Genomic DNA, 57,671 nt, shown 5'->3' with positions numbered 1-57,671 from the left:
CACCTTGGCAGCAGGTGTCTCGGTGGAGGCCATCAATCCCGCTAAGAGTTATGCGGCCCCGGTGCCCCAAACAGACCAAACCAGCCCCAGCGCGGGCCACGATGACCTGCGCAAGCTGTTGGCTGCCAAAGAAGAAAACGCCCAACTGCGCCAACGTCTCGCTGCTATGCAAGAGCAGCACACCGTGGCGCAAGACCGCTCGCGCTATTTGGCCCAGTTCTACCCGCAAAGCCTGCGCGATGCTATGCGCCACCTGTCGCGCCGTATTGAACTGAGTGTGTGGATGCGTATCCGGTTCAACGCCATCACCCTGCTGCGCAAGCTGGTGCCCCAGTCCACGTGGGATCGCTTGCGCCTACAGCTGGCCCAACGCCGCCGCGCTATCGCCTCCAAGCCGCTGCCCAGTGCTGCCGAGCCGCCTTTCTTGTCGGTGGTGCTCACCCCTAGCAACACCGCTGCCCTGACCGACACCTTTTTCTCGTTGGTGCGGCAAAGCTACAGCGGTTGGGAGTTGGTCTTGTTGGAGGCACCACAGCAATCGGTGGCTGTGCGCCATGCCATGACCGATTTTCAGCGGCTGGACAAACGTGTGCGCACCGTACCCATTGCCGACGCAGAAAACCTGCGCCAAAACGGCACCGCACCCACTACCCAAGCCGCCTACCGCCTGCACCTACCCGAAGGTGCCACACTGGCCTTTCATGCCATCCAAAGTTTAGTCACGTTGGCGCGCAGCCGGCCACAAACCGTAGCCATTACCGCTGATTTTGACTACACCGACCATACCCGTGGTGGCGATACCGCTGTACCCATGCGTTGCTACCACCAGCCTGAGCATGATGACAATCCGCAGGCGCTGGGGCTACTGTGGGTGGCCCGTGCTGTGGCGGGTGCTGCTCCTGTGGCACAAGATGCCATCTTGAAACCCGCCGGACAGGCCGTAGCTTACATCCCGGAAGTGTTGTTCCACCATGCGCGTCAAGAGGCATTTTTGGCCTCTGAACTTTAAGGAAACCCCCCCATGAAGCAGACCTTTCGATTGCCCCTGTGCGGGGCGTTGTGTGCCATCAGTGTCATTGCCGCCACCGGTTGTAGTACGACGGCACCATCTGCCAACTCTGCTGCCGTTTCGGCGATACCCGCTACGCCCTCGATTGCCATTAGCTACGCTGAAGGCCAAGAGCAGGCGCTGGCACAGTTGCAGCTCCAGCCAGCGCTGGAAGCCTATTGGCGTGCCCACAGCCAACGCGATTGGGCCAAGCTCTACACCATGGAGCATTCCCCCAGCGGGCCACTGAGTGAAAAGTTTTACATTCCCTACCATGCCCGTGCTTGGCCGGTGCTGGAATTTAAGGTGCTATCCTTCCAGCGCGATGAGGCAGCTGGTGATGTGCTGCTCAGCCAGCAGGTGGTTTACCTCCATCCCGACAAAGAAAAGCCCCACACCGCCTACCGCCAAGACAAATGGCGCTTGGTTGGGGCACAATGGCGGCATCTGGTTACCGATCCTATGCTAACCCAGCCCCAACCTACCCCTGAGCCTCAGCCTGCATCCCAGTAAGAACCGGTGCCGTTTTGCCCCTGGTTCTTGTTGTGTGCTGACAACAAACGCTGCTGAACTTGTGACCTTGGGCACAAGTTTAGCCCGGAAGATTGTGGCAGCATCCACAATTAGGTACCATGCAAGGACAGTCCATGCTTTTTGGCAAGCTGCCGCTGAGGCAGGCGGATTGTCTTTCTGATGTAGACTCGTTACTGGTTGGCTTTGCTGGCATCAGTCTTTGTGTCGGTAGTTTGTTTTAATTCTGTTAGGAGAAAGAACGTGATGTTGAAAAAATCTCTTGCCGCAGCACTGGGTGCAATGCTGATGGCTGGTACCGCTGGTGCCGTAGAAGTGGCTCAAGGCGGTAAGGGTGACCTGCTGATTGCTCCCGTGTTCATGACCGGTGGCGGTTGGACTTCCGAAATTAAGGTCATCAACACCAACACAGTTGATTCCGCCGTGGCTAAAGTGGTGTTCCACGGCCCTGTGCGTTCGGAAGAAGTCTTGGACTTCTTGGTTTTCTTGAGCCCCGGTGACGTCTGGACTGGTGTCGTGCAGCAAAATGCTGATGGTACCGTTGGTGTTTCCAGCGCCGATCCTTCGGCTATGCTGACCCCTAACCTCAGCAATGGTTGCCCCTCTACTTCGGGTGCTACTTCCGGTCTGAACCCCACTGAAGCCCGCTTCACTACCCCCCACACTGTGGGCTACGCTACTGTGACTGAGTCCCGCATGATCCGCGGCTTGGGCGCAGCTCCCGTGGCCAAGTCGGCCGTTTTGGCAGCTTACTCTTCCCTGTGCGCTGCTGACACAACCATCACCACAGCTGACACTGACAACGTGCTCACAGGCTCGGTGACTTTGGTCAACCCACAAAACGGTAACAAGCTGTCCCTGCCCCTGACCGCTTTGGCCAACTACGACAACCAAACCTACCTCAAGGTGGGTGACCTGACCGCCTTTGCTGGCGCTGGTAAAGTAAGCACCAAAGCCCAAGTGGAAGATGCTCTGTGGGCTTCTGACTTTGCTGTGCCTTTCAACAACACCACTGGGAACCTGACATTTGCCACTGTAACCTTCCCAACCAAGGAAACTTACAACCTGAGCCAAGGCACTCAGTACACCCCCTTCCCTAACGCTGTGCCCGTGTCTTACGCCGTGCGCAACGAAGAAGAAGAAGTACTGGGCACTGTCGGTTGCCGCGTTTCTCCTTGCGCGCTCAATCCAGGTAACAGCCTGCCTAACGAGTTGAACATCGTTGCCTTGGCTGCCGGTGGTTCGATTGCTGCCAGCACTGCTAGCCAAGTGAACACAGAGCGTTTCACTAAGGGTTGGGTCAATGTTGCTATCGCTCCTGAGCCTTCGGACACCCGTAGCAATGTGAACTACAACAACTTCAACCAAGTCGGTGCCCCTGCACTGGTGACCTATATCCACTGGGATTACACCTTGGGTAGCCTGCAAGGTACTTGGCAATATGCTGCTAAGACCTACGCACCTGCTGCTCGCTAATTCTTCTTGTTAAGATAAGCATAAGCCACCAAGCAAATTGCTTGGTGGCTTTTTTTGATGGTTTGAAAATTGATTTTCAAAATGAAAAAAAATATCCGCAACGCTTTTTATATTCTTCCATTGCTTTTTGGGTTCATGGTTGCTACCCCAGCTGTTGCACAACAAAAAGGCGATTATTCACCATTGGTAAAGCAAGGTTATTCTGATTATAAAGAGACCTATAATCCAGATACAAAAGTTGTTTATGAAGGTGGGGATGCCTTATTAACGACATCTCATACTGATCTCTCACTTGAAAGAGTAAAGTTTTTCGTTCCTCCCGGAACTAAGCGTTTTACTGTCAGTTTTTTAACCTACTTAAGTCCACAAGAGGCTAAAGCTGCCGGTCGATTTGGTGCTGTTCCTACCAGCACGGCTGCTGATGTTACAGCAGCAACAATGATTCGCAATACGGCAAATACGTTAGAAAGATTAGTAGCAGGAGAAGAGTTGCCATTTTATTCTCCTGAGGGAAGTGGTAATTTAGGAATTTCAGAGCCTTATCAATTTGATACTTTCCGAGTTAATAATGGTGGGTATGTTTACCTGCATGTGCTGTCAGTCCCTGGGGGAATGGTAAAAACATTGCAAACTCGGATGGTCGTAGACGAGGTTTGCTATCGTAGTTGGTATGCCCATGCCCAATGGGATGCCCAAGGTAACCCTGATGAAAATGCTACCCATACCTGTGCTGGCAGTACCGGTACTACAGCACCAGCCCTCACAGGCATTACTCTGTCTCCTACCACTTGGAATGGTACAACCAATGCAGCCAACACGACTGTGACGGTTAAGCCCGAACCAGCAGGAGCTACACTCCCAACTTGCACTGCCACACCGACTAATTTATTGACAGCAGGAGCGGCATCTGCCACACAAGCACAGTTTAGTATTATTCCTACAGCCGTTACTGCTGTTAATACAAAAGCCACTATAAATTGTGGTGGTAAAACGGCTTCTTTGACGCTGCAGCCTGCGAATGCTGATGTTGTTCAGATAAAAGATAATTTGCCCAGTGTGGATTTAAGCGGAAACTTAGTCCTCAATTTTAAATTGGTACGCCCCGCAGCTGACATTGTGGGCAAAACCAAGACCAGCTTTTGGCTTGCAGCTCGAATTCCTACTGATGGTTTTTTCTTTACCCAAGATCAATGGTTTTTCTTGACACCAAACGCATGGGAGCAGATGATATTACCTAATCCATCGTTGGTTGCTTACAAGACAAATCAAACACCTAAAACTGAAACAGCTTTGGTCAGTCCTATCAATTTGCCTAAATCGCTTCTTACAGAATTTAATGTTGAGATTCATTTTGGCTACATGGATGCCGAAGGTGGTTTTAAAAACATGGGTGTTGTTTGGAAAAAAGATTGATAGGAAAGTGGGGTAGGCTCAATTTATTATGATTCCTGCTTTCCTGCCTTAGGTTTCTGACCGTCAAAAAATGCCCCTTGCGATTTTGTCACAGGGGCATTTTTCTTTGGGTTGTGCAGTTTGTAGTGCAGGTGAGCGTAGCGTCACCCGATGCTAACCTAACGTGCTAGGTTGCTAAACGGATTAACAAACGGCACGTTAGTTCGTTGCCCCGGATTAATTTTGACTGCAGCCAAGGCTGCCGCCAAACTGTTAGCGACGTTCACCTCTGTCCCTGCGGTGTTGTTGGCTGCAGTCGCTGCTGTGGTGTTGCCTGCACCGCTGTGGTTATTGACAGCGATGCTGCCTGCTGCCGCATTACCAGGGCTTGGATGGGTGGTGGCTGCTGGTGGAGCGTTATCTGCGCTGGCTACGGTACTGGCTGGGGCTGTACCCGTGGGGCTGGCGGTAGCGTCTGCGGCACTGGCCCCCTGCACGGGGGCGGCGGCTGCCACCGGTGGAGAGGCGCCAGCGTTGCGATCGGTTTTTTTGGTGAAATACACCAGTTGTTGTCCACCACGGGCTTGGAGTACCAAATGGGTAGGTTCGATCTTGCTGAGGGTGAACTCGCCCACTGGTTGGCCTTCACTCAGGTTGGCAAACGGTCGGCCTTCAGGGGCCAACTGGGCAAAACGCCTACCCACTTTGACCGTGGCTCGCTTGACCGGGCCAGCAATCACCACGCCATAGACTTGCAGGTCTTGGTCTGTGATGGGGGTGGGCGGTGGTGGCGGCGGTGGTGGCGGCGGTAGTGGCACCCGGTCGGGCCAGACTTTGCGCTGGGGATCAAATGGGTTGCTGGCTTGGAGTGAGGGGGCTACCAACGGCGGCGGTGCTACTGCCGCTGGGGTTGCTGCTGGATTGGCCGTCTGTGTGGGCGAGCGTGTGGTGGCACCCATTTGGGCCTGCACACCCGTGGCCACACAGGCCAGAGAGACAGACAGTAGAAGTCTGGACGTAGAGTTCAAGAGAGATACCTTGACATAAAAGACTATGGTGTGGCGCTGGCAGGCCAGCAAAAAAGTTGGCAGGCGCTGGCTGGAGTGTCCATGCTACCGAGGCGTCCGTACACGGGCGCACCTTCAAAGCACGCCAACACTTCGGCTGCCACCACTGCACAAGCGCCGGTACCTGTCATGCCGATGGCGGGTTGGAGCAGGGGGCTGGGGCTCAGTTCCAGCACCCAGCCAGTTTGCCAAGCGGGTGGCACTGGCAAGGCATGACCACCAGGCTGCCATGATGGCACGGTACGCAGTACGGGCTGGCTGCCCATGGTACGAGATTTGTGCAGCCAGCGCTGGTCATTGGGGTAGTGCTTGTCGAAATAGATGCGCGCACCTTCTGCCATCAATACGGCTTTGTGTGGCAGGTTACGCCAAGCATGGATAGCTTGGGCTTGCGGCACCATGGCCATTTTTGCGCCTTGGTGGCGCAGCCGCAGGCACAGATCCGAATCTTCAAAATACATGAAAAAGCGCGGATCAAACATCGGCTCGTGGGCTGGTAGGGCGCTGCGCCGCAGCATCATGATGCCCCCAGACAGTGCCCGTTGTGGCATGGGGGTGTGAGCGCTCCAGTAACGCAGGTTTTCTGCGCGGGCGGCCTTGGCCAAACGCAAGGCGGCATGGGTGTCGCGTTGGGCCCGTTCTGTGGCCCAAGCGCGCAGTGCTGTCGGTAGCCAAGCCGGGGGCAATTGCCATTGGCAGGCGGTATCCAGAAACTGGCGTGGTGCTACAGCGGCCAGTGCGGCATCATGCTCTAAGGCTTGGCGCAAAGCATGCACGCAGCCGGGCAGCAGGCGCACATCAGGATTGACCAGCAACAAGTGTGGGGCTGGGGTGGCTTGCGCCGCCAGATTACAGCCCCGGCCAAAGCCGATATTGCCCGGTGCGCGCAGCACGCGCACATCGGCGGGCAGCAATTGTTGGAGCCGACGGTGCTCGGCGGCATCATCGCTGTTGTCTACCACCACCACGGGCAGATGAGGCTCATCAGCGCGTACTGAGGCTACGGCTGCGGCAATGTCTGCCGCGCCAAAATAATTGACCAAAATGGCACAGGTATCGTTCATGGGGATATGGGGCTGGCGTGGGATACCACAGGGCGGGCGCGGATCAGAAAAGCATAGGTGTCCCAGCTGGCAGTATTGACCTGCAAGGCTGGAGTTTGCGCCCAGTGTTGTTGCCATTGCGGCGGACAAGGCACTTGCACGCGCTCGCATTGTTCAATGGTGTAGCCCGCTTGGGCGAACAGTTCTTGTACGCCCTGTTCGGTAAAAAAGCGCAGATGCGTAATGCAGTGGATGCCCACGGGGCAGTAGTCCCAGCGGCCTTCTAGCAGATCGGCCACCACACCCCAATGTCCCACGTTGGGAATCGAGGCTACCACTACGCCTTCAGGCGACAGCAAAGCGCGTGCGCGCACCAGCCAAGCGCTGGGATCGACAGCGTGTTCCAGCACGTCCAGAAAGGTGATGCAATCAAACGCCTGCTGGCCTTGGTGGGGTAAACCGGTAAAAGATTGGGTGAAGAAGTCTCCGGGCCAGACATGATCGACATGCGCCGATGCCAGTTCACAGGCTTGCTTGGAATACTCTGCAAGGTGGGTTTCGCAGCCCCGTGCTTGTTTGAGCGCTTGCAGGAAGCCGCCTTCGCCACCACCTACATCCAGCACACGCGCAGCATGGGTAGGAATGAGTGGCAGCACTTCTTCGCGTCTGCCTTGGTGATAATCGGCAAAACTGTGCACAAATGCTGCCGGGGCTTGGAGGTGCTGCACCTTCCCATGATGGGTTTGGTGGCGCAGAGTGCCTAGGGTGGTCAGGGTTGCCAGTGGCACATGATGGTCGGGGGCAGGCGCTGTCAAGGGCTGCTTGACGGTCAATTGGTGTTGGTAGCGCTCTAGCCCGCGCAGCGTGCAATAGTCTGGCGCAGGCTCAGGGGGATGGCCAGAATCGCAACTATGAATGATGGTGTGGGGGCCGTTGTGATCCAGCGCTTGATGCAGCCGTGCTAGCGCGCCAGCGGTCAGAATCACATGGGCATGGGCCAGCAGCAGTACTCTGGCATCATCAGCCAGTGGTAATTGTTGCCCCTGGGTCATCGCCGTAGCGTAAAGCGCTTCTGATCCAGAGGCTATGGCTTCAACCCAGTGTGCTGCACGCGGTAAAGTACGTTGGAGCTGCGCCCAGCCACTACGAAACTCTTCTGAAGCCTGTAGATTGGGGGAAGGGCCAATGGCGATCAGTGCTATGGAATGGAGTGGCGTGGTCATTTTTACGAGGGCCATTGAGCCATATAAAATCAAAGAGGGCCTGACGCGGCCCGTATATAGTTGGCATACTGATCGGCTGCCCACCACCGTCCGGGGTTAGCTTTCAGGCTTTGTTCCATTTCGTAATAAGACTGTTGTAATCCCCCCTCTTTGAGGTACAGCGGTTTTGAAATACGAAGCTGAAAATTTTGATGGTCCTGTTCGTGGCACTCATAAAATGCAATCGGTGAATTGGTCATATGGGCCAAAAACTCCAGCCCTGATGACATCAGCAACTGTTCTCCCAGAAAGTTGACTGGCGTAGCGCGGTCTGGAGAAGAAGACGGCCCGTCTGAAGCAATCACTACAATTTCACCCCGGCGCAGTGCCTTGACAAAAAAAGAAATACTGTCTTCAATAAAAACCAGTTTGCCCGGTGCAAGAAGGTAGTTAAGCGCCTCTGCCTTTTGCTCATAATGCTTTTTAATCCCAGGTGGTACACGGGGGTCAAAGATTACCTTGGTTCCCATAAGATTAACAGTCAGGCCTGCCCGCGCCAGCAAAGCCAAACCAATGTAGAGGCTGTCAGAGTGGGCTTTGGCTAATATCACCCCCACTCCTTGATCGCGGGCGGTCAGGAGGTGCTCTAGGCCTGCAATGTGGTGGGGCAGGCGTGCGTAGTCTATGCGTTTCAGACGCCAGCTATCGAGTTCTTCGCGGGAGGTGCAAATAAAGCGTTGTCTGGTGAGTTGGCCCAGTTCTGTAGCACTGGCTGGTCGGCCTGTTTGCTGCACAACCCTTGCCATGCCACGCTCAGTGGCAGCGCGGATGTAGCCGTGGCCCAGTGACAGGGTGCGCCAGTCAAAATCGGCCCGCCAGTTGATCCAGCCGCGCAATGTTTCTAGGGGGCGTGTCCAGCGGCGGGGTAGGTAGGCCAGCAGCGGCAGGCACAGGCTATAGTCGATCCAAGTCACGCACACAACGAGCCAGCGGGGAAAAACTTTCATAGATAGCGTCCAGATTGCTCTTTGCTCTTCAGCGAAAATCAGTATCACCACCGGTTAGCCACCACGGGCATTGGGTCAAGAGGGGGAGATGGGCGCGTTGGCGGGTGGTGACGCAGGCTGTGCAGGCGTGTTGTGTGCTGGCATGGTCTAGTGTGGGCTGCTGGCGTAGTAAGTCTGCCACCGGGCTGCTCAACCAGCCTTGCAGGGTGCTACCGGCCTGTGCGGCAATAGTCCGTGCTGCTTGCACTACAGCGGCAGTTTGTGGCAGCGGTGCAATCCAGTCCAGCAACTCCCAAGCTTGGCCTGCCTCTGCACTGGGTTTGAGGGCCAAGGCCCCCACAATGCGCCCACTGAAGCGCTGGCGCAGCCAAAAGCAGCAGTACCGGCTTTCTGGGTGATTGGCAAAACGGTGCTGCCACCAGAGCGCATTGCGCTGCCCGATCACAAAGTGGGTGGTTTGGCTTTGCATCGTTTGCCAGAGTTGGTCTAGCCTTTGGGTAGTGTGCGCTGAAGCCCAATCAATGCGTGCCAGTTGCCAGCGTAGGTGCCACTTGAGTTTGGCTGGGCGCGTTGGCAGCGGCCAGAGCAACTCCTGCACTTCGTTGGTAGCGGCGTACAGACCCAGTTTTTCCCCTAGGCGCACATGGCGGGTGCCCGGAAAGCCAAAGCCCAATGCAAAGGGCCGGTCTGGCCCTACGTGCTGCTGCAAAAAACCTTGGGTCGCTACGGCAAATGGCCCGTTGCGCGACAAAAACCCCCGTGCATCTGGGGCCACCATCACATCGCCCAATTGCACCGCTGCTACGGGTTGGCCTTGCACCCACAGAGTACGTGCGGTGCCACCGTAGTGTGCCAACAGGCGACCGCTGCGGTCGCGGGTGCCGGTGGCTAGCCCACGGTGATCGGCGTACTTCCAGTGCCACAGCGCCTCGGACATCGGGTGGCCAAACACCTGTTCAAACAGGGCACGAATCTCGCTGCTGTGCGCGGCATCGAGCTGCACTAGCTGCCAAGGAGAACATGGGTTCAACACAGGCTCCTGTTATCTGTGCTGCCACTCCACTGATGGGGTAGTGTGACCAAACCTTGTTCTAACCCGGTTTGTATGACGTGCAATTTAATCGCCCGGTCTACGGTTTCATAAGCGTGCAGGCCACGCTCACAAATCAGCAGTACCCCGACGGAATAATCGCCCTGCAAAAGCGGCAATCGCGGTAATTGCAATACGCCTTTGCCATATCCCTGTGCATCCCGTGTCAATTCCACTTGGTCATTAACGTTGCCTGCACTGGCTACCAGCACACCACTGGCATGGAGGATGGTAATGGCCACAGAGGGGCAGGGCAGGGTCGGATCACTGGCAAATTGAATAGTGATTTCTAGGTCGGTTTTGCCTGAATGGATAGCCAATTCTTGCCCCACTACACCATCGGCGCGGGCTTCAATGCCCGTAATCACGGCCGTGCCATCAGGGGCTTTGCGCACAGCCATGCCTTGGGCTTGCGCTTGGGCGTCAAAGGCCGCTTCGGGTTTGGCTGCTTCGGCGCTGGTGGTGGTGTCTACGCTGGCTGTGGGCGGGAGGGCATCAATGGCTGGAGCGGCATCCATGACCAACGATGTTTCGTAGGCCGATGTTACTTTGGCCGCAGCATCCCACATGCGCATTTTGCCGCCTTCGAGCCACAGTGCCCGCGAGCACAATGCCTGTACGTGGTACATAGCGTGCGAGCAAAACAAAATAGTGGCCCCGTTTTCTTTGAGCGCCATGATGCGGTCAAAAGATTTGCGCGCAAAGGCACCATCGCCCACCGACAGCGCTTCGTCAATCACCAAAATATCGGGTTCTACGCTGGTAGCCACGGCAAAGGCCAGCCGCACAAACATACCGCTGGAATAGGTTTTGACGGGCTGGTGGATAAACTGACCAATATCGGCAAAAGCCAAAATGCTGTCTAGCCGCTCATCCACTTGCGCACGGCTCAGGCCCAAAATGGCGGCATTCATATACACATTTTCTAGCCCGCTAAAGTCGGGGCTAAAACCTGCACCCAGCTCTAGCAGCGCCGCCACCCGCCCGCGCACGGCCAAAGTGCCGGTGGTGGGGGTTAAGGTGCCGCAGACCATTTGCAGCAGCGTTGATTTGCCCGCGCCGTTGCGCCCCACCAGCCCGACCACCTCACCGCGCCGGATGTCAAAACTGACGTCTTGCAGCGCCCAGAAATCGCGGCTGTATTGCTTGTAGCGGCCCCACAGCAGTTGCTTGAGCCGATCTTTGGGGTGGTTAAACAGTGAAAACCGTTTGCCTAGGTTATGTGCCTCAATGGCCAAATCGCCCGTAGGGGCCAAACGTTCAGACAACATCGGCAAACCCCGTTCGCACTTTGCGGAAAAAAGCAGCCCCCAGCAGCGCCAGCAGTGTGCAGGCTGCCAACAGCAACCCCAGCGCTTGCCAGTCAGGCCATTGGCCTTGCAGCAGTACATCGCGTGTGCCCGTCATGACCCAAGCCAGCGGGTTGAGCAGCATCCAGCCGCGTACCGATGCAGGCAGCGCCTCGACCGGAAAGAAAATGGGACTCAAAAACATCAGCGCGCTTACCGCCATGCCCAGCAATTGGCCCACATCACGCACATAGGTGCCGACACCACTGAGCAGCCAGCCCAGCCCCAACACCAGCGGCAACAAGGGCAACCACACCAGCGGCAGCGCCAGCGCTGTCAGCGGCAAGCCGCCGTTGAGCACAGCGGTACAAGCCAGTAGCAACACCCCCGACACCCCTAGCCCCGCTGCCGCACTGGTGGCATTGACCCAAGGCAAGATCTCTAGTGGAAACACCACTTTTTTGACCAGATGCGGCTGCTCTAGCACTAAGCCCGGTGCCCGATTGACACACTCGGCAAAAAAGTTAAATACCGCCAGTCCGGCATAAATGCGCAAGGCAAAGGCCAGATTGCTCTCCTCTAGCCCATACCAGCGCACCCGCATAATGTGCCGAAACACCAAGGTATAAATGCCCAGCATCAGCAAGGGCGTGAGCACCATCCACAACAAGCCCAGCCACGACTGGCGGTAGCGGGCATGGACTTCGCGCCCGGCCAGTTGTGCAATCAGGCTGCGGTGGTGCCAAGGCCAGACAGAAAGCAGCAGAAAATTCAAGCAATCACCATGTTAAAAAACCGCAGACCGGGCAAGCTCACGCCTTGGGCGGATCGGCCCGACCTTCGGCAATATCTTTGAGTAAAACCGGTTGTGTGAGGCGCAGTGCCGTGCCTTCGCGCACCAGCACTTTGTGCAAAAACAGCAACTGAAATGCCCTGGTCACCGTCTCGCGGCTGGCGTTAATCATGATGGCCAGCTCTTGGTGGGTGGGTGGGTGGTTGTTCAATCTCGGCCACACCATCAACCATGCGCTGGGGCAATTGTAAGATCAACACACACAGGCGCTGGAACGGGTTGGGCAACCCCAGCAGCGTGCGCTGCGCCATCACGGTGCGTACCCTATGCGCCAGCCGCACCATCACTGCTTGGGCCAAGGCTGGGTGGCCCAAAATCAGCTCGCGGGCCGCGCCCGCATCCAAAAAGGCCACGGTCGATTTGACCGCCGCCACGACAAACTCGGACGGTGGCTGCCCATCGACCAGCGACAGCTCGCCAAAGTAGTCCCCCGGATCGACAAAGTACATGCCTACGCTGCGGCCATCGACCGTAAAGTCCACCCCCTGCAAGCGGCCATCAACCAAAAAACCCAACTCTTGCACCGGGCTGTCTTTGCTCATGACCATGCCACGGCGGGCAAACTGGCGCAAATTCATGCGCGCAGACAAAGGCTCCAGCGCCTCGCGGGGCAAGGGCTGGAGCAGGGTAAACTGCGATAACAGCTGGAGAGAAACCGGCATGGATGGTGGTATAAAAACGCAGTATGGCCCAAGCACACCACTTTTTGGCTTGGCTTTGTACTCCGTGTGTGATGGCGCTCACACGGCTTTACAGCGTCTTTGCAGGAAAATCAAGCCAGTCTCTAAAAAATAGGGGCTGAAAGGTCGTTTTCCATGCAATACCCTCTTTTTTGGTCCGCACATGCCGTGCTTGCCGCCGGTTGCCTTGGGGCAGGTGCGCCAGTGTGGGCACAAGCGCCAGCCATTGTGGGTGAGGCCACGATGGTGATTGGCATGGCCAGCGTGTTGGGCAGCGATGGCAGCCAGCGCCCGCTAGAGCGGGGCGCGGCCATCCGTGTGGGCGATCGTATCGACACCCCCGAAGGCGGCCATGTGCTACTGCGCTTTGTGGATGGTGGCCGCCTGAGCGTGCGCCCGGCCAGCCGTTTGCACATTGACAGCTACAGCCACTCGGCCAGCCAACCTGAGCAGGGGGCCATCAAGTTGCGCTTAGATGAGGGCGTAGTGCGCTCCATCACCGGCGCTTGGGGCGAGGCCGCCCGCGAGCGCTTTCGCCTCAACACCCCTGTGGCGGCCATTGGTGTCAAGGGCACCGATTTTGTGGTGCGCTCCCATGCCGATACCACCGCTGCCACGGTATATACCGGTGCTATTACCTTGGCCCCGCTGTTGGGCGAGTGTGGCACCAGCGTTGGCCCCTGCCTGAACGGCAGTGAGAAACTTCTCACTGCCGATATGAAAGGCCAAATGCTAGAACTGGCTCGCAGCCAAAGCGCGCCGATGCTTGTGGCCAGTAGTGGCTATGCGGCCAAACTCCCGCACCACTTTGAAGCACCACCAGAAGTGCTGGCCCGTGCGCCCCATGCCATAGACAACGCTTCCCCTGAAACCACTAGTGCCAAAAGCCTAGCTAACGAAACTTTAGGCACCGCCGTGGCTGCGTACGTCCCGCCACCGCCACCGCCGCCACCCCCTCCGCCACCGCCCCCTCCACCACCGCCCCCTGCACCGGCTCCCGGGCCTGCACCGGGCCCCGTGTTGCCCGTTGTACCCGCGCCAGCCCCTGAGCCACCCCCGGTGGTGTTGCCCCCCCAAGTAACCCTCTTGAGCTGGGTACGCTATGGCTGGGTAGCCCAACCCGATAGCGACACTTTCACGATCCGTTTAAATGAGGCCTTAGTGGCTGGGCTGGAAAAAGTGGTGGGCAATAGCAATTATGTGTTGTACCAACGTCCCAGTGGCACTGAGGCCATCGCCGCTGCCCAGCCACTGGCCGACCCCGTCGTTAGTTTTCGTTTAGCCGACGCCAGCGCCCATCTGTGGCGTAATGCGTTTCGGCCCGCCGAAGACGTTAGCGTACGCGCCGGGGCACTCACGGTCGATTTCAGCCGCAGCATCTTTTCTACCCTTCTCAGCTTGAGCAGCCCCAGTATTGGTGTCGAGCAGATCAGCGCTGGTGGTGCCATTTTGCCCAATGGGGTGATGCGTGCAGAAAATGGCAACGCCAGTTTGTTTGGTGCCGTCACCCCCAATGGGCACGAAGCTGGCTATGCCTTTGAAAAAGCCATCAGCTCCGGCCTGTTGCGTGGTGTCACGCTCTGGGGGCGTTAAGTGGGTTGTATGCAGCAGTTGCGCCGCCACGGCGTGTTTTTAGGTGGGCTGGCGCTGGCGGGGCTCACTTTGCTGGCCTTGCAGCTGCTAGTGGGGCCTTGGTTGTCTGCGCTAGAGGAGCGCACTGGAGACTGGGCTTGGGCCTTAACCGCCGAGCGCACCCAAGAGCGTCGCCTTGTGGTGGTGGATATCGATGAGCGCAGCCTGTCTGAACTGGGGCCTTGGCCGTGGCCGCGCTCCAGCTTGGCACGTTTGCTAGAGCAACTGGCCCGATTGGGTGCGCGCCAACAAATCCTCGATATTGTTTTTGCCGATACCCGCCCCGATGATGCATACCTCGCCCGCACGCTCGTCCAGCACCAGCCCGTATTGGCCCAAGTATTTGCACTAGAGCAAGGCGGCACCCCTTCGGTAGGCAAGCTGGCCGGGGCACTGTCTTGGCCCACTTGCCCCGCACCTTTTGGTCAAGCCCAAGGCTACTTGGCCAGTGTTCCTAGCGTGTTGCCTGATGCCAGCGGCCAGCCGCTGATGGCTGGGCATATCACCCCACGTATCGCCAGCGATGGCGTCATGCGCCACCAGCCCGCCATCATTTGCATGGGCAGTCGGGCTTATCCAGCGCTGGCGCTGGCCGCCCTCATGCAGGCTGGTCAAGACACTCACCTCACCCTAGAGCGTGGCCATTGGCTCCAAGCTCCTTGGCTGCTCAGTGGCAATGCCGTGCTGGGCACGGTACCGCTCAACGATAGAGGTGATTTCCGCATTCCGTGGCGTTTGCACCCGGACAGCTTTATCAGCCTCTCGGCTTCTGATGTCATTGCTGGACGCGTTCCGCCCCAGTTAGTTGCGGGTGCTTGGGTGTTGGTAGGTAGCAGTGCCTTTGGCCTCAACGACACCATTGCCACTCCTTTTGGCGGTGCCGCCTCTGGCCTACAGGCCCATGCCCAAACCATCACCGCCTTGTTGGATGGCCGTATGTCGGTCACGCCCCGCGCTGCACCGTGGTTGCAGGCACTGGCAGCAGTGTGCGCCCTAGCATTGCTGTATGCCTTAGTGCCCTCAGCAGCTGCTAATGCCACAACTACCCCAGAGCCAGCACGCCTAGCCACCCGCTTGCAACGCCTGCCCCCCTACCTGCTGCCGCTGGCCGGCGTGGGGCTGGCCTTGTTGCTGTGGCTGTTGCACGGCCTGTTGCATGCACTGGCTGGGGTGTGGTTGGGCTGGGCGGCTCCAGTACTGTTCACAGTGCTGGCTGGCATTTACATCGGCGTGCTAGAACATGCCCGCAGCCGTATAGACCGCGATCGTCTCTACGCCCATCTTTCGAGTTACCTGCCTGCCCCAGTGGCAGCAGCGCTGGCGCTGCAACGCCCCTCCAGTGCCATTGAGGCCCAAACGCGCCAAGTCAGCGTGCTGTTTGCCGATATCCGCAACTTTTCTGCCTACTGTGAGGCCCGTCCCCCTGAAGAATCCGCCGCCGTGCTCCATGCCTTTTTTGCTGCCGCTACCCATGTCGTGCAGGCCCACGGTGGTGTGATTGAGGCTTTTCAAGGAGACGCTATCATTGCAGTCTGGAATGGCGAGCTGCACCACAGCGCCAGCGCTCTGCGCACCCACCATGCCCTGCAAGCCCTTCATGCCGCCATTGACCTTTTGCATGCCGTACAAGGCGTGCTACCCGACCCCGCCCCAGCGGGTCTTGAACCCTTGAGCTTAGGTGTAGGTGTCGAAACTGGCCCTGCTATGGCTGGCTCTTTTGGTTTGGCCAGCCGCCGTACCCATATGGTCATGGGCCGTACCGTTACCATTGCTAGCCGCCTAGTGCAAATGACGGCAGACCTGTCTCATCCCATTTTGGTAGGTGAAGGCTTGGCCGCCCAAGTGGGCGGCGTCGGTCTTGAGTCCATGGGTACTTTTTTGCTTGATGGTATGCGGGTGCCCCACCATATCTACGCCCACCCCCTAGATGCAGCAGCGCATAGCCACTAGCACAACGGTGGGCATTGTCCACGCGTTGTGGTGGGTGTTGGCGGCCACCCTCATGCCTGCCTATGCCCAGTCCCCCATTAACTGCCACAGCCCAGAGTTGCTTGTGCTAGAGGCAGACGCTTTAGGCAGCCACCTAGAGCACTGCCAAAAAGACCCGGCTTATCTTGCCCGCCTAGGCCAACTCTACAACCAGCAACAGCGCTACGCCCAAGCTGCTGAACATCTAGAGCGAGCTCTCCTGCTAGAGCCAGACAACCCCAACACCCAGCTAGACTACGCCATAGCTCTGGCTGGCAGCGGTGATATCGCCTCGGCACTGCATCTGGTGCAGGCTCTACAACAGCACCCCGATCTGCCCGCATCACTGCGTTTGGGCCTACTCCATACCAGCCGCCAGTGGGCTAACAATGCCACAGAGGCGCAAGTTGTACCGCACCAAGTTACCCGCATGAGTGCCGGTGTGCGCATGGGTTACGACAATAATTTGCTCGGTAGCCCCCGATTAAGCAGCCTTGCCCTCACCCTGCCCACCGAAACCATCACTTTGCCGGTGGATCAGTCCAACCACCCGCGTTCTGGCACCTTTGTTCGTACTGATTTGCACCTGAGCCATTCGCGCCTGCAGCCCGATGGCAGTCGCTGGGCAGTAGATGCCAGCGCTTTGCAACGCAACAGCCCCGGCCTGAACGCTGCCAATAGCACCCAAGCCGAACTGCAGCTCGAATATATCCAGCCTGCGCCGGGCTACTACGCCAGTGCCACCCTAGCGGCATTAGATGCCCGCACCGGCACCCGTTATATTAGCCAAGGTATAACGGCTGGCATTGAGCGCTCTACCTTGTCTACAGTGCCACGCTGCACCCAGCGCCTAGGGTTAGAGTGGCAAAACCGCCAGTTGCACAACAATGAGGTGCTCTCCGGTCAATACAGTGGCGTCAGTGGTCATTGGGGCTGCGCGCCCCCTGGCAAACCCCAGTGGCAACTGACAGCCCGTGTTGGCCAAGACCGCCCCCGCGACGCCAGCCGCCCCGGTGGCGCGCAAGACCAATACAACCTGCGCGCACGCGTCAGCACCCACACCAGCCCGGCCTCGTTCTGGTTGCTTGATGCCGAAGCCAGCTACAGCCGCGATGCCAGCGGCTACAGCGCACTGCTAGACCACAACCGCCGCCGCAGCATCACCCGCCTGAGCCTGCGGGCCGAATACCAATACACCATCAGCCCTAGCTTGCGCCTACTGGCTGGGGCTGATGCCTTGGTGCAAAATGCCAGCCTGCCGCTGTTTGCCCTGCGCAGTCGTGGCCTATACCTTGGTGTGCGTGCCCACTGGTAATCCACAGCTTGCCTGCGGTAGTAGCGTAGGCACCACAGTTTGGCTCTTGCACACAAAAGCTGTGATCCCCGTCACTATCGTATCAGTGGCGTGTGCGCTACAGTAGCCTGAAGTTAGCCAAACTGGCACCGTTCAAGTGTGTTGCTTTGCGGCAACGCGTGTGATAATGCTTTGGCAAACTTGCGTAGGTGGGGTTTGGCTGTGGTCAAGCCCTCTTTAGCAACTTGTCTTTGATATTGAAACTCTCCGTAAAGGAAGACCATGCCACAAACCATTTTCGGCGCCCAAGCCGTCGTTTCCTCGCTGAACCGTGCGTTCAACGATGCCTCCCCTGCCAACGCTATCTTCCAAAACCAAGTAACTGCTGCTGGTGCTACACAGGCTAGCCAATTTGCTTTCGCCAACCAATTTGGTGCCAGCTTCAATGGTTCGTCTGATACTGCCTTGGCTACTCAGGTCCTGACCAACATGGGCGTGCTGCCCAGCACCAACGCTACCGTGCAAGAACTGGTGCCAGCCTTGGCTGAGTACTTCGGTTCCGTCGGCCTCGAAAACCGTGGCACCGTCGTGCTGCAACTGGCACAAATTTTGTCCAGCCTCGAAACTGCCACAGGCAACTTGGCTGTGTACAACACCGCAGCTGCCGCTTGGAACCAAGAAGTTGCTGCTTCTTTCATCCAATCCACCGGCGGCACCACCGGTGAAAGCACCACCGAACTGGGCCTGGGCCGTGACCACCTGACCGGCACCGCTGGCGCAGACATCTTCACTGCTCCTATCATCAACAACAGCAACACCCTGCAATCTGGCGACAAGATTGACGCCAGCGGTGCTGGTGTTGACCGCCTGCAAGCCGACATCGGTACTTCGCAAAACTTTGCCATCACGCCCGAAACCACCGGCGTTGAGCAAGTGGCTATCCGCGCACAAGCTATCAGCAAAGACAGCACCGACAACAACACCGCTTCCACCAGCGAAGTGCAAATCGATGCCGAACGCATGAAGGGTGTGACTCAGTGGGAGTCCAACAACAGCCGTGCTGACGTTCTCATCGAAGACGTGCGCATTGCCGCCAACCAAATCACCAAAGACATCACTATCGCCATGGTCGAAACCGACCCCGGCCATGTTGATTTCGGTGTCTATTTCGACCAATACTCGCTGCGCGCACAAACCAACACCAGCTCTAACCTGGTGCTGGAACTGCTTGACACCCGCAGCCAAGCTGCTGGCACTGGCCCCCTGAAGGACAGCCCTTACAACGCCTTTGCCTTCAACCTGACCGCTCCTGGTGCCACCACCCCCACCAACATCGTCGTTCAGTCCGAAGCCATCAATACGGCCACGACTTACGTAGAACTGCGTGACGCCATTGCTGCTGCTGTAGCCGCCAAGCCTGAGCTGGCTGGTTTCAATGTGGCGCTGGGCAACACCTTCACCCGTTTTGACACCATCAGCGGCCAGCCCGTCACTGGTACCCAAATCGTGTTGAGCACCAACACCGGCGCTACCGTGTCGGCTGAAGGCGCTAACACCGGCTGGTCGGCTACTGGCCCCGTGCCCGCAAGCTCCGGTCTGCACACTGCTATCAGCAACTCCACTGCCAACAACACCGATCTGGTCACCAGCAAGGTGATCTTGGACGACGTGGGCCGTGGCTCTACCGGTGGCGATCTGGTCATTGGTGGTCTGTCGGTGGGCGATACTTCGCACTCGATGGGTGTCGAACGCTTCGAAATCGAAGTGCGCGACAACAGCAAGCTGCAAACCATCAACTCCACCAACAACACCCTGCGTGAAGTTTCCATCAAGAATGGCGTCACCAGCAGCAACAGCTTTGCCTACGTTTCCACCGAACAGAACAAGGGCGACCTGACTGTTAACGGCAACGTAGCCTTCACACTGGGTAACAGCAACGTTGACAACAACGTCGCTCCTACCGCTGTGTCCGCTACTGGCTCCGCTACTGGCTACGGCTTGGGTATCGACACCGCCCTGCCCGGCTCTGCTACCCAGCACAACGCCTACGGCTTCTCCGACGTGCGCCTGATTGACGGCTCCACCTTTGCAGGTGATCTGGCCTTCACCGCTGAAGTCACAGCCCGCTCCATCGCCAAGTACATGAACTTGGTTGATACACAAGCCAACCCCGTTGAAACCAACGTGGCTGGTAGCGGTCTCAACAACTTTGGTACCGGCGCTATTGCCAACTTCAACTACACCACCGGTGCTGGCAACGACAAGCTCGTGGTCGATCTGGACGGTGCAGTGGTTGCCAGCCGTAGCTTGGTGGTGGCTGGTCGTGAAGACTTCACCTTCAACGTCGATGGTGGTGCCGGCAACGACAACATCACTGTCAAGCTGATCAACAACGACATCGTTGGTGGCGTGCGCAACAACGCAGGCAACACCCAAAACTGGTACAACAACCAAGATCTGAACAACAACGTTACCGTCTCCGGTGGCGCTGGCAACGACACCATCTGGACTCCAGGCGCTGGCGATGTCAAGATCGACGCTGGTACCGGCAACGACACCGTGTACACCGACAACACTGGCTTCCAAACCGTGGCTACTGCTGGTGCTACCGGTTACAACGGCAATGCCACTTCCTACGTCAAGGGCCAGTGGGTGTTTAACACCGTTGACCAAACCACAGCTTTTGGCGCAGCCCCTGCCGCCGGTCTGTACGGCGCTTCTGGCCGCAACATCAATGACCTGCGCTCGGACAGCAACGAAACGTTCAACTTCTACAACAGCAAGCTGGTGGTTAGCTTCAAGGGTATCCCCTCTACTACAGTAGTGGTGGGCGGTACAGGTTACAAGACCTCCGACCTGCAAATCAACCAAGCTATCAAGAGCGCTATCAACAATGATGCCGTTCTGAGCAAGCTGCTGGTGGCTGAAGACGGCCCTGCCAACTCCTTGGTGGTCAAGTCCCTGATTGACGGCGCTGTTACCACTGCCGATCTGGGCGTGACCCTGACTCCGCTGACCGCCACTGAAGTGGGTGCCCTGTCTGCTGTGGAACTGGCCGCTGTGGGCGCTGCTTACGGCATCACTGCTCCCACCGCTGCTAGCGTGTCGGCTGCTATTGCTGCTGCTTACACCACCTTCACTGGCTTTGGTGACTACGTTACCGCCTTGGCTAACGACGGCACTGCCAACATCACCGGCAACGCCAGCCTGTCCACCAGCGACAACTTGGTTCTGCCAGGCGAAGGTAACGACGTCATCGTTCTGGGCACCACTGTCGGCACCACCGCTGCTGGCTCCAGCAACGACACCGTCGTGATTGGCAACAGCTTCGGCAACGACACTGTGGTCAACTTTGCAGCTACCGGCAACGGCGCAGACGCATTCGACTTTACCGCGCTCAAGGGCACCACCCTGACTGCCGGTTACACCACCGACAAGTCCATCGCTATCCAAGCTGCTACCACCTTGGGCACCTCGTCCACCGTGACCGAAAAGGCCGCGATCGAAGCCCTGTTTAACGCCAACAACGCTGCTGCACAAGACCACGTGTTCTTGTCGGTTAACGCCCACAACGTGGCCTCGGTGTACACCGTGGCTGACGCTGCTGGCGCTACCAACGCTGTGGCTACCCTGCAAGGTACGATTGATCTGGGCGATACCGCTTGGGGCACTCTGACCGCTGCTAACTTTGTCAACTCCAGCGCTGCCAACTACAACCTGAGCAACGGCCCCACCGGCTTGAATGGTTCGGCTGGCACTACCCCCGTTACTCCCGGTACAGGCACTGCCGCTACCGTGGCTGTGACGGCTGCTGGTTCTGTGACCGAAACCGCTGCTACCAACACCACCTTCAACGTGGCCGCTGGTAACTACACCTACAACATTGCTGGCTTTGGTGCTGGTGACAAGTTGGCGTTCCCCACAGCTGGTTTGGCTACCATCGTCAACGCCGACTTCACCGACGGCATTGTGGATGTGCAGTACGCTACTGGCGGTACCACCACAGTCATTCACCTGACCGGCGTGCCCGCTGCAACTGATGCTGCCATCTTTGGCGTGACCAGCTTCAACGCTGCCTTCGGTGCTGGCACCCTGGCATAAACTGGTTCATTTAGTCTGATATATTAATGTGATCCTGTCGGCGGGTAAAACCCTGCCGATGGGCACTGCATAAACCCTAGGAGCTTTAAAATGGCAAAAGTTTATTTGGATTCCGGCGACAATTTCGCTCTGTCTGGCGCAGCTTCGGTGTTCGGTTCTACCGGCACAGAAAAAGTAGTTATCAACACCGGCGTGACCGGTGTGGTGGTTGATGCCAACGTGGAGCGCGTCGATCTGTCCGGCGCTTCCAGCACCTACACTTTCCAACAAGCGGGTAACCAACTGAAGGTGTTCAGCGGTACCACTCTGGTTGCTACCATCCCCCTGCAAGATGATACCAATGGCACCCAAGTGGTGTTCTCCAATGGTTCCGTCGAAGCCAAAGTCGGTGCCACTGGCCTGACTCTGGGTGGCGCTGTGGTGCCTTCTGCTGCTGCTGCTGCAGTGACTCCCACGACCATTGATGCTACCGTAACCACCGGTTCCGGTGCTGCTGCTGGTGGTACCGTGACTGGTCAACCCTTTACATTGACCTCTGCAACAGCAGCAGATGTCCCCCGACTCACCACTGGTAACGACACTGTGACCGGTGCTGCAGGTACTCTGAACAGCAATGACGTCTTGGCTGACTCTTCGACCACAGACAGCGACACTCTGAATGCGGTTTTGTCGGCTTCGTTGACAAGTGCACCCACCATTTCCAACGTCGAGAATGTCAATCTGGACTTTAAGGGTTTTGGCCTGACGTTCAATGCTGGCAGCACCAGCAATGGCACTATCACTGTGTCTAGCACCCAAGACGGCAATACCAGCGCTAAATTGCAAAACGTCGGTGCCACTGCCAAGGTCGCCGTGGGTTCTGGTATTAGCACCTTGACTCTCGAGTCTTCTAGCACAACGTTGAATCTGACTGGTGGTCAAGCATTGACTGTCAGTCAGGCAACTACTGTTGGTACCATCGGATTTGTGAGCGGTGGTTCTTCAGCAAATACTGTGACATACAGCGCTGCTAGCACTGTTAAATCTGTGGCTGTTTCTGGTAGCCAAAGCCTGACCATTAAAACTGCTAATTTGGCCGATTTTGCCGCCAATACCGTCACCAAAACATTGAGCGGTACAGCGACTTTGACTCTTGAGTTAACTGCCACTGCCGCTGCAACTGACTTGTCAAAAGTCGCAGCTGATTCGTTCAATCTCAATGTGGCTGGCACTCAAAGCTTAGGCTTGTCTTCTGGTGCAAACGTAACCCTGAGCAAGGATATTGCATCTTCCACTTTGGGTGTAGGGGCGCTTGCGGTTGATTCGTCTAACGATAGTTTCAACTTGAAAGTTGCAGCTAACCAAACTGGTACTTTAGATATTAATGCGTTTGAAACCATTAACCTGGCTATCGCTACGTCTACTCCTGCCTCTATTGCCACATTAGATGTGGCAACTATTACGACAGGTATTGCAAATACTGTTAACTTGACTGGTTCGCAAAACACGACTATCAGTACTTTAACTGGCTCTGCAACTGCCACTGCGGCGACAACCTTGAATGCTGCTGATTTCGGCGCAAAGCTGAATGTGACTATTGGTGCTAATGCAGCTACTGTTGTCGGCGGTGCTTCTGCTGATACTATCACTGGTGGCGTATCCACTGACTTGATCATCGGTGGTGCAGGTACAGATACCTTGAGTGCAGGTGGTACCGCTGCTGGTACTGTCAACGATACAATCATTGGCGGTGCAGGTAACGACGTTGTGTACCTAGCTACTAGCACCACCTTCACCACTGCTGCTGTCATTGTGGGCACTTCAGCATCGATTAACGGTGGCGATGGTACCGATACCCTTGACTTTACCACTACAAGCGCAACAACGCTGACTGGTAAAGTAATTGCGTTTGAAAATGTGACGGTTCGCGCTACTGCTGGTGCTGTCGCATGGACAACTGCTGACAGTGACATCACTGCTGGCTCTACACTGGTATTTGAAGTTGCTGGTGGTGCCTCTACCGAGGACCTGACATTCAGTGGCGCTGCAGAGACTGATGCTTCGTTTAATATCAAGCTTACAAATGCGTCAGTAACTACAACTGGTAGTACAATTACCGGTGGTGCGCTGAATGATAGCATCTCTATTTTGAGCACGACTACTGCTGCCGATTCAATTACGGGTGGCAAGGGTGTTGATACAATTACTGTAGTAGCTACTGCTGGTAATGATAAATTTGTGTTTGCTGCTGGTGACAGTGGTATTGCTGCTGCAACTGCTGATGTAATCAACGGTGCTAACGCTGCTGATATTCTGAAATTCACTTCAATCACAGCTACAGCAGAGAGCAGTGCTCTGGCGACCGGTACTCAATTGGGCACGGGCTGGTCTGTTGCAACAACTGGTATCGCAACCAAAACCAATGCGACTCTAGATGACTTCATTACTGCTGCCACTGCTAGTGCTAAAGCGGGTGCAACTGGTATGAATGGTCAAGCTGTTGCTTTTGTTTCCGGTGCAGATACTTATGTGTTTGCTGCTGGCACAGATACCACGGCAAATACTGATGATGGTCTGGTTAAATTGACAGGCTTGGTGATTACTGATTTGTCTAACGGTTACACTACCACAGGTGAGTTTATTCTTGCCTAATCTGCTGTAAATCTTGGTTCAAGCAGCCGCCCTTCGGGGCGGCTTTTTCTTGGTTTTATTTTTCGGATTGCGGTATGACGCTCGCCATTTCCATCGCAGATATTTTGACCACTGCCAATCAGTATCTCGATCAGGCACAGTATTCAGCGGCACACACTTTATATACCCTTATCCAAGCACATACTCCCGAACAGGCAGATTGTTTGCATGGCATGGGCGTACTGGCCCTAAAAACAAATCACCCAGATGTTGCCTTACAACTCTTAGCACGTGCCTATAAAGCCATTCAACGGTTACCCCATCACACCGAGTTGGTTGGCAATAAAGCTCTGTTTCTAGCCCATCTTGGGCAAGCCTATGCCAAAAACCAAAAATTAGCTTGGGCCTTGATGTGTTGGAGCCGTAGCTTAGACTTTATACCTAATCCAACGGTGCAAGTCTGGTTTGATCAAGGCCTTGCTCAAGCCAAAGCACAAGGTGAGGTGGCCTTGGCAGCTTTGCCAACCATGACCAAGCGTGCAGATGCAGGCCACAAAATCAGTACACAACTTAAAAATCTGCTCGATAAAAAGAAACAAAAAGGTCTGCCTGCGCGCGCAGCGACTCTTGCCGATGTGTCAGACGAAGCCCTTGCGACGCAAATAGAAGGCTTGATTAACCAGAGTACTCGCGATGCTGCAGCACAAGCCGAAACCTTAGCTATAGAAATGTTGCGTCGCTATCCCGAGCATGGCGATGCATGGCATTGGCGTGGCATTGCCTGTTTCTATCAAAAGCGCGGCGAGGAAGGTTTGCCACATTTGTTAAAAGCGGTCGCGCTATATCCCAATCACCCGTATTACTACAACACCTTGGGCGTAGTGCAGCGCCAATATGCATCGATTACTGATGCTGAAAAGAGTTTTGAGCAAGCGCTAACCTTCAAGCCCGACTACGCCGAGGCGGGGATGAATTTTGCTAATTTGCTGCGGGATGAGGGCGAATACGATGCAGCGATTGGGTGGTATATATGGGCACAGCGTTTAAAGGCAAACTACTTTGAAGCCCTGAACAATTTAGGCATTTTGTTTAAAAACCAAAAAGCCTACGAATCTGCCAAATTCTGGCTGAATAAAACTTTAGAGGCTAACCCAAATTATCCTAATGCCTATCTCAATCTAGGGGTGATTGCCGAAGAGGAAAGAAAACGTCCAGAGGCGATTGAGTTTTATGAAAAAACCATTTTCTTGAAACCAGATCTCCATGAAGTGCGCTTGAGTTTAGCGCACCAAAAGATGCATCTGTGTGATTGGTCAGGCTTAGAAGCGCAAATTAACACAGTGCGGCAGTTGGTGCGAGAGCGCTATCGTGGTGAGATGCTACCGTTTAACTTTTTGTCTCTGCCCGGGTCTACAGCTTTAGAGCAAAAGCAATGTGGTGAGCTATTTTTTGACTCTCGATACAGCAGTTTTGCCCGAAAAACCGCAGGATTAGGGTTTGTCTTTCGTCGCGAGCGCAAGGCACGGATTCGCATTGGTTTTTTATCCGTTGATTTTCGCGAACATGCGGTCGCAATTTCTTTGGTACAGGTGATTGAAAAATTCGACCGCAGCCGGTTTGAGCTAATTGCATATGCGTATGGCCCTGATCATGCAGGGCCCACTCGCCAGCGTTTAAAGGCCTCTTTTGACCAGTTTATTGATATTGAAGCCTTGAGCCATATCGAGTCAGCGCAGAAAATATACCAAGACCAAATTGATATTTTGGTAGATTTAACTGGCTATACCGCAGGCAGTCGCTCCGAAATTATGGCGCTACACCCCGCTCCGGTTCAGGTGAGCTATCTAGGGTATTCCACAACGATGGGGACTCAGTGTGTAGAATATTTGATTGGAGATCCGATCATTACGCCTTTGGATCATGCAGCATTTTATGCAGAGAAATTGGCATTGTTGCCAGATTGTTACTTTCCACATGATAGAAACCGTTTATTGGAAGGTGAGCCGACGCGTGAAGGAGAAGGATTACCCGCTGATCAATTTGTCTTCTGCAGCTTTAACCAGCCTTATAAAGTTAATCCGCAGCTGTGGGATGTATGGTGCCGTATCCTGCGTGAAGTACCTAATTCTGTACTGTGGTTGCATGGTTTTGAGCAGGTTGCTCGCGATAATTTAGGCAAAGAAGCCGAAGCACGTGGAGTCAGTGCAGCGCGTTTGATCTTCGCAAAAGTGAAACCGAAATTGTCAGAGCATTTGGCGCGAATTGCCTTGGCCGACTTAGCTTTGGATACAGTACCATATGGTGGACATACCACCACGGGTGATGCTCTATGGGCAGGAACACCTGTGCTGACTTGTTTGGGAGAGAGTTTTGCAGCTCGTGTTGCTGCTAGCATGTTAGATGCAGTTGGATTACCTCAGCTCATTACCCATGATTTCTCAGAATATGCAAACTTGGCTATTCGGCTTGCACAAGATTCTGTGCTGTTAGATAATATCAAAAAAACTTTAAAAGAAAATAGACTCACACATCCTCTATTTGATTCTCAACGATTAACTAAAAATTTAGAAAAAGTCTTTGAGGTTATTTATAAAAAATGGATAGAAGGTGAGGAGCCTGCAGCTTTCCAAATTCAAGGGGAATAACAATGAAGTCATCTATTTTAAGTGTAAAAAAGGCATTAATTACCGGCATTACCGGCCAAGATGGCGCATATTTAGCCGATTTTCTATTGGGAAAAGGGTATGAAGTTCATGGTATCAAGCGCCGAACTTCTTTGTTTAATACTGATAGAATAGACCATTTATATCAAGATCCGCATGAGCCAGAGCAGCGCTTTGTTTTGCATCATGGTGATATGACCGACTCGTCTAGCCTGCTACGGATTATTCAGCAGGTGCAGCCAGATGAAATTTACAATCTAGCTGCCCAAAGTCATGTGGCAGTTAGCTTTGAAGAGCCAGAATATACTGCAAACTCAGACGGTTTGGGCGTATTGCGAATTTTAGAGGCCATTCGGATTTTAGGCTTAGAGAAAAAAACCCGTTTCTATCAAGCATCAACCTCCGAGCTATACGGTTTGGTTCAAGAAATTCCCCAGCGTGAAAGCACACCTTTTTATCCACGCAGTCCATATGCTGCGGCTAAGTTGTACGGCTATTGGATTACGGTTAATTACCGCGAAGCCTATGGCATGTATGCTTGCAATGGGATTTTATTTAATCACGAATCGCCAATTCGTGGTGAAACCTTTGTCACTCGAAAAATAACCCGTGCTTTGGCGCGAATTAAATTGGGAATGCAAAATTGCCTATATTTGGGTAACTTAGATGCAAAACGTGATTGGGGCCATGCTCGTGATTACGTCAAAGCGATGTGGTTAATGCTGCAACAAGAGCAGCCAGAAGATTTTGTGATTGCAACTGGTGAACAATTCACTGTGCGCCAGTTTGTAGATGCAGCGGCAAAAGAATTAGGCTTGAATATTTGCTGGCAAGGCGAAGGCGTGGATGAAAAGGGTTTCGATGAGCAAGGAAACTGCATTGTCGCCGTTGATCCACGCTATTTTCGTCCAACAGAAGTAGAAACTCTTTTAGGCGATGCCAGCAAGGCCCAACAAAAATTGGGTTGGAAACCTCTCATTTTGTTTGAAGAATTAGTCACTGAAATGGCGCGTGAAGATTTAAAATCGGCGCAAAAAGATGAATTGATCAAACAACACGGCTTTGCCACTTTTAATCATCACGAATAAAATTGACCATTTTATGGATAAAAATGCACGGATCTTTGTGGCAGGTCATAGAGGCTTGGTCGGTTCTGCTCTAGTACGTCAGTTACGAAAGCAAGGATATGAAAAATTACTATTGCAAACACATGACGAGTTGGATTTAACCAATTCAGAAGCTACGCATTCTTTCTTCAAAAAAAATAAGCCTGATTATGTCTTTCTTGCTGCAGCAAAAGTCGGTGGAATCTTGGCAAACAAAAATTATCCAGCTGACTTTATTGAACAGAATTTAGCTATTCAGCAAAATGTCATTACTGCGGCATACAAAAATGGGGTTGCGAAATTACTATTTTTAGGCTCTAGCTGTATTTATCCTCGTGATTGTCATCAACCTATTCGTGAATCTTATTTGTTGACGGGTGCATTAGAGCCAACAAATAGGGCTTATGCATTAGCCAAAATTGCTGGAATTGAACTGTGTTGGGCTTTAAACCGGCAGCATGGTACGCAATACATATCTGTAATGCCAACAAATTTATATGGGCTGGGGGACAACTATCACTTAGAAAATAGCCATGTTTTGCCAGCTTTGATTCGGAAAATGCACGAGGCAAAAATTAAAAATAATCCTGAAGTTGTTGTATGGGGTACAGGAACACCGTTGCGTGAATTTTTGTTTAGCGATGATTTGGCTGATGCTTGTATTTTCTTGTTCCAAGAACCCAAAGAAAGATTGGCGCATCTATTTAATGAAAATGAACCTCCTTTAATAAATATTGGATGTGGAGAAGATCTTTCCATTAAAGATCTTTCTATTTTAATAGCTAAAATTATTGGGTTTAGTGGGGATTTAAAATTTGATGTTAGGAAGCCAGATGGAACACCTCGAAAGTTATTAGATGTTTCTAAAATGGAGAACCTTGGCTGGCGTTATCAGACGCCGCTAAGTCAAGGGATTAAAATTGCGTACCAAGATTTTATGGAAAAACTATCTAAGGAGATTGTGTAATGACTAATTATTGGCCTGTTGTCATAAAGAACAACGTCACTGTTTGTGTCCAAAAAAACCTCGCCTCTCTTTCAACATATGTCTTGTTAGAGCAAGAGGACTGGTTTGAAAGCGAAATCTCTTTTGTTAGAAAGTTCATTCAACCAGAAATGAATGTCTTTGATATTGGCGCAAACCATGGTGTATATGGATTGTCTATAGCTAAATTATTAAACAAAGGCAAGGTTTGGGCATTCGAACCAACCTCCAGTCCTTCAAATATGTTGGAAAAAAGTATTGAATTAAACTGCTTCAATAACGTTGTTTTAGTTAAAGCTGGCCTGTCAGATGCTGATAAAAAAGTAGAAATATCTATATCAGCCAATAGTGAACTTAACTCTCTTCATAAAATCTCGGAGAAAAAAGAAGAAGTGCAACTTTTGTCTTTAGATAAATTTATTCAAGACAATAAAATTCAGGAAGAGATCTCTTTTGTTAAGCTAGATGCAGAAGGAGAAGAAGAATTTGTTATTCAAGGCGGGCATAAATTTTTTAATGAACAATCGCCTTTGGTAATGTTTGAAATAAAAAATGAGCTAGAGTTGAATTTTAGGTTGATTGATTTATTCAAAGATCTGGGGTATCAGGTTTATCGACTAAATCCTGAGATAAATGTGCTAGTCGAATATTGCCAAGAAAATTTTGATGATGGATTTTTATTGAATCTCTTTGCCTGCAAAAATGATACGAGAAATAGCCTGATAAGCAGAAATTTATTGGCAACACCAGATGCTATACAAAAAGAAAAAGTATTAATTAAAAATAAAAATCGTGAAAGAAAAAATGATGAATTAATTGATCATGATTGGATTGATTTTTTTAAAGATTTTCAATACGGCCAGATTTTGATTGAATCTTGGAAGAAAAATATAGAGTCAAAACTTGTCTTAGATGGCTATTTGTTAGGGGTAAAATATGCAGTAATGGGATATAAATCAGACTGTGCCGCGAAAAAGATAGCTTTTTTTGAGTCGGCACTGTATCAAATAGAAGATATTGCTAAATATCCTTCGGGTGCGAATTTGTTTGTTTGGTTGTCTAGAATTCATTTGTTGAATATTTTAGGTGATCGTAGTCGTGCGATTGCTTTGGCTCAAGATCTTGGTAATTATATTTATAAAAAGAAACCTGAGGATATTGGTGTTGATTGGCCATTTTTTCTTCCAGAACTTGAGCAAATGGCTTATCAGCCAAAGGGGTCTGTCTCTGCTTGGTTAGCTTATGTTGTTTTTGAATTTTTTGAGAGTAATAAATCATTCTCTGGCTATTTTTCGAAAGAATCAAATTCGAATTTGATCGACTTTTTAATAAAAAATCCTAATATCACTTTGAATTGTGAGAGAGCTATTTTGATTAAGGGGATTTTAATGAAAAAAAATATCGTAGTCAATGTAGATCATAGAATATTTACTGATTCCATCAATCAAAAATTGTGGAGCAATATTCTTGGAAAGTCTTAAATAAATATTATGCTTATTCCCGTTATTTTGTCTGGTGGCGCAGGAACTCGACTTTGGCCAGTTTCCAGAGAGGCTTTTCCAAAGCCTTTTATGACCTTGCCAGATGGTGAAAATTTATTGCAAAAAACACTACGCCGCGCTATGAATATATCCGGCGTGACGCAAGCATTAACCGTCACCAATCGAAATCATTATTTTCAATCTCGTGATGCCTATGCAGACCTAGGTTTGCCAGTATCAGATTGGTTGCTCGAACCCATTGGGCGAAATACGGCAGCGGCGATTGCGTGTGCAGCACTTCACTGTACCGCAACGTATGGAGAAGACGCGATTTTACTGGTTTTACCTGCCGATCACCTCATTGAAGATCAAGATGCTTTTGAATTAGCAGTAAACAAGGCGGTTTTATTGGCAAAAAAAGATCGCTTGGTAACTTTTGGTATTTCACCCATTCGACCTGAAACGGGTTTCGGCTACATTAGAATGGGTGATAGTTTAGGGGAAGAAGGGTATAGCATTACCCAATTTGTTGAAAAGCCCAATGCTGAAGTTGCGCAATCATATATCGCAAGCGGTCAATATGTCTGGAATTCAGGCATGTTTTGCTTTCAAGCCAAAACTGTTTTAGCAGAATTTGAGCGCCATACTCCAGAACTATTTTCTCAAGCGCAGAAATGTTATACTGAAAGTGTATCTGAAGAAAAACCAATAACCTTATCTGACAGACTTTTCTCAGAATTGCCCGACATCTCTTTTGACTATGCAGTCATGGAACATACCGAAAAAGCGGCTGTAGTTCAGGGGAATTTTGATTGGAACGATATTGGTTCGTGGCAGGCTATTGCTAATTTGGGATTAGCAGATGCTTTTGGCAACCGTTCAGATGCAGAAAGCCTGATTATTGATAGTAATAATTGCTATCTTCGCAGTGAAGATCGGTTTATTGCTGCCGTCGGTGTTGATAATTTATTAGTGATTGATACAGCCGACGCACTGTTGGTTGCACACCGCGATCGTGCCCAAGATGTCAAGCAAATTGCAGTTCAACTGAAGCAGAAGAATCATCCCTTATACCGATTACATCGGACTGTTCATCGTCCCTGGGGGAGTTATACTGTTTTAGAAGAAGGCGAGCGCTTTAAAATAAAGCGTCTAGTTGTTAAATCTGGTGCTAGTTTATCAAGTCAATTGCATTATCATCGAAATGAGCATTGGATTGTGGTTTCAGGAACGGCGCGCATTAGTAATGGTGACGTAAATCGCCTGCTGCTAACTAATCAATCTACTTATATTGAAGCAGGAACAGTTCATCGTTTGGAAAATCCGGGCCTAACTGATTTGGTAATGATCGAAGTGCAAAGCGGTGAGTATTTGGGTGAGGATGATATTGTAAGATTCGAAGATATTTATGGTCGGCAATAGCAAATTAAATTTGCTAACAATTAGCACCTGCCGTATCATAATAAGCTGCAACTTTTTTCATTTGCGCTATCTATGAATATTCTCTTTATTCACCAAAACTTTCCCGCCCAATTTAAATTTCTCGCCCCTGCACTTGTCCAACACGGCCACATTGTGTCGGCCATGACCATGCAAACTGACGCTTCCCAAGACTGGCAAGGTGTTAAACTGTTTCCGTACACCGCTCAGCGTGGTACCACCCCCAATGTTCACCCGTGGTTAGCCGATTTTGAAACCAAGACCATTCGCGGCGAGGCCTGTTTTCGGGCGGCGTTGGCGTTAAAAAATCAAGGATTTAATCCCGATATCATCATTGCACATCACGGCTGGGGTGAAAGTTTGTTCTTAAAAGAAGTTTGGCCGCAGGCAAAGCTGGGGATTTACTGCGAATTTTTTTATCATGCGCACGGTGCTGATGTTGGATTTGACCCCGAATTTCCGAGCATTGATGTCGGAGATTCTTGCCGAATGCACCTAAAAAATCTAAATAATCTGCTGCATTTTGATATCGCGGATGCCGGAATCAGCCCCACCTATTGGCAGGCCAGCACCTTTCCAGCCCCATTTCGTGAGCGTATAACGGTCATTCATGATGGAATCGACACCCAAGCCGTTGCTCCCAACCCGAATGTGGGCCTGAGCTTAAACGGCCATCCTCTTAGTAAAAATGACGAAATCATCACCTTCGTCAATCGCAACCTCGAACCCTATCGAGGCTATCACACCTTTATGCGCGCCCTGCCTGAGCTACTTAAACGCCGCCCTCAAGCGCGGGTGTTGATCGTCGGCAGCGACAGCGTCAGTTACGGCACACGCCCCACCCAAGGCGGCACATGGAAAGACATCTTCGCCCAAGAAGTTCGACCCCACATCACCGATGCAGATTGGTCGCGTGTGCATTTTTTGGGAAACATCACCTACGAACACTTTATTCCCCTGCTACAGCTCTCCACCGTCCATGTTTATTTGACCTATCCATTTGTATTGAGCTGGAGTTTGCTCGAAGCCATGAGTGCTGGTTGCGCCATCGTTGCCAGCGATACTGCCCCCCTACACGAAGCCATCACCCACAACCAAACCGGCCGACTCGTCAACTTCTTCGACCACGCCTCCCTCGCTAACGAAATCTGCACCCTCCTCGACGATCCCGCTGCACGGCACCACCTCGGCCAAAATGCCCGCGCCTTCGCCCAAGCCCACTATGACCTCAAAACCATCTGTCTTCCTAAACAAATTGCATGGGTCGAAAGCCTCACTAAATAACCTCTCTCTGTTTTACCGGAGGGGTATTTTTCTTTGTTTTCGTTCGAGATGGTGCAGCAGCAAGGCCAATGAGAGCGCTTTATGAATAGCGCTAAAACGTAGTTATGTTTGGGTGCTGTACAGCTTACAGAAAGAGTAACCATGCTTACCGTTGATGTTTGTTCTCATGTCGAGCCTGAGTTAAAGCACGAGGCAGCCGCTATCCTAAAAGCTGCCGGTCTGGATGTGAGCACCGTTATCCGGCTGTTCCTGCGCAGCGTTGTCCAGAAGGGTGGCTTACCCATCGAGTTGCCTCGTCCAAACCCTACTACGCTGGCCGCTATCAAAGATGCCAAGGCGGGCAAGACGACCCGCACCGCGCTCGAGGACTTTTGAGTTTGGTACGAATGCTTGAAGAAACCAACTTCGTAGCAATCCAACATTGCGCAGCAAATGGTACGAACAAACCGCTTCCCTCCTTCGGGGGTGAGGTGATTTTTCATGGGGGCATTGGTTCAGGTTGGGTTGTGGTGGATGTACGGCATCGGGTTGGTGAAATCCACTTTATCCCGAATGCGGTGTTCCCAACAACGCCGCTGCCCAATCGCCTGCTCTTTTTTGTCGGCACGACTGCGCCACACGGCGAGGTGTTCTTCGGCAGGCACTTTGGCGGCAAACCCACGTTGGATGTTTTGCCAGTGCATTGATTTCGAAAAGCCACCGTTTTTTCATCGGCAAACGCTTGCCACAAATGGGCCACTAGAATAAGATCATAAAATCTGCCGAGTGCTCTCTATGCTAACCATTAGCATGTTTCACCATCCATGCATTCACCCACTACTATATAATAGTAAAAATTAAGATTAAAATCCTCAAGGAAAATTATGTCATTTGCAACTACACAAAAATTTCTGTCTGTAAACTATGGTGTCACTATGCAGCAGGCACTAGACTTTGTTGCGGCAAGTCTGGAGTCTCCGCAAACCATATTTAATGTTTGCAAACAGGCAGCCATCACTAACCAAATGTTAGCTGATATCATCAGCCCAGTGTTGCCCGATGTGTTGCCCAGCATGGTTGCGCAATATTTTGCTAGCTTCGGTTTGGATGCAACCCAACTAGACCCTGTAACTCCTCCCGATGGTGGAGCAGTGATAGCTAAAACTGTCAACGTCACTGGGGCTGGTCAGCATACTGATGCTGCACAAGATAACACAAGCTATATGATTGGTTTGAATGGAGAATATAACTACACTATTCAAAATTTTGCAGCAGGAGATAAATTGATATTTCCTGCTGCCAACTTGGCTACAGTGATTAATGAAAGTTTTACTGATGGCCAGCTTGTGGTAAATTATGCCTTTGCAGGGCAAATGGCTACCATTACATTGGTGGGCGTCCCTGATTCATTAGATTCAAACATTTTTGGCCCCACCAGTTTTAAAAGCGCTTTCGGTAGTGATGCTCTTAATTGAAATCACTATCACACAGTTGGGCGGATGGACAGTGAGGTCGCTGAGTAAGAATAAACCAAGCTCAATTTATTAGGTGTTAGTGCCTTCTTTCATGCCCTAGGTTCCCTATGAAATGCCCTCTTCGGTTCTGCCGAGGGGGGCATTTTTTCGGTTACGATGCACAATGGCTTGCCGGTATGTACGGAAAGCACTGCCACGTGTGGCCAGCACAGATAGCGAGTCCACAACCGATAGATTCGTAGCAAACGGAGGAAAGACATGAGCAAACTATACCTTCAAGCTGATGTTGCCGAGATAGTTGTTGCCAACCCAATGGCGGTGTATGGCGTTGGTGCTGGTGCTGGTGCCGGCGAAAGCGTAGCTGTGACTGGCACGGCCCGTGCTGTGGTGCTCGATCAGAATATCGACCAGATCAATCTACAGGGGTTGGCCAGTACGTACACTTTTCAGCAGGCGGGTAACCAACTGCGTGTTTTGAGCAGTAATGCGCTGATGGTCACGGTTTCTGTGCAAGATGATGCCAATGGCACACTGATGCGTTTTGGCGATGGCACGATAGTTTCTGTCAGCATGTCTAGCCAAGGGGTAATGACGTTGGGTGGGGCTACAGTCAGCACCACGGCAGGCAGTGTTACCCCTATCAGTGCGGGCGTACCTGCTGGGGCCATCACGGGTAGCGGTAGCAGTGCCTTTCCCCAAGGGCGGCTCTACTTGGAGGCTGGCGACCCCACTATGGTCGTCAGCAATGCGTTCAACGTCTATGGCTCTGGCAGTACGGCAGATGCTATTCAAATCACCACGGGTACCGCGGGCGTAGTTTGCGATCAGAACATGGAGCAAGTGAGTTTGCCCAGTGCCAATAGTGCCTATGCTTTTCAGCAGGGTGGTAACCAGCTCAGGGTGTACCAAGGGGCCACGTTGGTGGCAACCTTGCCGTTGCAAGATGATAGTAATGGCACTTTGGTGAGTTTTACCGATGGTACGTTCGAAGCCAAACTGGGTAGTACTGGTATCATGACTTTGGGTAACGCTACAGTGCCCAGCAATGCACCAGCCCCAGTAGCAGGGGGCGGCACATCGGTATCATTACTGTCTCAGGCGCAAGCCAAGAGTATGAGCAATGCGGCTACAGGAGCGCTACTGACAAGCAGTGATCCTACTGTGGTGGGTATGTTAATTGGTACATCGGCAAAATGGACAGGTACTAATTTAACTTATAGTTTCCCCACAACTATGCCAACCGATTATATTGGAAAGGCTGATTATTCATCTAATTGGTCGGCACTCAATATTGCAGAACAATCGGCAGTGCGCTCAGTTTTTTCTAAGCTGGCAGAGATTGTACCCCTTCATTTGACGGAAGTCAGTGGTAGCAATGGAGATTTGCGGTTTAGTGTAGTCGATCAAGCAGGGTCTTCTGGGTTTGCGGTAACTCCTGCTGAAAATAGGCAATTTTTTGGTGCAGAAGAGGGGGATGTATTTCTTGCCACCAGTAATCGCAGTGATTCATCTATTAGTGGATATCAACCAAAAGATAATGGATTTTTAACGGTATTGCATGAAGTCGGTCATGCAGTAGGATTGAAGCATCCATTTGAATCTCCGGTGGTTCCACAGGGTACTGATAATCAAGACTACTCTGTGATGTCTTATACTGAAGCACGTAACCTCACAGCCAAATTTACAAAAAATGGCAATTCTGCCAATGTTGTTTATGATTGGCTGGCTATGGATGTTGGTTATGCAGTCAGCGATGTGTCTGCTTTGCAGGTATTGTATGGGGCTAATATGCAAACCCGTATAGGAGACTCTAGCTACTCAGTCTCTTCTCGAGATAATGAGTATCTTTGTATTTGGGATGCAGGTGGTAATGACACGATCAATGCGGCCAGTGCTACCGGAGTTTGTAGAGTAAATTTGAATTCAGGTACTTTTTCTACTATAGATTTATGGCCGTTGGAGCAACAAAAAGCAGCTACACTGGCGCAACTTGGACAAGGGTTTAGTAATTTTATAAATAGTGCCTATGGTAATCAGGCTAGTCACTTATATACTGGAGAAAATAACTTGTCTATTGCCCATGGGGCAGTAATTGAAAATGTGACTACTGGTAGTGCCAATGATACAGTTATTGATAGTAAATATAATAACCAGATCAGTACTGGTGCAGGGGATGACGTGATAGAGTTGGGTAGTGGTGGTTTTGATACTGTAGATGGAGGTTCTGGCTTTGATACGGTGAGTTTTACCAGTGTCAATAAGAGCCAGATTCAGCAAGAGTTGCAGAGCGATGGTAGTTTGCTGTTGTTGGGCTCTACATTTGCTGTACGTTTGATTGGCGTTGAGTCTGTATCGTGTGCAGATGGTACATTGACACTTTTGGCTTAAGTTGATTTTGTGAATATACTTTTTATCCATCAAAATTTTCCAGGTCAATTCAAGCATTTAGCCCCTGCTTTAGTGCAGCAGGGCCACCAAGTGCTGGCTATGACGATGCAAAAAGTGCAGTCAGAAAATTGGAAGGGTGTGAAACTCGTGCCTTACAAAGTGCAACGTGGCACAACGCCCAATATTCATTCTTGGGTGAGTGACTTCGAAGCCAAGGCTATCCGGGCAGAAGGGTGTTTTCATGCTGCTCTTGAGTTGAAGGCTCAGGGCTTTACCCCTGATGTCATCATTTCCCATCCCGGTTGGGGTGAGAGCATGTTTCTCAAGCGGGTTTGGCCGCAGGCCAAGTTGGGTATTTATTGTGAGTTTTACTACCATCCACAGGGTGCAGATTTTGGTTTCGATCCAGAGTTTCCTATTATGGATGAAGGGGCTGCTTGCCGCTTGCAGTTAAAAAACTTAAATAATATGCTGCATTTTGAAGTGGCCGATGCAGCCATCAGCCCTACCTATTGGCAGGCCAGTACCTTTCCGCAGCCATTTCGCGACAAAATAACCGTAGTGCATGATGGCATTGACACCACGGCTATTCATCCAGATGAGTACGTGAGTTTGGTACTTAACAATAGTATTGAACTCACCAAAAGGGATGAGGTTGTTACCTTTGTTAATCGAAATTTGGAGCCATATCGGGGTTATCATATTTTCATGAGGGCGCTGCCAGAAATTTTGCGCCGTCGGCCACACGCACGGATATTAATTGTGGGAGGTAATGAGGTTAGCTATGGTGCTAGCCCTGACCCACAGCTTTACGGCAAAACCAATTGGAAAGAGATATTTGCCGCAGAGGTACGCTCCAAAATCAGTGATGCTGATTGGCAGCGGGTACATTTCTTGGGTAACTTACCTTACCAGCATTTCATCCCTTTATTGCAATTGAGCACGGTGCATGTCTATTGGACGTATCCCTTTGTATTGAGTTGGAGCTTATTGGAGGCCATGAGTACGGGTTGTGCCATCGTTGCTAGCAATACCCAGCCGCTGCACGAAGCTATTATTCAGAATGAAACAGGCCGCTTGGTCGATTTTTTTGATCCAGCAGGGTTGACTAATGAGGTGTGCAGTTTGTTGGCCGACCCAGCAGCCCGCCAGCGCTTAGGGGCCAACGCCCGTGCTTTTGCCCAGCAGCATTACGATTTGCAAACCATCTGCTTACCCCGGCAGTTAGAGTGGGTGCAACAATTGGCAGCATGAGACTCTATATGGCAACGCTAACCACAAGGAATACCGCGATGCGCTGGTTGTATTGGATATGGATGGCAGGCTTTGCCACCACGGCGTGGGCTACGCCCGGCAAGGTAGATGCCGAGGGTTGCCACCAGTCGGCCAAGGCCGGGCACCATTGCCATGCCCACCGGGCCGCACCCGGCCAAAGCAGCGGCGGCAGCGCCGAGTCGCCCCAAATGCGGGAGCGGCGTTTGCTGCGCGAATGCAAGGGCCTGCCCAATGCCGGTGCTTGCTTGGGCTATGCCAACGCCAGCCGGGGCAAACGCTAAACCGGCGGCTTAAGTAAGTTAAGTCACGCCAGCGCGCAGCCGCTGCAATAGCCCGGCGGTGGCGGCATCCAGCCCTTGCACATCGCCACTGGCTAGGCGCGGTTCTAGGTTGGAGGCCAGTTGCTTGCCCAACTCTACGCCCCACTGGTCAAAACTGTTAATGCCCCACAGCGCACCACTAACAAATATCCGGTGCTCGTACAGTGCCAGCAAGGCCCCAAGGGAGGTGGCATCCAAACGCTCCAGCACCAGCACCGTGCTGGGCCGGTTGCCGCTAAAGTGGCGGTGGCCGCAGCAGCTAGGCCGCCCCAGCATCAGGGCTTGGGCTTGGGCCAGTGCGTTGGCTACCAAGCGCGGGTGTTGCTCGGGCAAGTCCCGGCCCCCTTGGCGCAAAACGATAAATTCCACCGGAATGATGTCTTGCCCTTGGTGGATCATCTGGAAAAAAGCGTGCTGGCCGTTGGTGCCCGGCTCGCCCCACACGGCGGGTGCCGTGGCATAAGGCAGGGCTTGGCCGCGCCAATCTACGCCTTTGCCGTTGCTCTCCATTTCTAACTGCTGCAAATAGGCCGAAAGGCGGCGCAGGCCGTGGCTATACGGCGCAATGCAGCGGCTGCTAAAACTATGAAAGTTGCGATACCACACATCGAGCAGGCCCAAGCGCACAGGCAAATTGTGCTCTAGCGGCGCGCTGTAAAAATGCGTATCCATCGCATGGGCACCGGCCAGCAGTTGGCAAAACACCTTGCTGCCCACAGCCACGGCAATGGGCAAGCCAATAGCCGACCACAAAGAAAACCGCCCCCCCACCCAATCCCAAAAACCAAAGGTGGTGGTGATGCCAAAGCCGCGTGCGGCATCCACGTTGGTGGTTAAGGCCACAAAATGGCGGGCCAGCGGCAGTGCTGCTTGGGTGTCGGTGCTGCCCCCGTGGGCCAAAAACCAGTCGCGTGCCGCATGGGCATTGACCATGGTTTCTGCCGTGGTAAAGGTTTTGGAGGCAATCAGAAACAGTGTGCTTTCAGGGCGCAGGCGGCGCAGCAAGCTGCCCAACTCCAACCCATCAACGTTAGACACAAAATGCACGCGCTGGCCGCTCTGCCAATGCTCCTCCAGTGCCGTCACGGCCATGGATGGCCCCAGCCCAGAGCCGCCAATGCCAATACTCACGATGTCGGTGATACGCGCATCTTGGCGCACGCTGTCGGCATAGGCCAGCATGGCGTGGAGTGTGGTGTGAACATCACCCTGCGCTTGCGCCACCAATGGGGGAGCGTTGCTGTCTGCGGCCACCCCAGCAGGCTGGCGCAGCAGGTGGTGCAGCACGGCGCGCTGCTCGGTGGTGTTGATGGCCTGGCCCGTCCACATGGCGTGGCGCTGCTGCTCTAGGCCACACTGGCGGGCCAGATCAAACAACAGAGCCTCGGTAGATGCGTCGATGCGGTTGCGCGACAAATCGGCAAACACATGCGGTGCTTCTTGGCTGAACGCCTGATAGCGCGATGGATCAGCGGCAAAGGCATCGCGCACGTCTAAGTGCTTGCCCGCCTGTTCAAAATGAACCTGCAAGGCGCGCCAAGCTGGGGTCTGGTCACAACGGGTACGCATCCCCTGAAAAATATCTTGCTCTGGCGCGGGCATTTACGCCGCCAGCATCAACTGTTCTAATTTGATGGCGTCAGCCGCAAAGGCGCGGATGCCTTCGGCCAGTTTTTCTGTGGCCATGGCATCGGCGTTGAGGGCATAGCGGAAACCGGCTTCGTCATAGTTGACGGGGGGCAAATCCAAAGCGCGGGCGCTGTCCGGGTCTAGCTGGCGCTGCAAGGGGGCCTCGGTAGCAGCCAATTGGGCGAGCAAATCTGGGGCAATGGTGAGCAAATCGCAACCGGCCAGCGCCGTGATTTGGCCTACATTGCGAAAGCTCGCGCCCATCACTTCGGTGGGGATGCCAAAGTGTTTGTAGTGGTTATAAATGGCGCGCACCGACTGCACGCCGGGGTCGTTGGTGCCAGCCATCGCGGCTTCGTCCCAACTGCTGCCTGCTTGCTTTTTGTACCAATCGTAAATGCGGCCCACAAACGGCGAGATCAGTTGCACCTTGGCTTGGCCGCAGGCTACGGCTTGGGCAAAAGAGAACAATAGCGTCAGGTTGGTGTGGATGCCGCGCTGCTCTAGTTGGCGCGCAGCCTCAATGCCTTCCCACGTGGCGGCAATTTTGATGAGCACCCGGTCAATATGGACGCCTTGGGCTTGGTACAGCTCAATGATGCGCTCGGCGCGGGTGATGGTGGCGCTGGTGTCAAAGCTCAGGCGAGCGTCCACCTCAGTGGAAACGCGTCCCGGAATGAGCGACAAAATCTCGCAGCCAAAACGCACCAGCAGGCGGTCCATGATCTCGCCCAAATCGCGGCCACGCCATTGCTGCACGGTGTCTTGCAGCAGTGGGGCGTATTCGCTCTTTTGCACCGCTTTGAGGATGAGCGATGGATTGGTGGTGGCATCTTGTGGCCTAAATTGCGCCAGCTGGTGAAAATCGCCGGTATCGGCCACCACGGTGGTGAACTGTTTGAGTGCGTCGAGCTGGTTCATGGCAAAGGGCAAAAGACAAGTCAAATCGGACAAAACCCGGCACCGTGGCGCGGGTAAAACAAGGCCCTAAGTGTATGCGCGCAGACCGGCCAACCGGCGGTCGTGCGCTATGCAAGTGCCAAAACAAGCGATGTGCTGATTTGTGCGCCAAGCCTTATGCCTGAGCCGCACTTTCTGTCATACGGCAAAGACCTGACAGCACGGCTTGGATAGAGGCGGACACGATGTCGTCGTCGATACCGACACCATAAAACCCCTGTCCGCCGCCATTGCTCAGTTCTACAATGGCACAGGCTTGTGCGCTGCCTGCCGAGGCGCTGGCGGCGGTGGAGCGCTCTTCAAAACCCAGTACCCGCAGATCATGGCCCAAAGTGCCCAAGGCATGCACAGCGGCATCGACTGGGCCATTGCCTTGACCTGTGAGGGTCAGCGCCTCGCCATTGACGGCAATGTTGAGTGCAATGCTCTGTGCTCCGGCGGTGGCCTCTGAAAGCCGGTAGCCAAGGTAATGCAGGCGCGGGTTGTTGGACTGAAGATAGGTGCTGGTAAACAGCTTATAGATGTGTGCGGCGGAGACTTCGGCACCAAGGTGCTCGCTATATTGCTGCACTACACCAGAAAACTCTACCTGCATACGCCGGGGCATCACGATGCCGTAATCGGTCTCCAGCAGGTAGGCTATGCCTCCTTTGCCCGATTGGCTGTTGATGCGGATGATGGAGTCATAAGTGCGCCCCACATCTGCTGGGTCAATCGGGAGGTAAGGCACTGACCAATGCTCATCTGCCTTTTGAGCAGAAAACCCCTTCTTGATGGCATCCTGGTGGGAGCCGGAGAAGGCCGTGAATACGAGATCGCCCACATACGGATGGCGTGGGTGGATCGGGAGCTGGGTACAGAACTCGTAAGTGCGGGCCACCGCATTGATGTCAGAAAAATCAAGGCCGCAGTCGATGCCTTGGGTGTGCATATTCAGGGCCAGCGTGACCAAATCGACATTGCCGGTGCGCTCGCCATTGCCAAAGAGGCAGCCCTCAACACGCTGGGCACCGGCCATTAAGGCCAACTCGGCAGCGGCCACGGCAGTGCCCCGGTCATTGTGTGGGTGTACGCTCAAAATAATGCTGTCACGCCGGGCCAGATGGCGGTGCATCCACTCGATTTGATCGGCGTACACGTTGGGGGTGGTTACTTCTACCGTGGTGGGCAGATTGAGAATGACCGGGCGCTGCGGGCTGGCGTCCCATGCGGCAGTCACGGCGTTGCAGATTTCCAGAGAAAAATCCAACTCGGTGGCCGTAAAGGTTTCGGGGCTGTATTCGAGTGTCCATTCGGTGTCGGGCTGGGCTGCGGCCAGCTCCTTGACCAAGCGCACAGACGATACGGCCATCTCAACCACTTCTTCGCGCTCCATGCCAAAAACAAACTCGCGAAAGGGCTTGGAGGTGGCGTTATAGACATGCACGATGGCCCGTTGAGCGCCCTGTAAAGACTCCATGGTGCGGCGAATCAAAGGTTCTCGCGCTTGCGTCAGTACCTCAATCGTGACATCGGCGGGGATGAGTTCTTGCTCGATCAGGGTGCGAACAAAGTCGAATTCGGTTTGCGAGGCCGAGGGAAAGGCCACTTCAATGTGTTTGAAGCCGATGTCACACAGGGTTTTGAACAAACGCAATTTGCGTTCAATGTCCATAGGCTCAAACAAGGCTTGGTTGCCGTCACGCAGGTCGGTGCTCATCCAGATCGGAGCATGGTTAATGGTGCGATGGGGCCATTGGCGCTCGGTCATGGGCACGGGCGCAAAGGGGCTGTATTTGGCGGCAACAGTGGCTTGCATGGTGATTTCTTGTAAAAACCCACCGGGGTGGTGATGTAGAAATCATATGCCGCCATAAGAGCTATTTGATTGCTAAGTTTGCGTCATAAATCTTTGTTTGAGCAATAATATTTCAATATCAAGTCATTAATTGAAATAAAGTAAAAAATCATGAACCAAGCACCTACCCTCGACCGTTACGACCGTGCCATCCTTGAGCATTTGCAGCGGGATGGACGTTTAAGCAACCAAGAGTTGGCCGAGCGCATTGGCCTGTCCCCATCGCCTTGTTTAAGACGGGTGCGGGCGTTGGAGGAGCACGGTTTGATTGCGGGCTATCAGGCGCAGGTCAATGCCAAGGCGTTGGGGCTGTCACTGATGGCGCTGATCCATATCTCTATGGATCAGCACACGCCTGAGCGTTTTGCCAACTTTGAGAGTTTGGTCTGCGATCTGCCGGGGGTGCTGGAATGCCTGCTTATCACGGGCCAAGCAGCCGACTACCAGCTTAAGGTGGTGGTGCGCGACATGGACGCCTATCAGGACTTATTGCTCAATAAGATCAACCGCATTGAGGGCGTGACTGGCGTACACACCAGTTTCGTGCTGCGGCAAAAGACCGTCTGTTTGTCGATCCCTAGGGATTGATGAGCGGAGCAACGGATAACGAAAAAAAGCCGATCAGTGGGACTGTGGGAAAGTTGTAGCACGAAGTGGTTTGGGGCCACATAACCCAACAAAGTTGAATCCAGAAATAAAAAACCCGGTGGAGTACACCGGGTTTTTAGCTTGATCTCAGCGGTAAGGCTTAGGGCTTGGTGCCCAGCGGGAAGGGCCAAGTGGCCTTTTCGCTCAGTGTGGTTTTCACCACAGGGGCGGTGGCTGTGGTCTTGCTGGCTTTTTTGGCCGGAGCCGCTTTAGCGGGGGCGGCATGGGCCTCCACCGGTGCTGCCACAGCAGTTACTTTGGCAGGCGCTTTCTTTGCGGCAGTCTTGGTGGCCTTCTTGGCTGGTGCTGGTGTTGGTGCGGCCTCAGGTGCTGGGGCAGCGGCTACGGCTACGGCTGCCTTCTTGGCCGGTGCCGCTTTCTTTGCGGGTGCAGCCTTCTTTGGCACAGCAGGGGCCTTGGCGACCTCGGCCACGGGGGCTGCGGGCTTCTTGGCGGCTACCTTTTTGGCCGCAACCTTCGCGGGGGCCACTTCTGGCACCACCGCAGCGGCTACTGGGGCGGCCACTGGGACGGCGGCAGTCTTCTTTACGGCTGCGGCTTTCACTGGTGCTGCTTTTTTGGCAGCGGCTTGAGCGGGGGCGGCAGCTTTTTTGGCTGGTGCAGCTTTCTTTGCAGGGGCAGCGGCGGCTACAGCAGCTTGTGGCGCAGGAGCAGCAGCGGCTTCAGCCTTGACCGCAGGGGCCGCAGCCTTTTTGGCCGGAGCTGCTTTTTTCGGGGTTTCCGCCTTGGGGGCGGCGGGTTTCTTGGCAGTTGCCATTATTTTCTCCTTGGGACGATGAGCACAGAGCACTCCCGGCCTGTAAGCGGCCCGGAGAGGTTCATGGCGGCACAAGAAGCCCTTGCGCCAGCATGAACATAAAAACGCTCCGCCAAGCTGCACGGTGTGAGGGTGCAGCAGATGCGGGGCGGGTAAAAAGAAGCCATGAAAGTGCCGTGCTCAGGAGGTCAATCCCAGGACAGGGCACCGCCCGACTGGTATTCAATAACGCGCGTTTCAAAGAAGTTGCGTTCCTTTTTGAGGTCGATCATCTCGCTCATCCAAGGAAACGGGTTTTCTTCGTTCGGGAACAGCGCCTCTAGGCCAATTTGTGTGGCCCGGCGGTTGGCGATGTAACGCAGATAGCCCTTGAACATGCCAGCGTTCATGCCGAGCACGCCACGGGGCATGGTGTCTTCGGCGTAGGCATATTCCAAATCAACAGCCTGCAAGAACAGATCTTTGATCTCTTGTTGGAAACTGGCCGTCCAGAGGTGGGGGTTTTCCAATTTAAGCTGGTTGATGAGGTCGATGCCAAAGTTGCAGTGCATGGACTCATCGCGCAGGATGTACTGGTACTGCTCGGCAGCGCCGGTCATTTTATTTTGGCGGCCCAGCGCCAAAATTTGTGTAAAGCCCACATAAAAGAACAAGCCTTCCATCAGGCAGGCAAAGACGATCAGGCTCTTGAGCAGCGTTTGATCGGCCTCGGCGGTGCCAGTTTTGAAGGCTGGGTCCATGATGGCATCGATGAACGGAATCAAGAACTGATCTTTGTTCTGAATCGATGGCACCTCGTGGTAGGCGTTAAAAATCTCGCCCTCGTCCAAGCCCAGCGACTCCACAATGTACTGGTAGGCGTGGGTATGGATGGCCTCTTCAAAGGCTTGGCGCAGCAAAAACTGGCGGCACTCCGGTGCTGTGATGTGGCGGTAGGTGCCCAGAACGATGTTGTTGGCGGCCAGCGAGTCAGCGGTAACAAAGAAGCCCAAGTTGCGCTTAACGATGCGGCGCTCGTCTTCGGTCAGGCCGTTGGGGTCTTTCCAGAGCGCGATGTCGCGCGTCATGTTGACCTCTTGCGGCATCCAGTGGTTGGCACAAGTGGCGAGGTATTTTTCCCACGCCCATTTGTACTTGAACGGCACCAACTGGTTGACATCGGTTTGGCCGTTGATGATGCGCTTGTCGGCTGCACTGACACGCCGGTGGCTGCTGGGCAGCACGGGGGCCGCTGGTGGGGCGATGGACAGCGCAGGCACAGGGGTGGGCATGGACTGAAAATCCAGTGGTGAAAACGGTGCGGGCGGCTGCATACCCCAGCGGTTTTGGGGCAAACCGTTGTCGGGTGGATTTTGCAGTGCGGGCGTGACTTCTTCGTCCCAGGTCAACATAGATTTTCCAATGCTCGAATTATGAGAGCAGCGCTTCCAAATGGAAAGCACCGAAGCGCTGCACTGCGGGGTTTTTACGGGTTTGTGGCCAATTTATTGGCAGGCTTCGCAGCCGGGGTCGTCAATGGCGCAAAAGCGGATGTCGGTGGCAGGAGCCTCTAGCTCCACAGAAGCTGCTTGCACTGGGGCGGCCACCCCAGCAGCTTGCCCAGAAGACACGGCATTGAGGTGCTGGCGTTGCACAGTGCTCATCTCGGCATGGGTAGCGCTTTGCGTGCGCAGGTAGTAGGTGGTTTTGAGGCCACGCAGCCACGCCAGCTTGTAGGTCTCATCGAGCTTTTTGCCCGAAGCACCGGCCATGTAGATGTTCAGGCTTTGGGCTTGGTCAATCCACTTCTGGCGGCGCGAGGCGGCCTCCACCAGCCAGCCCGGATCAATCTCAAACGCCGTGGCATAAAGCGCCTTGATGTTGGTAGGCACGCGCTCCAGTGCGTGCAACGAGCCTTTGAAGTATTTGAGGTCAATTACCATCGCCTCATCCCACAAGCCCAAGCGTTGCAGGTCACGTACCAGTGCATGGTTGATGACGGTGAACTCGCCCGATAAATTGGACTTGACCGACAAATTGCCAAACGATGGCTCAATCGACGCATCAACGCCGACGATGTTGGAAATGGTGGCCGTGGGCGCAATCGCCACGCAGTTGGAGTTGCGCATGCCATCGCGGGCGATTTTGGCGCGTAGCGCATCCCAATCCAAGGTTTGCGAGCGGTCTACTTCGACATAACCGCCACGGGCTTGCGCCAGCAAATCAATCGAGTCTTTGGGCAAAATGCCTTGGCTCCACAAAGAGCCGTCGTAGCTGGAATAGCGCCCACGCTCGGCGGCCAACTCGGTCGAGGCCCAGTAGGCGTAATAGCAAATGGCTTCCATCGAGCGGTCGGCAAATTCCACCGCAGGCATCGAGGCGTAGGGCAGGCGCAGCGCATACAGCGCATCCTGAAAACCCATCAGCCCCAAGCCCACCGGGCGATGGCGCAGGTTCGATTCGCGGGCCTTGGGCACCGCGTAGTAGTTGATGTCGATCACGTTATCGAGCATCCGCATAGCGGTGCGGATGGTGCGCTGGAGCTTGTCGTGGTCTAGCTCCTTGCCATGCGGGCCATCCTTGAGGTGCTGCGCCAAATTGACCGAACCGAGGTTGCACACGGCGGTTTCGGTGTCGCTGGTGTTCAAGGTAATTTCAGTACATAAGTTAGACGAATGCACCACCCCCGCGTGTTGCTGCGGCGAGCGCACATTGCAGGCATCCTTGAAGGTGATCCACGGGTGGCCGGTCTCGAACAGCATGGTGAGCATCTTGCGCCACAGGTCGGTGGCTGGCAGCACGCGGTGGTGGGGGATGTCGCCCCGGTCGGCCTTGGCTTCGTAAGCGACATAGGCGCGCTCAAAATCAGCACCAAACAGCTCGTGCAAATCGGGCACATCCGAGGGCGAGAACAGCGTCCAGCGGCCTTTTTCCATGACCCGCTTCATGAACAGGTCGGGAATCCAGTTGGCCGTGTTCATATCGTGGGTGCGGCGGCGGTCATCACCGGTGTTTTTGCGCAACTCCAAGAATTCTTCGATATCGAGGTGCCAAGTTTCCAGATAGGTACAGACGGCACCCTTACGCTTGCCACCGTTGTGCGCCAAACCGGCCACCGTTTGGTAAGAGGCATCCACCTCCACCTTCAAATCAACCACCAGCGGTTTAGGCGTGATAGGACGCACGGCCCGCACGCGGGAGAACAATACGCCATCGCGCACCAGCCAATTGCGCTTCGATACCGCCGCACAGCCCAAACGCTGTGCCAGTGCCGGGATGGCCGGAATACGCAAATCAATACTGGTGCTGCTACCGGCAAACACGGCCTGCGAACCATCCGAACGCTGGCCGACATGGTTGTGCTGGCGGGTACGCTTTTGACCGGAAACCGGCACGCCCAAGCGCAGCAACTGGTAACGAACCCCGTGGGCTAGTGGCTCGGAGGCCGAGGTAAAGGTCAACTCCTTGCCACGCGAGACACAGCCATCGGTTTCTAACAAACCTTGCAACAGCGCCAGCGTTTGAGTGGTGGGCAGATGGCTCAAGCGCGGTGCAATGCGCTTGTGGTGGTTGGCATCGTACAGATCGTCATAAGCAAACGGTAGGGTAGGCGCTCCGGCACCAACTATGCGCCCGGTGGTGCCATCACGCAACGCGCCTTGGCCTGCCGCCCAATGAATCTGCACATAGGTGCTGCCACGGGCTGTTTCCCAGTAATGGAAGCCACAGGCCTCCAGATAACTGCGCACAAAGGCCAAATGCGCATCGCGCTGCGGGTTGCCCGAAACACCCCACTGCCGCCCATCCTTCGATAGATGACCATCACCGAGCAAGATGCCATAGAGCCGGGCATCATCTTCATTGAGGCCCTGCACTGGCACCACTTCGGTGGGAATGGCAAAGCCGATGTAATCGCCGGTCTGTAACTGACCAGAATCGATCCAGCGTGCGGTCACCTTGCCCTTGTCCAACCAAGCCTCTGTGCGTGCATTGGCCTGCCCCAAGGGCACGCCTTGAATGGCCCAGAAGGGGTGGGCGTCGGTTACTTCCAGCGGCTCTATGGCGTGTTTGACGTCAATCGCCACCATCGCCTCGTGCTGGTTATAGACCATGCGTTGCGTCACCTCGCGGTACTGACCGCTGTGGCCCAGCACCAAATCACCGGGATGCACGTCGCGGATCGGGCGTGGCCCGGTAGCGGTATAGACCAAGGTATCGGGAGCAAAGCACTGATTGACCGCTACCGCCGTATCGTTGACCACCTTCAGGAAGGGCACCACGCCCTGCGATTCACCATTGGTGCCTTGAATATGGCTACCCAGCGCACGCACGCGTGTCCAGTCGTTGCCCAAGCCACCCGCAAACTTGCTCAGGAGGGCATTTTCTTTGATGGATTCATAGATCCCACCCAGATCGTCGGGCACCGTGGTCAGGTAGCAGCTAGACAACTGCGAGCGCAGCGTGCCACTGTTGAACAGCGTGGGCGTGCTGCTCATAAAGTCAAAGCGCGACAACACCTCGTAGAACTCGATGGCGCGGGCTTCGCGGTCGCTCTCTTGCAGGGCCAAGCCCATCGCCACGCGCATAAAGAAGGCTTGCGGCAACTCGATGCGTTGCTTGCGCACGTGCAGAAAATAGCGGTCGTACAGGGTTTGCAAGCCCAGATAGTCAAATTGCAAATCGCGTTCGGGCTGCAAGGCTGCGGCCAGCCGGGGCAGGTCAAATGTGAGCAACTCTGGATTGAGCAACTGGTTATCCACCCCTTGCTGGATAAAGCCCGGAAAGTAAGCCACATAGGCATCGGCCATACCGGCCAACGCCACCTCACGGCCCAACACTTCGCGGGCAATGGTGTGCAGTAACAGGCGGGCAGTGGCGTAGCTGTAGTCGGGGTTTTGTTCGATCAGCGTGCGCGCGGCCAAAATGCCCGCCTTGTACACTTCTTCTAGCGGCATGCCGTCATACAGGTTGCGCAGGGTTTCTTGCACGATGGGCTCGGCCCGCACCTCGGCCCCCAATCCGGCACAGGCATCGGCCATCAGGCCGTGCAGGCGCGGCATATCCAACGCCAGCAGTACGCCACCATCGAGTACCTGCAATGGTGCGGGGGTAGCCTCTGCTTGGGCTTGCGCTGCCGCTGCTGCTTGCTCTTGGGCGCGGCGTTCGCGGTACAGTGCATAGGCTTGCGCCACCGCTTCGTGCTGTGAACGCAGCAATTGCAGCTCCACCTGATCGCGTACGTCGTCGATATGAAAGGTGCCGCCCTCCGGGCGCGAGCGCAGCAATGCATGCACCACTTTTTCTGTCAAAGAGGCCACCAACTCGCGCAGACTGGCCGATGCCTGGCCTTGGCTTCCCGCCACGGTCAGAAAAGCCTTGGTCACGGCCACGGCAATTTTGGCCGGGGCAAAGGGCACCACATGGCCATTGCGCCGAACAATCTGGTAACGTGAAAAATCAGCCGCCGCAGCGGAAGAATGGGAGGAGGTAGGGATGGGCATAGCGTCCTTGGATGGGCGATATAAAAGCTATCGGGCGCCACTGGAGGGGGGCGCCCGATACAAAAGAAGAAACAAAAAAAGCAGGTGCGAGAGCACCAGACCCACTACCTATAGCGTGTGGGCCAATCTACTTGCACTAGCAGTAGTGTATCCGACCACTGCCGCCCTTGCCGCAACCGGGGCATGTGCCCAGCCGTCTTTACCTAGCAGCTGAGTGTGGAAAGCAGGCGTGGCTCCAAGCCAATTGCTGCGCTAGTTGGGGCCAGTCAAAGCCGGGGCCGGGGTCACGTTTGCGCCCCGGTGCAATGTGTTCATGGCCCGCGATATGGGCAATGGGGCAGTGCTGGGCCAAGTCAGTACAGAGTTGCACTAGCGTGGCGTACTGTGCTGGGGTGAAGGTGTCGCCCTCTAGCCCCTCTAGCTCAATGCCGATAGAGTCATCGTTGCACTGCGCTCGCCCCCGGTAGCACGATGCCCCTGCGTGCCAAGCACGTTGGCCCACATCGACAAACTGCCACAAGGCACCATCGCGCCGAATGAAAAAATGCGCCGACACTTGCAGCCCGCGAATGCTCTGAAAGTAGGGGTGTGCCTCCCAATCGAGGGTATTGGTAAACAAGGCTGCTACGGCATCACCGCCATACTGGCCCGGTGGCAAGCTGATGGAATGGAGCACGATGAGGTCGATCACCGCCCCCGCAGGGCGCGGGCCAAAATTGGGCGACTCGCAGCGCACGGCGGCACGGTGCCAGCCGCCTTGCCACCTGTCATCAGGGTTGCTTGGCCCACTGCGGGTCTCTGTGCTCTCAGCCATGCTGGGTATCGGTACAAGCGGCGGGTTCTGCGGCGTCGGCGTCATGGGGCACGGTAATGTTCAAGCGGGCAATGCGGTAGCGTATCTGGCGCAGGCTAATACCAAGCCGGGCCGCCGCCGCCGTGCGATTAAAGTTCACTTCATGCAGGGCGCGTACCAAAATATCGCGCTCTTGCTGGTCTAGCCAAGTTTGCAGGTCGTTGGGCAAGCCACTGCTGGGTGCCAAGGCCATATCGGGGGCAGACAAGGCCGGGGCGGCTGTGCTGGCGATGGGTGCCAGCTCTAGCGCTTCTTCTACTTGCAGGCTGTCGCCATCGCTCAGGGCCACGGCGCGGTGTAGCAGGTTTTCTAGCTCGCGCACATTGCCAGTGAGCGGGTGCCGTGCCAGTACGGCCAGTGCCTGCGGTGTAAGCGCTGGTATCGCTACGCCACACTCTTGGGCGATGCGCAGCAGCAGGGTCTGGCACAGTGCGGGCAAATCTTCGCGGCGCTCACGCAGCGGTGGAATGACAATCTCAATCACATTGAGCCGGTAGTACAAATCTTGACGAAAACGCCCAGCCTGCACATCAGCAGCCAAATCGCGGTGCGTGGCACTGACAATGCGCACATCTACCGTTTCTTCTTGCGTGCAGCCCAGAGGGCGTACGCTGCGCTCTTGGATGGCGCGCAGCAGCTTAGACTGCATGGCCAAAGGCAAATCACCAATCTCGTCCAAAAACAGCGTGCCGCCCTGTGCTGCCTGAAAATACCCAGGGCGGTCTTGGACCGCGCCGGTGTAAGAGCCTTTGCGGGCACCAAAAAACTCGGCCTCCAGCAGGTTCTCTGGAATAGCACCACAATTGACCGCTACCAGCGGCCCGCCCGCGCGCTGGCTGCTGGCGTGCAAGGCTTGGGCTACTAGCTCTTTGCCGGTGCCAGACTCACCGCGCACTAGCACCGGGGCCATACTGCGCGCGACTTTGAGCACACGCTGCTTGACATTGCGCATGCCGGCAGAATCGCCCACCAAACGCTCTAGCGCTCCATTAACGTCCTCCAGCAACGTGGGCAGTGGGCCTGATCGCCCCTCTGGCGCTTTAGGGGGGCTGCTGCGCGGCAGTGTAACGCCGCCCGTGCCCTGTACCGCCGAGGCCACTACCGAGCGAAACTGCTTGAGATCGACCGGCTTGGTCAGGTAGTCAAAGGCACCACAACGCAGGGCTTCAACAGCGTTTTCTGCAGAACCGTAGGCCGTCATGACGACGCAGCGTTCGCGCCGCTGCTGGTCGCGCAAATTTTGTAGCAACTCTATGCCAAAACCGTCGGGCAGGCGCATGTCGGTAATTACGACATCAAAGCGCTGTGCCTGCAATTGCTGGCGGGCCTCTTGCACAGTGGCTGCGGTTTCGACCCGGTAGCCTGCCCGCAGCAACGTCAGCTCGTACAGGGTACGCAGATCGGGTTCATCGTCCACAACCAGAATCGAGGCGGCAGGAGCGTTCATGGGGATGCGGTGCCTTTAAGCGACGGGCTGGTGATTGAACACGGTGGCAGTGCGCTCTTTGCGCGCTGCCTGACGAAAATTGACAGTAAAGGCGTTGCCTTCGATCATGCCGTGTGCAGTAGGGCGCTGCAAGCGCTGGTAACTGATGGAGGCACCGTGGCGCTCGCACAACTCGCGGCAAATATACAAACCTAGACCACTAGAGCGGCTCTCGGATGAGAAGAAAGGCTCAAACAGGTGGCGCTCTACCGATTGGTCTAGGGGCGCACCATCGCTCCAGACCTGCACACTGACTTGGCGTGCTGCATTGCTGTGGGTGAGCAGTTGCAGGGCATCGGGGGCGGTGCTCATGTAGCGCAAGGCATTGTCGAGCAAATTGACCAGCACCCGGCGCAGATGTTCTGCGTCAAACTCTACCAAGGCGTTATCGGCCTGCAAGGCCAGCACCGCCAAGCGCCGGGCTGGGTCGTGCCCCTGCCAGTCGCGCCAAATCTGCGCTGCCACCTCATCGAGCACCAGTGTGGCCGCTGGGGTGTAAGCAATCTGGCTTTGTACACGTGCAATATCGAGCACGTCTTCGGCAATGCGGGCCAAGCGTTCGGCATTTTGCTGCACCATCTGCGTCAGGCGCTTTTGCGCTGGATCGTGCAGGTCTTCGTCCAGCAGGGCATTGGCCTGCACAATGGCAGCCAATGGGTTGCGAATCTCATGGGCTACAGCGGCAGACATGCGCCCCATGGCGGCCAGTTTTTCGGTGCGCAAATGGGCCTCTAGCTCGCGCAGATCGTGCAAGAACATCACGCACAGGCGCTGCTCCCAGTCTTCCGTAGCCTTGTGCAAGGGCGTCAGCCAGCAGCGCACATGCAGTCCCACCGGGCTGTGGCCGGGCGAGAGCAGGGTGGCGTCGGCAGTTTGAGCCAGCCCTTGGACAAAAGTGCGCTGGGCCAACAGACACAGCGGCTGCCAAGCGGCCTCTTGCAACAAAGAGAACGGCGGCAATAGGTCTGGCACATGGCAAAGCAAGCGCAGCGCCGCCGGATTGGCCATACGCACCATATTGCCTTGATCGACCACCAGCACACCATCGTTGAGGTTTTCGATCACCAAGGTGCTGACTTGGCGCTGCATTTGCGCTGCACGCCGGTTGTGCTGGGCAGCTTGACTTTCGCGCACCAGCCGGGTCGAGAGTTGATGCACCAAAAACGCCACGATAAAGTAGCCCGTGCCCGTCAATGCTGCCTGCAAATAGCGTGGGGCCGAATCACCGCTGCTGTATTGCCCCTGCCACCACGCCCAGCCCAGCAGTAGCAAGGTGGCCGCTGCGGTAGTTCCCCAAGCTAGCATCAAGGTGCCTAGTACGGCCCCCATCAGAACGGGTAGCCCCAGCAGGGCGGTAAAGTTCATGCTGCCCGTGTGCAGCCATTGCAGCAGCCCCACGGCCAGTAAATCTACTCCTATAGACGGCAACCACTGCGGCCCAGCCTGTGGTGCTGGCGGGGCATGACACCCAAACACGCGCAGCAGCAGCGTGGCTAACAAATAGGCCAGCGGCACCGCCAGCATCCAAGGATCGACCTGCTGGCTAAACACCTGACCAATGGCTTGCAACAACAGCAAGGCCAGTGCCACCATCACCCGCCCGGTCAAGAACCCATGCCATAGGCGCAAAAAGGGTAAATCTTCCGGGGTCGGAGAAAACGGCGGGCGCGTATCCTGCAGAATGTTACGAGACCACATCGCTTTGCTGGTGCTCAGGGCTACAGTAATAGCGTGTGCCTTGGGCCAGGGCCTCACTGCGTGGCAAATGTAGCCCGCAGTGGGCGCAAGTGACTATCTCCTGTGGTGCAGGGTTTGGCACCGGATCGGGGGCCTTCGTGCGCATCTGCGCCCGCCGCCCGCTGCGCCACCAGCCATAGCCCAGCACTAACACGATCAGCAACACCAAGTATTTCATGCGCCACGCCCCAACACCACTTCGAGCACAAAGCGCGAACCGGCATAGGCCAGCAACAAGAGCAATGTGCCTGCATAGAGCATCCGCACTGCACTGCGCCCACGCCAGCCAAAACGCCAACGCCCCAGCAGCAAAGCGGCCAGCGTGACCCACGACAGCACAGAAAACACCGCCTTGTGATCCCAGCGCCAGGCACGGCCATACAGCGCCTCCGTAAACAACACCCCAGCCAGCAGCGTAGCCGTCAGCAGCACAAACCCTGCAGTGACAAAACGGAAAGTCAGGCGCTCTAGAGTGAGCAGGGGCATACCGCTGTGGGCCTCTAGGCCCCGACGCATCTGGCGCTCGGCACGCACCATCAAGGCGGCATGGACTACCGCTGCCGCCAGCAGGCCATAACAGGCAATACCCAGCGCCAAATGCAGTGGCAACCACGCTGACGCCGTGACCGGCAAAGGCTGGCCTGGAAACAACAGCGCCAGCCACACCGCCAGTGCCCCCAGCAAAGCCAGCGCCCAACGCGCCTGCAACTGCGGAAACCATTGGCGCTCGACCGCATACACCGTGAGCACCAACCAGCCAGTGATAGACAGGGCCGGGCCAAAGCCAAAGCGCGGCACCGCCCCCAACATCCCCCACAGCAACACGGCGGCATGGCCGCACCACGCCAGCGCCAAGGCCGGGCGCACAGCAGCCTGCTGCCAGCGTGCGGGCACCAGCGCCGGTACCGCATAGGCTGCGGCAGCCACCAATCCAAGCAGCCACAGGGCCGGGGATGCACTGGGTAAAATCATGGTGCACAGTTTACCTTTGCCCGCTGCCCACAGCCTTGGCACCATCGCCTGCGACCTTCTTGGCGCTAGGCGTTTCTTTCCTCATCCCAAAATACCGCTCTATGGCCTCCGCACTTACCGACAAACTCTCGCGCCTCGTCAAGGAGATGCGCGGTCAGGCCCGCATCACCGAATCCAATGTGCAAGACATGCTGCGCGAAGTGCGCATGGCACTGTTGGAGGCCGATGTGGCCCTGCCCGTGGTGCGCGACTTTATCGCCCGCGTCAAAGAAAAAGCCTTGGGCCAAGAAGTGCTCGGCTCGCTCAAGCCGGGGCAAGCGCTGGTGGGCATCGTCAACCGCGAGCTGGCGGCCACGATGGGCGAGGGCGTCTCCGACATCAACCTCAACGCGCAGCCACCCGCCGTTATTTTGATGGCTGGTCTGCAAGGGGCCGGTAAAACCACCACCACGGCCAAATTAGCCAAGCACCTGATCGAAAAGCGCAAGAAAAAGGTGCTCACTGTCTCAGGCGACGTCTATCGCCCCGCCGCCATTGAGCAGCTCAAAACCGTAACCAAACAGGCCGGGGCCGAATGGTTTCCCAGCACGCCCGATCAAAAGCCGCTAGACATTGCCCGCGCCGCGCTCGATTACGCCAAAAAGCACTACTTTGATGTGTTGCTGGTGGATACCGCAGGCCGCTTGGCGATTGACGAAGCGCTGATGCTAGAAATCCAGCAATTGCACGCTGCGCTCAATCCGGTCGAAACCCTGTTTGTGGTGGATGCCATGCAGGGCCAAGATGCGATCAATACCGCCAAAGCTTTTAAAGAAGCACTGCCGCTGACTGGTATTGTGCTCACTAAGCTCGATGGTGACTCACGCGGGGGCGCGGCGCTATCGGTGCGCCAAATTACTGGCGCTCCTATCAAGTTTGCCGGTGTCAGTGAAAAGATCGACGGCCTAGAAGTGTTTGATGCCGAGCGCCACGCCGGACGCGTGCTGGGCATGGGCGACATCGTGGCGCTGGTGGAGCAGGTGGCTGCTGGCGTGGATATGGAAGCGGCGCAAAAGTTGGCTGCCAAGGTCAAGAGTGGCGACGGCTTTGATCTGAACGACTTCTTAGGCCAGCTTCAGCAAATGAAGCAAATGGGTGGTTTGGCTAGCCTGATGGACAAGCTGCCCACCCAACTCACCGCCCAAGCTGGTGCCGTCGATATGGACAAGGCCGAGAAAGAAATCAAGCGCAAAGAAGGCATCATCCAAAGCATGACGCTGCTAGAGCGGCGCAAGCCCGAACTCATCAAAGCCACGCGCAAAAAACGCATTGCCAACGGCGCGGGCGTGCAGGTGCAAGAAGTCAACCGCCTGCTCAAAGAGTTTGAGCAAATGCAGACCATGATGAAAAAAATGAAGGGCGGCGGCCTGATGAAAATGATGAAAAAGCTCGGTGGCATGAAGGGCATGGGTGGCATGGGCGGTATGCCCAAGATGCCGTTCTGACAACACCTTTAAGCCGCCCTTCAGTGTGCGGCCCTACAGTACGCCCCATGACGCACAATCTCTTTGCCCCTTTGTCCCCCCTGAATTGGCACCAGCGCAGCAAAGCGTTGTCGGTGGCGCTGTGTTGCTGCGCCATGGTGGCCGCCGCTCCAGCCCAAGCCAGCACCGCCAAAGAAAAAGTGTTCTGTACCAATAAGCCACCATCGCAATGGATATCAGAGGCGCAGGCCCGCGAGCGTTTCCATGCCTCTGACTACGTGCTAGTCAAACACAAAATCTCCAGCGGCAACTGCCATGAGTTTTATGCGGTCGATGCCCAAGGCGCGGTGGTGGAAAGCTATCTGCACCCGATCACTGGCGATACAGTACGCAGCACCCGGATAGCGGCCCCCACACCGGCCAAGCCCTGAACTCCGGGTCAAAGGGGCTGCTCTGTTACAGCGCCTGAACCAATTGCGGCACGGCCTGGAACAGGTCGGCCTCTAGGCCATAGTCGGCCACACTGAAAATCGGCGCTTCGGGGTCTTTGTTGATAGCCACAATGACTTTGCTGTCTTTCATGCCTGCCAAGTGCTGGATGGCACCAGAGATACCAGCCGCAATGTAGAGCTGAGGCGCCACAATTTTGCCCGTTTGGCCCACTTGCCAATCGTTGGGCGCATAACCAGCATCCACCGCAGCACGGCTGGCACCAATGGCAGCACCGAGTTTATCGGCCAGCGGGGTAATGACTTCTTGGAACTTCTCAGCACTGCCCAGCGCCCGGCCACCAGAGACGATGATCTTGGCGGCGGTCAGTTCGGGGCGGTCGTTCTTGGCGATTTCGCTGCCCACATAGCTGCTGCTGCCGCTATCGGCCACAGCGGCAATGCTTTCTACGGCGGCGCTGCCACCTGTAGCGGCGGCGGCATCAAAGCCAGTACCGCGCACGGTAATGACCTTGGTGGCATCTTGGCTTTGCACGGTGGCAATAGCGTTGCCAGCGTAAATGGGGCGCTCAAAGGTATCGGCAGAGATCACTTTGCTGATTTCGCTGATCTGCGCGACATCGAGCAGGGCAGCGACACGCGGTGCAGCATTTTTACCGTTGGCGGTAGCAGCAAACAAAATGTGGCTGTAGTTGCCAGC

Annotated in this window: 45 protein-coding genes (1 of these 45 running past the window's edge); 24 read left to right on the top strand and 21 right to left on the bottom strand. The window is 54.6% G+C overall.

Annotated elements, in window-relative coordinates; translation table 11 throughout:
- From BMX55_RS08445 to BMX55_RS16125, 4 genes are all read left to right on the top strand, one after another.
- Nucleotides 1-1,009, top strand: the 3' portion of a protein-coding gene (locus tag BMX55_RS08445; protein ID WP_143059607.1) for a methyltransferase domain-containing protein. It extends 821 nt beyond the left edge of the window; only the last 1,009 of its 1,830 coding nucleotides appear in the window; its start codon lies off the left edge, out of view; the stop codon is at nt 1,007-1,009.
- A 12-nt stretch (nt 1,010-1,021) separates the two neighbouring features.
- Nucleotides 1,022-1,561 (top strand): hypothetical protein, encoded by a 540-nt coding sequence (locus tag BMX55_RS08440; protein WP_091455885.1) that lies wholly within the window; start codon nt 1,022-1,024, stop codon nt 1,559-1,561.
- Between the two features lie 264 nt (nt 1,562-1,825).
- Complete coding sequence (locus tag BMX55_RS08435; protein ID WP_091455882.1) at nt 1,826-3,055, top strand: hypothetical protein; 1,230 nt, start codon at nt 1,826-1,828, stop codon at nt 3,053-3,055.
- An 81-nt stretch (nt 3,056-3,136) separates the two neighbouring features.
- Nucleotides 3,137-4,468, top strand: coding sequence for a hypothetical protein (locus BMX55_RS16125; protein ID WP_143059606.1), 1,332 nt, complete (start codon nt 3,137-3,139; stop codon nt 4,466-4,468).
- 158 nt (nt 4,469-4,626) lie between these two features.
- Here BMX55_RS16125 and BMX55_RS08425 read toward each other — a convergent pair whose 3' ends face one another.
- From BMX55_RS08425 to BMX55_RS08385, 9 genes are read right to left on the bottom strand one after another with little or no spacing between them, the layout of a single operon-like run.
- Complete coding sequence (locus tag BMX55_RS08425; RefSeq protein WP_177172861.1) at nt 4,627-5,475, bottom strand: hypothetical protein; 849 nt, start codon at nt 5,473-5,475, stop codon at nt 4,627-4,629.
- 23 nt (nt 5,476-5,498) lie between these two features.
- Nucleotides 5,499-6,578, bottom strand: coding sequence for a glycosyltransferase (locus BMX55_RS08420; protein ID WP_177172860.1), 1,080 nt, complete (start codon nt 6,576-6,578; stop codon nt 5,499-5,501).
- Nucleotides 6,575-7,780 (bottom strand): class I SAM-dependent methyltransferase, encoded by a 1,206-nt coding sequence (locus BMX55_RS08415; protein ID WP_218144472.1) that lies wholly within the window; start codon nt 7,778-7,780, stop codon nt 6,575-6,577. Before BMX55_RS08415 ends, BMX55_RS08420 begins: the two co-directional genes overlap by 4 nt.
- A 29-nt stretch (nt 7,781-7,809) precedes the next feature.
- Complete coding sequence (locus BMX55_RS08410; RefSeq protein WP_091455871.1) at nt 7,810-8,766, bottom strand: LpxL/LpxP family acyltransferase; 957 nt, start codon at nt 8,764-8,766, stop codon at nt 7,810-7,812.
- Nucleotides 8,767-8,794: 28 nt separating this feature from the next.
- Complete coding sequence (locus BMX55_RS08405; protein ID WP_177172859.1) at nt 8,795-9,796, bottom strand: GNAT family N-acetyltransferase; 1,002 nt, start codon at nt 9,794-9,796, stop codon at nt 8,795-8,797.
- Nucleotides 9,793-11,127 carry an ABC transporter ATP-binding protein gene (locus BMX55_RS08400; RefSeq protein ID WP_091455865.1) on the bottom strand — a complete coding sequence of 445 codons (1,335 nt, stop codon included), beginning with the start codon at nt 11,125-11,127 and terminating at the stop codon, nt 9,793-9,795. The genes BMX55_RS08405 and BMX55_RS08400 overlap by 4 nt, the downstream gene beginning before the upstream one ends.
- On the bottom strand, nt 11,117-11,920 hold the full coding sequence (locus BMX55_RS08395; RefSeq protein WP_218144471.1) for an ABC transporter permease: 804 nt from the start codon (nt 11,918-11,920) through the stop codon (nt 11,117-11,119). Before BMX55_RS08395 ends, BMX55_RS08400 begins: the two co-directional genes overlap by 11 nt.
- A gap of 37 nt (nt 11,921-11,957) precedes the next feature.
- Nucleotides 11,958-12,110: a hypothetical protein gene (locus BMX55_RS08390; RefSeq protein WP_177172858.1), complete on the bottom strand. Its 153-nt coding sequence runs from the start codon at nt 12,108-12,110 to the stop codon at nt 11,958-11,960.
- Entirely contained in the window at nt 12,103-12,660 is a 558-nt protein-coding gene (locus BMX55_RS08385) for a Crp/Fnr family transcriptional regulator (RefSeq protein WP_091455859.1), read from the bottom strand. Before BMX55_RS08385 ends, BMX55_RS08390 begins: the two co-directional genes overlap by 8 nt.
- Before the next feature lie 153 nt (nt 12,661-12,813).
- Between BMX55_RS08385 and BMX55_RS08380 the strand changes: the two genes are divergently transcribed.
- The 17 genes from BMX55_RS08380 to BMX55_RS08300 all read left to right on the top strand — a co-directional run bounded on the left by BMX55_RS08380 (nt 12,814) and on the right by BMX55_RS08300 (nt 38,640).
- Nucleotides 12,814-14,271 (top strand): FecR family protein, encoded by a 1,458-nt coding sequence (locus BMX55_RS08380; protein WP_091455856.1) that lies wholly within the window; start codon nt 12,814-12,816, stop codon nt 14,269-14,271.
- A 9-nt stretch (nt 14,272-14,280) separates the two neighbouring features.
- On the top strand, nt 14,281-16,260 hold the full coding sequence (locus BMX55_RS08375) for a CHASE2 domain-containing protein (RefSeq protein ID WP_143059604.1): 1,980 nt from the start codon (nt 14,281-14,283) through the stop codon (nt 16,258-16,260).
- Entirely contained in the window at nt 16,238-17,593 is a 1,356-nt protein-coding gene (locus tag BMX55_RS08370) for a tetratricopeptide repeat protein (protein ID WP_091455850.1), read from the top strand. Before BMX55_RS08375 ends, BMX55_RS08370 begins: the two co-directional genes overlap by 23 nt.
- A gap of 261 nt (nt 17,594-17,854) precedes the next feature.
- On the top strand, nt 17,855-21,673 hold the full coding sequence (locus BMX55_RS08365; protein ID WP_091455847.1) for a beta strand repeat-containing protein: 3,819 nt from the start codon (nt 17,855-17,857) through the stop codon (nt 21,671-21,673).
- A gap of 90 nt (nt 21,674-21,763) precedes the next feature.
- Complete coding sequence (locus BMX55_RS08360) at nt 21,764-24,304, top strand: beta strand repeat-containing protein (protein WP_091455844.1); 2,541 nt, start codon at nt 21,764-21,766, stop codon at nt 24,302-24,304.
- Between the two features lie 74 nt (nt 24,305-24,378).
- Nucleotides 24,379-26,928, top strand: coding sequence for a tetratricopeptide repeat protein (locus tag BMX55_RS08355; protein WP_091455841.1), 2,550 nt, complete (start codon nt 24,379-24,381; stop codon nt 26,926-26,928).
- A 2-nt stretch (nt 26,929-26,930) separates the two neighbouring features.
- Nucleotides 26,931-28,034 carry a GDP-mannose 4,6-dehydratase gene (gene gmd, locus BMX55_RS08350; protein ID WP_091455838.1) on the top strand — a complete coding sequence of 368 codons (1,104 nt, stop codon included), beginning with the start codon at nt 26,931-26,933 and terminating at the stop codon, nt 28,032-28,034.
- Nucleotides 28,035-28,047: 13 nt separating this feature from the next.
- Nucleotides 28,048-29,019: a GDP-L-fucose synthase family protein gene (locus BMX55_RS08345; RefSeq protein WP_091455836.1), complete on the top strand. Its 972-nt coding sequence runs from the start codon at nt 28,048-28,050 to the stop codon at nt 29,017-29,019.
- Entirely contained in the window at nt 29,019-30,518 is a 1,500-nt protein-coding gene (locus tag BMX55_RS08340) for an FkbM family methyltransferase (protein WP_091455833.1), read from the top strand. Before BMX55_RS08345 ends, BMX55_RS08340 begins: the two co-directional genes overlap by 1 nt.
- Nucleotides 30,519-30,527: 9 nt before the next feature.
- A complete protein-coding gene (locus BMX55_RS08335) occupies nt 30,528-31,940 on the top strand; it encodes a mannose-1-phosphate guanylyltransferase/mannose-6-phosphate isomerase (protein WP_091455830.1) in 1,413 nt (470 codons plus the stop codon).
- A gap of 72 nt (nt 31,941-32,012) precedes the next feature.
- Complete coding sequence (locus BMX55_RS08330) at nt 32,013-33,242, top strand: glycosyltransferase family 4 protein (RefSeq protein ID WP_091455829.1); 1,230 nt, start codon at nt 32,013-32,015, stop codon at nt 33,240-33,242.
- 141 nt (nt 33,243-33,383) lie between these two features.
- On the top strand, nt 33,384-33,617 hold the full coding sequence (locus BMX55_RS08325; RefSeq protein ID WP_091455826.1) for a type II toxin-antitoxin system RelB/DinJ family antitoxin: 234 nt from the start codon (nt 33,384-33,386) through the stop codon (nt 33,615-33,617).
- A gap of 11 nt (nt 33,618-33,628) precedes the next feature.
- Nucleotides 33,629-33,928, top strand: coding sequence for a hypothetical protein (locus BMX55_RS16120; RefSeq protein WP_143059603.1), 300 nt, complete (start codon nt 33,629-33,631; stop codon nt 33,926-33,928).
- 177 nt (nt 33,929-34,105) lie between these two features.
- Nucleotides 34,106-34,696 (top strand): hypothetical protein, encoded by a 591-nt coding sequence (locus tag BMX55_RS08315; RefSeq protein WP_143059602.1) that lies wholly within the window; start codon nt 34,106-34,108, stop codon nt 34,694-34,696.
- 258 nt (nt 34,697-34,954) lie between these two features.
- The gene (locus BMX55_RS08310; protein WP_091455816.1) at nt 34,955-37,084 is read left to right on the top strand and encodes a M10 family metallopeptidase; all 2,130 of its coding nucleotides are present in this window, start codon (nt 34,955-34,957) and stop codon (nt 37,082-37,084) included.
- A 9-nt stretch (nt 37,085-37,093) separates the two neighbouring features.
- The gene (locus tag BMX55_RS08305; RefSeq protein WP_091455813.1) at nt 37,094-38,338 is read left to right on the top strand and encodes a glycosyltransferase; all 1,245 of its coding nucleotides are present in this window, start codon (nt 37,094-37,096) and stop codon (nt 38,336-38,338) included.
- A 38-nt stretch (nt 38,339-38,376) separates the two neighbouring features.
- Entirely contained in the window at nt 38,377-38,640 is a 264-nt protein-coding gene (locus BMX55_RS08300) for a hypothetical protein (protein WP_143059601.1), read from the top strand.
- Nucleotides 38,641-38,658: 18 nt separating this feature from the next.
- Here BMX55_RS08300 and pgi read toward each other — a convergent pair whose 3' ends face one another.
- The 3 genes from pgi to leuA form a co-directional block, all read right to left on the bottom strand.
- Nucleotides 38,659-40,281 (bottom strand): glucose-6-phosphate isomerase, encoded by a 1,623-nt coding sequence (gene pgi / locus BMX55_RS08295; RefSeq protein WP_245751338.1) that lies wholly within the window; start codon nt 40,279-40,281, stop codon nt 38,659-38,661.
- On the bottom strand, nt 40,282-41,229 hold the full coding sequence (gene tal, locus BMX55_RS08290; protein ID WP_091455808.1) for a transaldolase: 948 nt from the start codon (nt 41,227-41,229) through the stop codon (nt 40,282-40,284). It abuts the gene before it with no gap.
- 154 nt (nt 41,230-41,383) lie between these two features.
- Complete coding sequence (gene leuA / locus BMX55_RS08285) at nt 41,384-43,066, bottom strand: 2-isopropylmalate synthase (RefSeq protein WP_091455805.1); 1,683 nt, start codon at nt 43,064-43,066, stop codon at nt 41,384-41,386.
- A gap of 150 nt (nt 43,067-43,216) precedes the next feature.
- Here leuA and BMX55_RS08280 point away from each other — a divergent pair, with 150 nt between their 5' ends.
- Nucleotides 43,217-43,693: an Lrp/AsnC family transcriptional regulator gene (locus BMX55_RS08280; RefSeq protein ID WP_091455802.1), complete on the top strand. Its 477-nt coding sequence runs from the start codon at nt 43,217-43,219 to the stop codon at nt 43,691-43,693.
- Nucleotides 43,694-43,853: 160 nt separating this feature from the next.
- Here the strand turns inward: BMX55_RS08280 and BMX55_RS08275 are convergent, their stop codons facing one another.
- The 8 genes from BMX55_RS08275 to BMX55_RS08240 all read right to left on the bottom strand — a co-directional run bounded on the left by BMX55_RS08275 (nt 43,854) and on the right by BMX55_RS08240 (nt 55,059).
- Nucleotides 43,854-44,531: a hypothetical protein gene (locus BMX55_RS08275; protein WP_091455799.1), complete on the bottom strand. Its 678-nt coding sequence runs from the start codon at nt 44,529-44,531 to the stop codon at nt 43,854-43,856.
- A gap of 188 nt (nt 44,532-44,719) precedes the next feature.
- Nucleotides 44,720-45,922 (bottom strand): ribonucleotide-diphosphate reductase subunit beta, encoded by a 1,203-nt coding sequence (locus BMX55_RS08270; protein WP_091455796.1) that lies wholly within the window; start codon nt 45,920-45,922, stop codon nt 44,720-44,722.
- 93 nt (nt 45,923-46,015) lie between these two features.
- Entirely contained in the window at nt 46,016-50,011 is a 3,996-nt protein-coding gene (locus BMX55_RS16690; RefSeq protein WP_091455793.1) for a ribonucleoside-diphosphate reductase subunit alpha, read from the bottom strand.
- 199 nt (nt 50,012-50,210) lie between these two features.
- A complete protein-coding gene (gene ampD / locus BMX55_RS08260) occupies nt 50,211-50,825 on the bottom strand; it encodes a 1,6-anhydro-N-acetylmuramyl-L-alanine amidase AmpD (RefSeq protein ID WP_091455790.1) in 615 nt (204 codons plus the stop codon).
- Nucleotides 50,818-52,311 carry a sigma-54-dependent transcriptional regulator gene (locus BMX55_RS08255; RefSeq protein ID WP_091455786.1) on the bottom strand — a complete coding sequence of 498 codons (1,494 nt, stop codon included), beginning with the start codon at nt 52,309-52,311 and terminating at the stop codon, nt 50,818-50,820. The genes ampD and BMX55_RS08255 overlap by 8 nt, the downstream gene beginning before the upstream one ends.
- A gap of 15 nt (nt 52,312-52,326) precedes the next feature.
- A complete protein-coding gene (locus tag BMX55_RS08250) occupies nt 52,327-54,048 on the bottom strand; it encodes a two-component system sensor histidine kinase NtrB (protein WP_091455783.1) in 1,722 nt (573 codons plus the stop codon).
- Complete coding sequence (locus BMX55_RS08245) at nt 54,035-54,265, bottom strand: PP0621 family protein (RefSeq protein ID WP_091455780.1); 231 nt, start codon at nt 54,263-54,265, stop codon at nt 54,035-54,037. Before BMX55_RS08245 ends, BMX55_RS08250 begins: the two co-directional genes overlap by 14 nt.
- On the bottom strand, nt 54,262-55,059 hold the full coding sequence (locus BMX55_RS08240; RefSeq protein WP_091455777.1) for a cytochrome C assembly family protein: 798 nt from the start codon (nt 55,057-55,059) through the stop codon (nt 54,262-54,264). The genes BMX55_RS08245 and BMX55_RS08240 overlap by 4 nt, the downstream gene beginning before the upstream one ends.
- Before the next feature lie 101 nt (nt 55,060-55,160).
- On the opposite strand from BMX55_RS08240, the gene ffh reads away from it, so the two are divergent.
- Both ffh and BMX55_RS08230 read left to right on the top strand, forming a co-directional pair.
- A complete protein-coding gene (gene ffh, locus BMX55_RS08235) occupies nt 55,161-56,543 on the top strand; it encodes a signal recognition particle protein (protein WP_091455774.1) in 1,383 nt (460 codons plus the stop codon).
- Between the two features lie 47 nt (nt 56,544-56,590).
- A complete protein-coding gene (locus tag BMX55_RS08230) occupies nt 56,591-56,953 on the top strand; it encodes a PepSY domain-containing protein (protein WP_091455771.1) in 363 nt (120 codons plus the stop codon).
- Nucleotides 56,954-56,978: 25 nt separating this feature from the next.
- On the opposite strand, the gene BMX55_RS08225 is transcribed toward BMX55_RS08230, so the two are convergent.
- Nucleotides 56,979-57,671 (bottom strand): electron transfer flavoprotein subunit alpha/FixB family protein (locus BMX55_RS08225; RefSeq protein ID WP_143059600.1); only part of this gene is annotated, 693 nt, incomplete at its 5' end.

It is taken from the genome of Giesbergeria anulus (assembly GCF_900111115.1).
GTDB classification, from domain to species: Bacteria; Pseudomonadota; Gammaproteobacteria; order Burkholderiales; family Burkholderiaceae_C; genus Simplicispira; species Simplicispira anulus.
Note: the sequence above shows the minus strand (reverse complement) of the source record. Positions and strands in the feature narration are given on the sequence as shown.

Coding starts and splice junctions, on each gene's coding strand:
- BMX55_RS08300 (WP_143059601.1), top strand. CDS start 38,377: ATGCGCTGGTTGTATTGGATATGGATGGCAGGCTTTGCCACCACGGCG.
- BMX55_RS08415 (WP_218144472.1), bottom strand. CDS start 7,780: ATGACCACGCCACTCCATTCCATAGCACTGATCGCCATTGGCCCTTCC.
- BMX55_RS08255 (WP_091455786.1), bottom strand. CDS start 52,311: ATGAACGCTCCTGCCGCCTCGATTCTGGTTGTGGACGATGAACCCGAT.
- BMX55_RS08365 (WP_091455847.1), top strand. CDS start 17,855: ATGCCACAAACCATTTTCGGCGCCCAAGCCGTCGTTTCCTCGCTGAAC.
- leuA (WP_091455805.1), bottom strand. CDS start 43,066: ATGCAAGCCACTGTTGCCGCCAAATACAGCCCCTTTGCGCCCGTGCCC.
- BMX55_RS08410 (WP_091455871.1), bottom strand. CDS start 8,766: ATGAAAGTTTTTCCCCGCTGGCTCGTTGTGTGCGTGACTTGGATCGAC.
- BMX55_RS08385 (WP_091455859.1), bottom strand. CDS start 12,660: ATGCCGGTTTCTCTCCAGCTGTTATCGCAGTTTACCCTGCTCCAGCCC.
- BMX55_RS08440 (WP_091455885.1), top strand. CDS start 1,022: ATGAAGCAGACCTTTCGATTGCCCCTGTGCGGGGCGTTGTGTGCCATC.
- BMX55_RS08250 (WP_091455783.1), bottom strand. CDS start 54,048: ATGTGGTCTCGTAACATTCTGCAGGATACGCGCCCGCCGTTTTCTCCG.
- BMX55_RS08275 (WP_091455799.1), bottom strand. CDS start 44,531: ATGGCAACTGCCAAGAAACCCGCCGCCCCCAAGGCGGAAACCCCGAAA.
- BMX55_RS08375 (WP_143059604.1), top strand. CDS start 14,281: ATGCAGCAGTTGCGCCGCCACGGCGTGTTTTTAGGTGGGCTGGCGCTG.
- pgi (WP_245751338.1), bottom strand. CDS start 40,281: ATGCCCGCGCCAGAGCAAGATATTTTTCAGGGGATGCGTACCCGTTGT.
- BMX55_RS08325 (WP_091455826.1), top strand. CDS start 33,384: ATGCTTACCGTTGATGTTTGTTCTCATGTCGAGCCTGAGTTAAAGCAC.
- BMX55_RS08340 (WP_091455833.1), top strand. CDS start 29,019: ATGACTAATTATTGGCCTGTTGTCATAAAGAACAACGTCACTGTTTGT.
- ffh (WP_091455774.1), top strand. CDS start 55,161: ATGGCCTCCGCACTTACCGACAAACTCTCGCGCCTCGTCAAGGAGATG.
- gmd (WP_091455838.1), top strand. CDS start 26,931: ATGAAGTCATCTATTTTAAGTGTAAAAAAGGCATTAATTACCGGCATT.
- BMX55_RS08420 (WP_177172860.1), bottom strand. CDS start 6,578: ATGAACGATACCTGTGCCATTTTGGTCAATTATTTTGGCGCGGCAGAC.
- BMX55_RS08270 (WP_091455796.1), bottom strand. CDS start 45,922: ATGTTGACCTGGGACGAAGAAGTCACGCCCGCACTGCAAAATCCACCC.
- BMX55_RS08245 (WP_091455780.1), bottom strand. CDS start 54,265: ATGAAATACTTGGTGTTGCTGATCGTGTTAGTGCTGGGCTATGGCTGG.
- BMX55_RS08390 (WP_177172858.1), bottom strand. CDS start 12,110: ATGATTAACGCCAGCCGCGAGACGGTGACCAGGGCATTTCAGTTGCTG.
- BMX55_RS08230 (WP_091455771.1), top strand. CDS start 56,591: ATGACGCACAATCTCTTTGCCCCTTTGTCCCCCCTGAATTGGCACCAG.
- BMX55_RS08335 (WP_091455830.1), top strand. CDS start 30,528: ATGCTTATTCCCGTTATTTTGTCTGGTGGCGCAGGAACTCGACTTTGG.
- BMX55_RS16125 (WP_143059606.1), top strand. CDS start 3,137: ATGAAAAAAAATATCCGCAACGCTTTTTATATTCTTCCATTGCTTTTT.
- ampD (WP_091455790.1), bottom strand. CDS start 50,825: ATGGCTGAGAGCACAGAGACCCGCAGTGGGCCAAGCAACCCTGATGAC.
- tal (WP_091455808.1), bottom strand. CDS start 41,229: ATGAACCAGCTCGACGCACTCAAACAGTTCACCACCGTGGTGGCCGAT.
- BMX55_RS08435 (WP_091455882.1), top strand. CDS start 1,826: ATGTTGAAAAAATCTCTTGCCGCAGCACTGGGTGCAATGCTGATGGCT.
- BMX55_RS08400 (WP_091455865.1), bottom strand. CDS start 11,127: ATGTTGTCTGAACGTTTGGCCCCTACGGGCGATTTGGCCATTGAGGCA.
- BMX55_RS08330 (WP_091455829.1), top strand. CDS start 32,013: ATGAATATTCTCTTTATTCACCAAAACTTTCCCGCCCAATTTAAATTT.
- BMX55_RS08345 (WP_091455836.1), top strand. CDS start 28,048: ATGGATAAAAATGCACGGATCTTTGTGGCAGGTCATAGAGGCTTGGTC.
- BMX55_RS08240 (WP_091455777.1), bottom strand. CDS start 55,059: ATGATTTTACCCAGTGCATCCCCGGCCCTGTGGCTGCTTGGATTGGTG.
- BMX55_RS08380 (WP_091455856.1), top strand. CDS start 12,814: ATGCAATACCCTCTTTTTTGGTCCGCACATGCCGTGCTTGCCGCCGGT.
- BMX55_RS08355 (WP_091455841.1), top strand. CDS start 24,379: ATGACGCTCGCCATTTCCATCGCAGATATTTTGACCACTGCCAATCAG.
- BMX55_RS08280 (WP_091455802.1), top strand. CDS start 43,217: ATGAACCAAGCACCTACCCTCGACCGTTACGACCGTGCCATCCTTGAG.
- BMX55_RS08360 (WP_091455844.1), top strand. CDS start 21,764: ATGGCAAAAGTTTATTTGGATTCCGGCGACAATTTCGCTCTGTCTGGC.
- BMX55_RS16690 (WP_091455793.1), bottom strand. CDS start 50,011: ATGCCCATCCCTACCTCCTCCCATTCTTCCGCTGCGGCGGCTGATTTT.
- BMX55_RS08310 (WP_091455816.1), top strand. CDS start 34,955: ATGAGCAAACTATACCTTCAAGCTGATGTTGCCGAGATAGTTGTTGCC.
- BMX55_RS08370 (WP_091455850.1), top strand. CDS start 16,238: ATGCAGCAGCGCATAGCCACTAGCACAACGGTGGGCATTGTCCACGCG.
- BMX55_RS16120 (WP_143059603.1), top strand. CDS start 33,629: ATGCTTGAAGAAACCAACTTCGTAGCAATCCAACATTGCGCAGCAAAT.
- BMX55_RS08315 (WP_143059602.1), top strand. CDS start 34,106: ATGTCATTTGCAACTACACAAAAATTTCTGTCTGTAAACTATGGTGTC.